58 protein-coding genes and 1 pseudogene (1 of these 59 only partly in view) are annotated in these 56,815 nt (G+C 50.8%); 27 read left to right on the top strand and 32 right to left on the bottom strand.

From position 1 onward, the window contains the following. The 3 genes in view from FDW92_RS13250 to FDW92_RS13240 are tightly spaced (at most 15 nt apart) and all read right to left on the bottom strand, a layout consistent with a single transcriptional unit that may run on beyond the window. A protein-coding gene (locus FDW92_RS13250) for an ABC transporter substrate-binding protein (RefSeq protein ID WP_042308390.1) crosses the window boundary here: on the bottom strand, positions 1-715 show its beginning. Its footprint begins 848 nt before the window's first position; only the first 715 of its 1,563 coding nucleotides appear in the window; it begins with the start codon at positions 713-715; the stop codon falls past the left edge of the window. A 15-nt stretch (positions 716-730) separates the two neighbouring features. Continuing rightward, positions 731-1,318 (bottom strand): D-alanyl-D-alanine dipeptidase, encoded by a 588-nt coding sequence (gene ddpX, locus FDW92_RS13245; protein WP_042308393.1) that lies wholly within the window; start codon positions 1,316-1,318, stop codon positions 731-733. A 14-nt stretch (positions 1,319-1,332) separates the two neighbouring features. Next, positions 1,333-2,199: a MurR/RpiR family transcriptional regulator gene (locus FDW92_RS13240; RefSeq protein WP_042308395.1), complete on the bottom strand. Its 867-nt coding sequence runs from the start codon at positions 2,197-2,199 to the stop codon at positions 1,333-1,335. Between the two features lie 399 nt (positions 2,200-2,598). Here FDW92_RS13240 and hdeB point away from each other — a divergent pair, with 399 nt between their 5' ends. Then, positions 2,599-2,928, top strand: a complete 330-nt coding sequence (gene hdeB, locus FDW92_RS13235) for an acid-activated periplasmic chaperone HdeB (protein WP_032939734.1) — start codon at positions 2,599-2,601, stop codon at positions 2,926-2,928. Between the two features lie 155 nt (positions 2,929-3,083). Beyond that, positions 3,084-5,027 (top strand): methyl-accepting chemotaxis protein, encoded by a 1,944-nt coding sequence (locus tag FDW92_RS13230; RefSeq protein WP_042308398.1) that lies wholly within the window; start codon positions 3,084-3,086, stop codon positions 5,025-5,027. A gap of 45 nt (positions 5,028-5,072) precedes the next feature. Here the strand turns inward: FDW92_RS13230 and FDW92_RS13225 are convergent, their stop codons facing one another. Both FDW92_RS13225 and FDW92_RS13220 read right to left on the bottom strand, forming a co-directional pair. Then, positions 5,073-6,212 (bottom strand): HlyD family secretion protein, encoded by a 1,140-nt coding sequence (locus tag FDW92_RS13225; protein ID WP_042308400.1) that lies wholly within the window; start codon positions 6,210-6,212, stop codon positions 5,073-5,075. A gap of 2 nt (positions 6,213-6,214) precedes the next feature. Further along, on the bottom strand, positions 6,215-6,556 hold the full coding sequence (locus FDW92_RS13220; protein ID WP_042308402.1) for a DUF3302 domain-containing protein: 342 nt from the start codon (positions 6,554-6,556) through the stop codon (positions 6,215-6,217). 211 nt (positions 6,557-6,767) lie between these two features. On the opposite strand from FDW92_RS13220, the gene FDW92_RS13215 reads away from it, so the two are divergent. The 3 genes from FDW92_RS13215 to FDW92_RS13205 all read left to right on the top strand — a co-directional run bounded on the left by FDW92_RS13215 (position 6,768) and on the right by FDW92_RS13205 (position 9,147). After that, entirely contained in the window at positions 6,768-7,406 is a 639-nt protein-coding gene (locus FDW92_RS13215) for a helix-turn-helix domain-containing protein (RefSeq protein WP_052511176.1), read from the top strand. Positions 7,407-7,568: 162 nt separating this feature from the next. Further along, positions 7,569-7,883: a helix-turn-helix transcriptional regulator gene (locus tag FDW92_RS13210; RefSeq protein ID WP_042308404.1), complete on the top strand. Its 315-nt coding sequence runs from the start codon at positions 7,569-7,571 to the stop codon at positions 7,881-7,883. Continuing rightward, on the top strand, positions 7,876-9,147 hold the full coding sequence (locus FDW92_RS13205; protein WP_042308405.1) for a type II toxin-antitoxin system HipA family toxin: 1,272 nt from the start codon (positions 7,876-7,878) through the stop codon (positions 9,145-9,147). The genes FDW92_RS13210 and FDW92_RS13205 overlap by 8 nt, the downstream gene beginning before the upstream one ends. A gap of 37 nt (positions 9,148-9,184) precedes the next feature. On the opposite strand, the gene FDW92_RS13200 is transcribed toward FDW92_RS13205, so the two are convergent. From FDW92_RS13200 to FDW92_RS13185, 4 genes and pseudogenes are all read right to left on the bottom strand, one after another. After that, a complete protein-coding gene (locus FDW92_RS13200; protein WP_042308408.1) occupies positions 9,185-10,552 on the bottom strand; it encodes a glycoside hydrolase family 10 protein in 1,368 nt (455 codons plus the stop codon). A gap of 12 nt (positions 10,553-10,564) precedes the next feature. Continuing rightward, on the bottom strand, positions 10,565-10,852 hold the full coding sequence (locus tag FDW92_RS13195; RefSeq protein ID WP_042308409.1) for a VF530 family protein: 288 nt from the start codon (positions 10,850-10,852) through the stop codon (positions 10,565-10,567). Between the two features lie 803 nt (positions 10,853-11,655). After that, a pseudogene (locus FDW92_RS13190) lies at positions 11,656-11,852 on the bottom strand (GrpB family protein); the annotation flags it as partial. A 30-nt stretch (positions 11,853-11,882) separates the two neighbouring features. Then, the gene (locus tag FDW92_RS13185) at positions 11,883-12,407 is read right to left on the bottom strand and encodes a GNAT family N-acetyltransferase (protein ID WP_042308411.1); all 525 of its coding nucleotides are present in this window, start codon (positions 12,405-12,407) and stop codon (positions 11,883-11,885) included. 109 nt (positions 12,408-12,516) lie between these two features. Here FDW92_RS13185 and tam point away from each other — a divergent pair, with 109 nt between their 5' ends. Then, positions 12,517-13,275, top strand: a complete 759-nt coding sequence (gene tam, locus FDW92_RS13180; RefSeq protein ID WP_042308412.1) for a trans-aconitate 2-methyltransferase — start codon at positions 12,517-12,519, stop codon at positions 13,273-13,275. A 130-nt stretch (positions 13,276-13,405) separates the two neighbouring features. After that, complete coding sequence (locus FDW92_RS13175) at positions 13,406-13,786, top strand: GFA family protein (protein WP_042308414.1); 381 nt, start codon at positions 13,406-13,408, stop codon at positions 13,784-13,786. Here the strand turns inward: FDW92_RS13175 and FDW92_RS13170 are convergent. From FDW92_RS13170 to sad, 6 genes are all read right to left on the bottom strand, one after another. Further along, positions 13,779-14,693 (bottom strand): bestrophin family protein, encoded by a 915-nt coding sequence (locus FDW92_RS13170; protein ID WP_042308416.1) that lies wholly within the window; start codon positions 14,691-14,693, stop codon positions 13,779-13,781. The two genes, FDW92_RS13175 and FDW92_RS13170, sit on opposite strands and share 8 nt — an antisense overlap. A gap of 210 nt (positions 14,694-14,903) precedes the next feature. Beyond that, a complete protein-coding gene (locus FDW92_RS13165) occupies positions 14,904-16,355 on the bottom strand; it encodes a tagaturonate reductase (protein ID WP_042308418.1) in 1,452 nt (483 codons plus the stop codon). A 106-nt stretch (positions 16,356-16,461) separates the two neighbouring features. Further along, on the bottom strand, positions 16,462-16,989 hold the full coding sequence (locus FDW92_RS13160; RefSeq protein ID WP_042308420.1) for a GNAT family N-acetyltransferase: 528 nt from the start codon (positions 16,987-16,989) through the stop codon (positions 16,462-16,464). Positions 16,990-17,069: 80 nt separating this feature from the next. Further along, positions 17,070-17,429 (bottom strand): DUF4186 domain-containing protein, encoded by a 360-nt coding sequence (locus tag FDW92_RS13155; RefSeq protein ID WP_038640562.1) that lies wholly within the window; start codon positions 17,427-17,429, stop codon positions 17,070-17,072. Next, positions 17,429-18,355 carry a glutaminase B gene (gene glsB, locus FDW92_RS13150; protein WP_042308422.1) on the bottom strand — a complete coding sequence of 309 codons (927 nt, stop codon included), beginning with the start codon at positions 18,353-18,355 and terminating at the stop codon, positions 17,429-17,431. The genes FDW92_RS13155 and glsB overlap by 1 nt, the downstream gene beginning before the upstream one ends. A 151-nt stretch (positions 18,356-18,506) precedes the next feature. Continuing rightward, positions 18,507-19,895, bottom strand: a complete 1,389-nt coding sequence (gene sad, locus FDW92_RS13145; RefSeq protein WP_042308424.1) for a succinate-semialdehyde dehydrogenase — start codon at positions 19,893-19,895, stop codon at positions 18,507-18,509. 103 nt (positions 19,896-19,998) lie between these two features. On the opposite strand from sad, the gene FDW92_RS13140 reads away from it, so the two are divergent. Continuing rightward, on the top strand, positions 19,999-20,874 hold the full coding sequence (locus FDW92_RS13140) for a LysR family transcriptional regulator (RefSeq protein WP_042308426.1): 876 nt from the start codon (positions 19,999-20,001) through the stop codon (positions 20,872-20,874). Here the strand turns inward: FDW92_RS13140 and FDW92_RS13135 are convergent. The 3 genes from FDW92_RS13135 to FDW92_RS13125 are packed head-to-tail and all read right to left on the bottom strand — an operon-like array spanning position 20,871 to position 23,857. After that, positions 20,871-21,632, bottom strand: coding sequence for a DeoR/GlpR family DNA-binding transcription regulator (locus FDW92_RS13135; RefSeq protein ID WP_042308428.1), 762 nt, complete (start codon positions 21,630-21,632; stop codon positions 20,871-20,873). The genes FDW92_RS13140 and FDW92_RS13135 overlap by 4 nt on opposite strands. A gap of 1 nt (position 21,633) precedes the next feature. After that, positions 21,634-22,620 (bottom strand): D-threonate 4-phosphate dehydrogenase, encoded by a 987-nt coding sequence (locus FDW92_RS13130; RefSeq protein ID WP_042308430.1) that lies wholly within the window; start codon positions 22,618-22,620, stop codon positions 21,634-21,636. Next, on the bottom strand, positions 22,613-23,857 hold the full coding sequence (locus FDW92_RS13125; protein ID WP_042308432.1) for a four-carbon acid sugar kinase family protein: 1,245 nt from the start codon (positions 23,855-23,857) through the stop codon (positions 22,613-22,615). Before FDW92_RS13125 ends, FDW92_RS13130 begins: the two co-directional genes overlap by 8 nt. Before the next feature lie 168 nt (positions 23,858-24,025). Between FDW92_RS13125 and FDW92_RS13120 the strand changes: the two genes are divergently transcribed. From FDW92_RS13120 to FDW92_RS13100, 5 genes are all read left to right on the top strand, one after another. Beyond that, positions 24,026-25,183 (top strand): iron-containing alcohol dehydrogenase, encoded by a 1,158-nt coding sequence (locus FDW92_RS13120; RefSeq protein ID WP_042308435.1) that lies wholly within the window; start codon positions 24,026-24,028, stop codon positions 25,181-25,183. 3 nt (positions 25,184-25,186) lie between these two features. Continuing rightward, positions 25,187-26,071: a dihydrodipicolinate synthase family protein gene (locus tag FDW92_RS13115; RefSeq protein WP_042308437.1), complete on the top strand. Its 885-nt coding sequence runs from the start codon at positions 25,187-25,189 to the stop codon at positions 26,069-26,071. Between the two features lie 47 nt (positions 26,072-26,118). Then, complete coding sequence (locus tag FDW92_RS13110) at positions 26,119-27,069, top strand: phosphoglycerate dehydrogenase (protein WP_042308438.1); 951 nt, start codon at positions 26,119-26,121, stop codon at positions 27,067-27,069. A gap of 65 nt (positions 27,070-27,134) precedes the next feature. Then, positions 27,135-28,454, top strand: coding sequence for an MFS transporter (locus FDW92_RS13105; protein WP_042308440.1), 1,320 nt, complete (start codon positions 27,135-27,137; stop codon positions 28,452-28,454). Between the two features lie 182 nt (positions 28,455-28,636). After that, positions 28,637-29,833 carry a sugar transporter gene (locus tag FDW92_RS13100; protein WP_042308442.1) on the top strand — a complete coding sequence of 399 codons (1,197 nt, stop codon included), beginning with the start codon at positions 28,637-28,639 and terminating at the stop codon, positions 29,831-29,833. Between the two features lie 39 nt (positions 29,834-29,872). Here FDW92_RS13100 and FDW92_RS13095 read toward each other — a convergent pair whose 3' ends face one another. Beyond that, positions 29,873-30,538, bottom strand: coding sequence for a MarC family NAAT transporter (locus FDW92_RS13095; RefSeq protein ID WP_042308444.1), 666 nt, complete (start codon positions 30,536-30,538; stop codon positions 29,873-29,875). Positions 30,539-30,795: 257 nt separating this feature from the next. Here FDW92_RS13095 and marR point away from each other — a divergent pair, with 257 nt between their 5' ends. From marR to marB, 3 genes are read left to right on the top strand one after another with little or no spacing between them, the layout of a single operon-like run. Continuing rightward, positions 30,796-31,230 carry a multiple antibiotic resistance transcriptional regulator MarR gene (gene marR / locus FDW92_RS13090; RefSeq protein ID WP_042308445.1) on the top strand — a complete coding sequence of 145 codons (435 nt, stop codon included), beginning with the start codon at positions 30,796-30,798 and terminating at the stop codon, positions 31,228-31,230. Positions 31,231-31,249: 19 nt separating this feature from the next. Then, positions 31,250-31,633, top strand: coding sequence for an MDR efflux pump AcrAB transcriptional activator MarA (gene marA, locus FDW92_RS13085; RefSeq protein ID WP_003032424.1), 384 nt, complete (start codon positions 31,250-31,252; stop codon positions 31,631-31,633). Positions 31,634-31,663: 30 nt separating this feature from the next. Continuing rightward, positions 31,664-31,882, top strand: coding sequence for a multiple antibiotic resistance protein MarB (marB, locus tag FDW92_RS13080; protein ID WP_042308447.1), 219 nt, complete (start codon positions 31,664-31,666; stop codon positions 31,880-31,882). 33 nt (positions 31,883-31,915) lie between these two features. Here marB and eamA read toward each other — a convergent pair whose 3' ends face one another. Next, positions 31,916-32,815: an O-acetylserine/cysteine exporter gene (eamA, locus tag FDW92_RS13075; RefSeq protein WP_042308449.1), complete on the bottom strand. Its 900-nt coding sequence runs from the start codon at positions 32,813-32,815 to the stop codon at positions 31,916-31,918. Between the two features lie 198 nt (positions 32,816-33,013). Between eamA and ydeE the strand changes: the two genes are divergently transcribed. Further along, positions 33,014-34,201, top strand: a complete 1,188-nt coding sequence (ydeE, locus tag FDW92_RS13070) for an efflux MFS transporter YdeE (RefSeq protein WP_042308451.1) — start codon at positions 33,014-33,016, stop codon at positions 34,199-34,201. A 40-nt stretch (positions 34,202-34,241) separates the two neighbouring features. Here ydeE and urtE read toward each other — a convergent pair whose 3' ends face one another. Genes urtE through urtA form a run of 5 tightly spaced genes read right to left on the bottom strand, consistent with a single transcriptional unit; the run spans position 34,242 to position 39,709 of the window. Then, positions 34,242-34,940, bottom strand: a complete 699-nt coding sequence (urtE, locus tag FDW92_RS13065) for an urea ABC transporter ATP-binding subunit UrtE (protein ID WP_042308454.1) — start codon at positions 34,938-34,940, stop codon at positions 34,242-34,244. A gap of 9 nt (positions 34,941-34,949) precedes the next feature. Further along, entirely contained in the window at positions 34,950-35,747 is a 798-nt protein-coding gene (gene urtD / locus FDW92_RS13060) for an urea ABC transporter ATP-binding protein UrtD (protein ID WP_137400635.1), read from the bottom strand. Beyond that, positions 35,747-36,820: an urea ABC transporter permease subunit UrtC gene (urtC, locus tag FDW92_RS13055; RefSeq protein ID WP_042308458.1), complete on the bottom strand. Its 1,074-nt coding sequence runs from the start codon at positions 36,818-36,820 to the stop codon at positions 35,747-35,749. The genes urtD and urtC overlap by 1 nt, the downstream gene beginning before the upstream one ends. Continuing rightward, complete coding sequence (gene urtB, locus FDW92_RS13050; protein ID WP_042308460.1) at positions 36,820-38,394, bottom strand: urea ABC transporter permease subunit UrtB; 1,575 nt, start codon at positions 38,392-38,394, stop codon at positions 36,820-36,822. Before urtB ends, urtC begins: the two co-directional genes overlap by 1 nt. A 43-nt stretch (positions 38,395-38,437) precedes the next feature. Next, positions 38,438-39,709, bottom strand: a complete 1,272-nt coding sequence (gene urtA, locus FDW92_RS13045) for an urea ABC transporter substrate-binding protein (protein ID WP_042308463.1) — start codon at positions 39,707-39,709, stop codon at positions 38,438-38,440. A gap of 487 nt (positions 39,710-40,196) precedes the next feature. On the opposite strand from urtA, the gene mgtS reads away from it, so the two are divergent. Continuing rightward, the gene (gene mgtS / locus FDW92_RS13040) at positions 40,197-40,292 is read left to right on the top strand and encodes a protein MgtS (RefSeq protein ID WP_003032406.1); all 96 of its coding nucleotides are present in this window, start codon (positions 40,197-40,199) and stop codon (positions 40,290-40,292) included. A 283-nt stretch (positions 40,293-40,575) separates the two neighbouring features. Here mgtS and FDW92_RS13030 read toward each other — a convergent pair whose 3' ends face one another. Then, the gene (locus tag FDW92_RS13030; protein ID WP_042308465.1) at positions 40,576-41,502 is read right to left on the bottom strand and encodes a diguanylate cyclase; all 927 of its coding nucleotides are present in this window, start codon (positions 41,500-41,502) and stop codon (positions 40,576-40,578) included. 165 nt (positions 41,503-41,667) lie between these two features. Next, complete coding sequence (gene dcp, locus FDW92_RS13025) at positions 41,668-43,713, bottom strand: peptidyl-dipeptidase Dcp (protein WP_137400634.1); 2,046 nt, start codon at positions 43,711-43,713, stop codon at positions 41,668-41,670. A 137-nt stretch (positions 43,714-43,850) separates the two neighbouring features. Between dcp and ydfG the strand changes: the two genes are divergently transcribed. The 3 genes from ydfG (at position 43,851) to ydfZ (ending at position 45,763) form a co-directional block, all read left to right on the top strand. Then, complete coding sequence (ydfG, locus tag FDW92_RS13020; protein ID WP_042308469.1) at positions 43,851-44,597, top strand: bifunctional NADP-dependent 3-hydroxy acid dehydrogenase/3-hydroxypropionate dehydrogenase YdfG; 747 nt, start codon at positions 43,851-43,853, stop codon at positions 44,595-44,597. Between the two features lie 86 nt (positions 44,598-44,683). Further along, positions 44,684-45,370, top strand: coding sequence for a GntR family transcriptional regulator (locus FDW92_RS13015; protein ID WP_042308471.1), 687 nt, complete (start codon positions 44,684-44,686; stop codon positions 45,368-45,370). A gap of 189 nt (positions 45,371-45,559) precedes the next feature. Beyond that, positions 45,560-45,763 carry a putative selenium delivery protein YdfZ gene (ydfZ, locus tag FDW92_RS13010; protein ID WP_042308473.1) on the top strand — a complete coding sequence of 68 codons (204 nt, stop codon included), beginning with the start codon at positions 45,560-45,562 and terminating at the stop codon, positions 45,761-45,763. Positions 45,764-45,838: 75 nt separating this feature from the next. Here the strand turns inward: ydfZ and FDW92_RS13005 are convergent, their stop codons facing one another. The 4 genes from FDW92_RS13005 to FDW92_RS12990 form a co-directional block, all read right to left on the bottom strand. Continuing rightward, positions 45,839-47,305, bottom strand: a complete 1,467-nt coding sequence (locus FDW92_RS13005) for a mannitol dehydrogenase family protein (RefSeq protein ID WP_042308476.1) — start codon at positions 47,303-47,305, stop codon at positions 45,839-45,841. Between the two features lie 161 nt (positions 47,306-47,466). Next, positions 47,467-48,801 carry an MFS transporter gene (locus FDW92_RS13000; protein WP_042308478.1) on the bottom strand — a complete coding sequence of 445 codons (1,335 nt, stop codon included), beginning with the start codon at positions 48,799-48,801 and terminating at the stop codon, positions 47,467-47,469. 60 nt (positions 48,802-48,861) lie between these two features. Further along, positions 48,862-50,076, bottom strand: coding sequence for a starvation-sensing protein RspA (rspA, locus tag FDW92_RS12995; protein WP_042308480.1), 1,215 nt, complete (start codon positions 50,074-50,076; stop codon positions 48,862-48,864). 107 nt (positions 50,077-50,183) lie between these two features. Beyond that, positions 50,184-50,510 (bottom strand): YnfA family protein, encoded by a 327-nt coding sequence (locus FDW92_RS12990; protein WP_038640517.1) that lies wholly within the window; start codon positions 50,508-50,510, stop codon positions 50,184-50,186. A gap of 152 nt (positions 50,511-50,662) precedes the next feature. Here FDW92_RS12990 and FDW92_RS12985 point away from each other — a divergent pair, with 152 nt between their 5' ends. Beyond that, positions 50,663-51,004: a DUF1283 family protein gene (locus FDW92_RS12985; RefSeq protein ID WP_042308482.1), complete on the top strand. Its 342-nt coding sequence runs from the start codon at positions 50,663-50,665 to the stop codon at positions 51,002-51,004. Between the two features lie 36 nt (positions 51,005-51,040). After that, positions 51,041-51,601 carry a spermidine N1-acetyltransferase gene (gene speG, locus FDW92_RS12980; RefSeq protein WP_038640513.1) on the top strand — a complete coding sequence of 187 codons (561 nt, stop codon included), beginning with the start codon at positions 51,041-51,043 and terminating at the stop codon, positions 51,599-51,601. 6 nt (positions 51,602-51,607) lie between these two features. Here the strand turns inward: speG and FDW92_RS12975 are convergent, their stop codons facing one another. Then, positions 51,608-52,318, bottom strand: a complete 711-nt coding sequence (locus FDW92_RS12975; RefSeq protein ID WP_038643159.1) for a YnfC family lipoprotein — start codon at positions 52,316-52,318, stop codon at positions 51,608-51,610. Between the two features lie 103 nt (positions 52,319-52,421). Here FDW92_RS12975 and FDW92_RS12970 point away from each other — a divergent pair, with 103 nt between their 5' ends. The 4 genes from FDW92_RS12970 (at position 52,422) to FDW92_RS12955 (ending at position 56,804) form a co-directional block, all read left to right on the top strand. Next, the gene (locus FDW92_RS12970; RefSeq protein ID WP_094301129.1) at positions 52,422-52,730 is read left to right on the top strand and encodes a DUF1161 domain-containing protein; all 309 of its coding nucleotides are present in this window, start codon (positions 52,422-52,424) and stop codon (positions 52,728-52,730) included. A 169-nt stretch (positions 52,731-52,899) separates the two neighbouring features. Further along, positions 52,900-55,320 (top strand): selenate/tellurate reductase subunit YnfF, encoded by a 2,421-nt coding sequence (gene ynfF / locus FDW92_RS12965; RefSeq protein ID WP_249357178.1) that lies wholly within the window; start codon positions 52,900-52,902, stop codon positions 55,318-55,320. Between the two features lie 10 nt (positions 55,321-55,330). Next, the gene (gene dmsB / locus FDW92_RS12960) at positions 55,331-55,948 is read left to right on the top strand and encodes a dimethylsulfoxide reductase iron-sulfur subunit DmsB (RefSeq protein WP_042308489.1); all 618 of its coding nucleotides are present in this window, start codon (positions 55,331-55,333) and stop codon (positions 55,946-55,948) included. Between the two features lies 1 nt (position 55,949). Beyond that, positions 55,950-56,804 carry a dimethyl sulfoxide reductase anchor subunit family protein gene (locus tag FDW92_RS12955; protein ID WP_042308491.1) on the top strand — a complete coding sequence of 285 codons (855 nt, stop codon included), beginning with the start codon at positions 55,950-55,952 and terminating at the stop codon, positions 56,802-56,804. Positions 56,805-56,815 lie beyond the last annotated feature (11 nt).

Raw genomic sequence — 56,815 nt, 5'->3', positions numbered from 1 at the left:
TTTCACCAATGATTTTTACCGAAACCCGCTTAAACGCTGGTTTGGGCCCGGAATAATGCGGGTTTGGCACCAGCACCAGTTGCTGTCCTTTTTGCCAGCTTTTCAGCATGAAGGGACCGGAGCCTGCCGTGTTCTGCGCCAGGAATCCGCGGGCATCATCTGCCGCGTGCTCTTTTAAGATAGCCGGGTTGATAATTGAAGCCCCGTCATTTGCCAGCGTATACAGGAATGGCGCGAACGGCTGGCTGAGAGTGAATTTCACCGTGTTGTTATCGATGGCTTCAACCTTCAGATCTTTCGGGAATGCTTCAGCAGGTCCCTGGCCAATTTTGAGCAGGCGCTCAAAAGATTGTTTCACCGCATCTGCCGTCACCGGCGTACCGTCGGCGAATTTGGCATCGTTTTTCAGGGTAAACGTCCACTCTTTCTGATCGTCAGAGGCTTTCCAGCCGCTGGCTAAATCACCTTCAACTTCCGTGGAGCCTTTACCGCCTTCGGTTTTGTACTGAACCAAACGTTGATAAGAGGGATAGGTGATCGTCCAGTCGTTGTTATCGATGGTCACGGCGGGGTCGAGCGTCTGCGGGTCGGCGGCTTTACCGATGACCAGCATATCTTTGGGTACGGCGGCCTGCGCGGCAGGCAGGGCAAATGCCAGCGCAACGGCGATCAGAGCGGGGCGAAAAAACGCATTTAACGCAGGTGTAGTCTTCATAACCAGGCTCCAGAATTAAAAGGGATGTTGTGTTGTTATGGGGGGAACAGGGAAACAGGCTATCTGGTCGTCAAGCAGCGGATAACACGCGGCATCAGGTAATTCAAAATGCCACCACTCGCTGTGAATGCCGACAAAACCGCCACCGAACATAATGGCGTTGAGTAACAACCGGTTACGATGCGCGGCCGGGGGAACAGAAGGGTGCCAGGCATGGGAACGGTCGTGCATTTCATCAAAACCCGCGCCCATATCGAGAACATTGCCACGCTCGTCCATCAGCGTAACGTCGATGGCCGTCCCGCGGCTGTGATTGGATCCAATCGCCACATCGACGACGTACTGGGGATCCGGGCACGCATTCCACAGCACCGCCTGCGCCTGCTGGGGGCGATACGCGTCATACACTACAAGCTTCAGGCCCGCCAGTTGCGCGATACTAATGCTTTTAGCCAGCGCGGTTACCGCCTCGCTGTGTAACAGGCAGCGCGCTTCCCGGTAGATAGGCGCGCCGGTAATGTTGTCGGCAGTGGCGTATTTGAGATCGATATACAGCGACGGGAATATCACCGACAGATCGACCAGTTCTGGGGTTTCTGACATAGCACATTTCCTGTTTATTGTTCGAATTGACCAAACTGTTGTTGTAACTGGCGATTGGTTTGCAGGCGTCCTGCGAGGGAATCACCAAGTTGCTCCACCACCGCAGAAAGTAATAAGTTGAACAGACAGCTCACGGGAGCCAGAGAATCCCAGAAATGTCCGGTGTCAGTTTTTACCTGGAGTAAATCAAGGGCATAATCTCTGGCCCACGGACACCACACATCGGTGATCAGCGCCAGTGGAATCTGGCGTTCTGTCGCGACGCGGCAATATTGTCGGGAGATGGCGGAGTAGGCGCGCATGTCGGTGATCACCACGTATGGCTGGTTAAATCCCGAATTCAACGACTCGACCCAACTGCCGGAAAGCCCTTCGGAGTAGCTGACTTTAGGCCGCAGGTATTCCAGGTGACTAAAAAAGGCGTTAGCAATCCCACGAGTAGACTGGATCCCGAGGATGTAAACCGCTTCCGCATGCGCCAGCTGCTGCGCAATGCGTAAAAATGTATCGCTTTGCGCGAGTTGATAGACGTGGGTAATGGCGTCGATTTCCAGTAACAGCGACTGCTGTGCGCGATCCGGCAGGCTTTGTTGCTGGTGCCAGGAATCCAGCCGCTCGTTCATTCCCCAGGGTTGATAGGGGACAACCGGCAGCTCACGCAGGCTGGCTTTTGCATCCTCCAGATTGCGAAAGCCCAGCTTACGCAGATAGCGTCCTACGGTAATGCCACTGGTTCCTGCCGCTTTAGCGATGCCATCCGCAGTTTCAAAAGGGATCTGTACACCATGGGCTAACAGCCACCCGGCTACGCGCTTTTCGCTCGGCGTAAGCTGGCTGAAGGTCTGTTCTATGCGGGTAAATAATTCAGGTTTCGCTGTCATTACCTTCTCGCTGTTAGTTGTCTGTCAGATTACGGCTCACTGTTAGTGAATTAACAATGCAGGACGCGTGCCAAGTCACAGACAGCGGCACGCAGGCTGTTTTTGTTAAAACACAAACCATATTCATTAACTAATGATCAACATTTGTGCAGCGTAGTTCAGTTTTGGTGCAGCGACAGAAGAGCGGGGTATGAATCTGCTGATTTCGTCGGAACGATCACATTGTCGGCAACATTTCCTCTCAAACATCAGAATCAGTAATGGGAAATATAACTTTCAGCCATATCAATAATGGCAATCTTTATTCTTATGACGGTAGGGGTATTATTTTTTGCGAACTACATTAACGGTTTGAAGCGCAAGTGTAGATATTATTTATATTATAAATGGAGTACTACAATGAATAAATTCTCCCTTTCTACAGCAGGTATTCTGGTCGCAGCGCTGTTAACCAGCGTTAGCGTCAATGCAGCCACTGATAGCGCGAAAACTGAAGTGACGCCGAAAGGCATGAGCTGCCAGGAGTTCATCGATCTGAACCCGCAGACCATGGCTCCGGTGGCTTTCTGGGTGCTTAATGAAGACGAAGATTTCAAAGGTGGTGATTACGTTGACTATAACGAAACCGTGACTACAGCTGTCCCTCTGACCGTTGAGCTTTGTAAAAAACATCCGCAGAGCGAATTAAGCAAAATAAAAGACGAAATCAAAAAAGAATTATCCAAATAAGATTAAACCGTTATTAAAACCCAGCCAAAGTGCTGGGTTTTGCTATTTGTGACGCTGTCACTTATTTATTTTGCAATACTTAAGGAAACTTTATAAAGATAAAAACGCCGGTGCCGATACTGGGTAAAAGTTAGCCTTTTGCAGAAGGAGTTTGTATGGCCTGGTATCCTACTCGTATTTCAACGCGTTTAACCATTGGCGGCATTCTGCTGCTTGCAGTCACTACACTTGTTATTGTTGCGATTATGCTCTGGCGAGGGCAGCCGCGCGTCGTTGAAATCAATACCGCCCTGATCGAAGAAACGGGGCAAGGTTTAACCCGTCAGTTAAGTACCGTGTTGTCGCGAATTGAAGGTGAGACCGTCGGTTTGTCGCGACTGGCCGAAGTGCTGCCCAACGATGAATCGCTGTACCAAAGCGTTGTTCCGCATTTGATTGGTGAAGATAAAGAGTCGATCATTACCGGCGGCGGCATCTGGCCAGAGCCAGACGCTTTCACCGCAGGCGTAGAAAAGCGCAGCTTTTTCTGGGCGCGTAACGCTGAAGGAAAGTTGATGTACTCCAACGACTATAACGTCGAAGGATCAAGCGGATACCACAATGAAAGCTGGTATCAGCATGCCAAAGGACATTCGCAAAACAGCTGCTTATGGTCTGATGTTTACCAGGATGCCAGTTCCGGGGTCAACATGGTAACCTGCAGCGTTCCTTACCAACTGGCCGGTAAGTTTGCCGGCGTCGCCACTACCGATATTCGTCTGGATAACGTTGCCACCTTTATGCAACAGCAGGGAAACAGCACCGGCGGTTACGCGTTCGTGGTGGATAAACAGGGACAACTTCTCTATTTCCCGCAGGCCGACCTGACAAAACACAAAACCATTAACGATCTGGCGCAAAGCGCGCAATGGCTTATCCCGGTGGAAAACGGTCTTAAATCTTTACGTCCGGCAGATGGTGTGAAAACGATTACGCTTGCCAACGACAATGTGTTGAATACGCCGACCCGGGTAATGCTATTCCCGATGGCGGATACCGGCTGGGTCGTGGGGCTGGTGACGCCTGAATCACGCATCGTCGGTCTCGCCAAAGTGATGATGCAGGACGTGCTGGAAGTGTTGATCCCAATTATGACGCTATTGCTGGTGGGATCCTGGCTGGTGGTTCGCCGACTGATTTCGCGTCTCGATGATACCCGCCAGGCGCTCGATGATATCGCGCAGGGCGAAGGCGATCTTACCCGTCGTCTGGATGTGCGCGGCAAAGATGAGATTTCGGCTATCGCCGAGGCGTTTAATCTGTTCGTCGATAAAATCTCAGCCATTCTGATCACCGTCAGAAACAGCAGCGTTGTAGTGGCGAATAACGCCGTCAGCCTGGCAGACAGCAATATGGAACTCTCATCTCGCGTCACGCAGCAGGCCGCTGCGCTGGAAGAGAGTTCGGCGGCGATGGAACAGTTAAATGCGACCGTTCACCAAAATGCCAGTAATACGCAACTGGCAGATGAGCTATCCGATAGCACCGCGCAAACGGCCAACCGCTGTGGTGATGTCATGCAGGGCGTGATCTCAACAATGGATAACGTCAGCGCGTCATCCGGGAGAATGGTAGAAATTGTCGCGGTGATTGACAGCATTGCGTTCCAGACCAATATTCTGGCCCTGAACGCCGCCGTTGAAGCCGCCAGAGCGGGCGATGCAGGTAGAGGGTTCGCGGTTGTCGCCTCTGAAGTACGTACGCTGGCCCAGCGTAGTGCCACCGCCGCGCAGGAAATTAAAGCATTGATTGATGAATCTGTATCTCATGTTGGTAGCGGAAGTCAGCAAATTCACAATGCAGGCGAACGGCTGGGAGAACTGGTCAATAACGTACGGCAGGTGCGTCAGTTGATGGGGGAAATACGCGTTGCAGGCGAAGAACAGCGTAAAGGCGTTTCCGAAGTCACGCTGGCCGTTACCGAAATGGACAGCACCGTTCAGCAGAATGCCTCGTTAATTGATGATGCCGCCGCACGTACACAGGCCCTGAAAGAGGAGGCGGAACAACTGGCGCTGCTGGTCTCGTCGTTTAGATTACCAGAACCCGCTACTGCCTGAGCGTCGAGTGAAGTCCGGGTGCAGCTATCGCACCCGGACAGTCGATTAATGATCAAGGTACAGGTAGTGCATCCAACTGGTCATGCGCAAGAGTATTTTCCGTAGCAATGATAATGCTTCAAAATGCTGAGCTGAATAGACGGCAACCTGAGCGGCAACACCGTCTGGGAGTTGCTGTTCAGCCTGATTATTATCAACTGCGATACTGACCAGCACTTTGTTACTGCCCGGTGTGACGTTTAAGGATTGCAATGTTCCCTGGGCATAATAAGCCCCGGTAGGGATCACGGGGGCAACACTGACCACTTTTCCCTGTACTACCTGTCCCGGCAAGCCATTGAAGACAATTTCAGCTTCATCACCCACATTAAGACGTAAGATCGAGTTTTGACGAAACGCCGCAACAATTTGGTTTTTGTGCGCAGGAATAAACACCATAACTGGCTTAAAAGGCAGTCTCGACGCATAGGTTCCCGGACGAACCAGTAATTGGCTGACATAACCGTCGCTGGGGGCGCGAACAATGGTTTGCTCATAATTAAATCGAGCCTCATCAATTTGAGCTTGCAGACTGGCGATCTGCGAGTTTTGTCCATGAATAGTGCTGTCGAGTTCTTTCTGGATACTGTTCAGTTCAGCATTGGCGGCGTTCATCGCCGCATCCTGAGCCAGATAATCCTGGCGCGCTGTATCAATATCATTGGCAGTAAATGGGTTCACTTTTGCCTGACTGCCTTTCTGGTAGCGCTGATAGTTTTTGTAATATTTATCACGTTCAGCCCTGGCCTGTTCTAGCTGCAGTCGCGCGCTATTGCGTTTCTCCTCAAGGGCCAGAACGTCATGTTTTGCCGTAACAATGTCCGCTTCAAGCTTTTCCAGTTTAGCTTTATAACGGGCAGGATCGATTTTAAACAGTACATCTCCTTTTTTTATTGGTGTGTTAATTTTATCCGTTACTTCTGAAACCACCCCGGTAACTTGCGGAACAACGGGAATGCCCACAACCAATTTTTGTGCATCTTCTGTATAGGGATGATTATAATTCATGGTAAGGATCAGTGCCCCAAGCATGACCACGCCCCCCAATACCGCTGAAGGTAATGTCCACTTATTCAACGGAACCTTAAATACTTTAAAAATGACGTAAACGATAGCGGCGTAGGTTAATGTTAATAATATTTCCACGATTAATTTACCTTTGGATCCTGCGGGCTGTATGCGCTATTAGTTTGTTCATGTGTTTTTTCCAGTATCGCAATCCGCGCGCTTAGCTCAGCGATATTATGTCCTGAGGTATTTCCATGCCAGCCATGCTTATCACTGTATAATGTTGCCCAAATCCAGAGAAATGGCCAAATCGCATGTAATGTAAATAAGCTGACCCAACCCGCGACATGTATGGCATCGAGGTGAGGGTGGTTGCGTTTCTTAGCGATCTCGTACGGGATGTCGTGCAAGATTAATACGCCATAAAAAATAATTAAGAACACCAGGATGAGTATTGCTAATGATAAATAATTGAGCAACATAGGAACTCCAATAAGAACCATTTTTATTGGCCGACATTATCGCTGCATTTTTATTAGCAAGTAGTTTTAATGTATTGCAAGTATAAAATCAGACTTTCTTGTAAGGCTAATGTTAATAATCAAATCCAAAAATGGACTTTTCAGGTTTGATTTTTTCTCTATTACCGATAATCATTAATAAGATTATTTAGTGAATTATACTGAGCCTTCTATGACCAGCAATACTGAACAAACCGGTAGCAGCGAAGAACTCCTTGCGACTAATATAACCAAACTTTTCAACGCATTACTGCCACTTTCTGAAGCCCAATCGCTATATCGTAGCGGTTCTTTTATTATGGATTCTCAGGGGGAGAACGGGATCTGGTTGTTGACCGAAGGTAGAATAGTCATTCGCCGACGCACTGATGGGCTAATCCTGGCCAGTCAGCAGGCACCGATGATGCTGGGAATGGCCGAGTTCTTTCTTCCTACAGGGCATAACTTTTATGATATTGAAGCGGTCAGCCCATGTACTACTCATGTAGTAAAGAAAACGGATTTCATGACTATCGTTAACCGTGATCGACTCTGGGAATCTGTGGCAATAGTTGAAGCCTATATTATTCAGGTAATGAGCCAGCGCGATCGCCTAATCACCAGTCGAACCGCAACTGATATGGTTTGGGGACATCTTGAACTTTTACAACAAGAGCCTGATGACATCAAAAAAAGAATCCCGGCGGTACAATATATCAGGGAGCGAACCGGACTTTCTCGCAGCACCATTATGGATACGCTTGCTCGGTTAAAACGACAGGGCGCGATCCAGCTGCACCGTGGTCATTTAGTCTGCATAGCGGCAGATTAATCACCGCACCCGACCATGATTTAAATACATTATAATGGGTTTTATCACGGACTTGTGGCGTTAAATCCATTAAAACATATGTTATCCGCTTTGTATTAATCTCGACTTAACTCTATAATATTGTGTGTAAACTGGCATATTATCCAAATAAGGGCCAATATTATGGATTTAACACTCAATACGGCTGCTGATATCGTCAAACTACTCTGTGACAGATTGCGTAAAGAACGACTCGCGCGGCAAATGACGCAGGCTGAGGTTGCCGCGCGTTCAGGTGTCGGTGTGAATACCGTTTCGAATCTGGAAACAGGTAAGAACGTAGGATTTGAGAATCTGGTCAAAGTCGCAATGGTGTTAGGTTATGGCGATGCGCTGGAGGGTTTATTCAAACCCAGGATTGACAGTCTGGATGATATTTTGCGTTACGAGAAGAGCGCGGTACGTCAGCGGGTGAAAAGGAAAAATTCTGATGCCTGAACAAGTTGATGTCTTTTATGAAGGTTGGGGTGAGAAATGGTTGTGGGGAAAACTGGTGTCTTCCACAGCCCTGACCGGACGCCCGTTGATCGCCTTTGAATACAGTGAAGACGCCATACGTAAAGGGTTGGAACTGTCCCGGCTGATGTTACCACTGAACGGCCCACGTTTACGCAGGGATTTCCCGGCTCATCAATTGGGATTACCTGGACCAGTCTATGATTCGCTACCTGATGGCTGGGGTATGCTGTTGATGGACCGATTATTTAAACGTCGCGGACTAAACGCAGCGCGCATAGGTCCTTTGGAGCGCTTAACCTGGGTCGGCAACAACGCGATGGGCGCCATGACTTTCCAGCCCGTTCAGTCAGATGTCGAGAAGATTTCAAAAGAGGATGTGCCTCTCGAACAACTGGCCGCTGAGGTGCAGGAAGTCCTGAGTGGAGACGGCGGGGAATTCTTGCAAAAATTGCTTCAGATGGGCGGTTCGCCACAAGGGGCAAGGCCAAAAGCGCTACTTTATCGTGACAGTGTCACGTCAAAATTTACCACTGCGCCGCTACCCGGGAGCGAAAGCTGGCTGATTAAATTTCCCGCCAGGCATGAGCATGCTGAAGTATGTGCCATCGAAGCGGTTTATGCTGAATGCTTGCGTCAATGTGGGATTACCACGCCCGATACGGCATATTTTGAGCTGCCCGGCGGGCAGGCGGCATTTGCCACCCGGCGTTTCGACCGTGACCAGTCGATACGTATTCCAATGCAGAGTCTGGCGGCACTTACTGGAGCAAATTACCAGTTACCCGGTGCTTTAGATTACCGGGATTTTCTGCGCGCCACGCAGATCTGTACCAATGATGTCAGAGAAAAGGCGAAAGCGTTCGAACGCGTGGTTTTCAACGTGGCATTCAACAATCGTGACGATCATCCGAAGAACTTTGCTTATTTAATGTCAGCCGATGGAAACTGGACTCTGGCTCCGGCTTACGACGTCACCTGGTGTGAAGGACCCGGCGGGTACCACCAAATGGACGTGCTGGGGGAAGCGCTGGATATCGAAAGAAAGCACCTTCAGTTGCTTGGCGTTCAGGAAGCTGAGCTCTCTGCTGACGAGGTGAACGCCATAATCGAAAAGGTCTGCCACTCTGCGTCAGTGCTGAGCGCTATCGCCAGTGACAAATACCCCGATCAGATAACGCAAACCACGCTGGATACGATCCAGAAACAAATTAATGATAATGTCCGCCGATTACTGTCCCGGTGATGCAGATACAGTCGCTACACTGGCCTAAAGATAACCATTAACGCCCCCAACGGCTGCGAATATAGGTTACGGCCTCCTGCGTTTGCGGCTGATTAAGATAATCTTCGCGAAACAGGATGGTGCCGTTGATGTGTGGTTCGGACTCGTTCAGATCGAGCTGCTTTTTCAGTTCTGGCACGCCGCCTTTAACTGTCCAGTCCGGCTCTTTTCGAGACGGTTCGCCGACCTTATACAGCGCCACACCAATATAGAGGCGGGTATTGGTTGATTTCACAACATCTGCCCACCATTTCGCCAGCACATCGTATCGTGCCGCATCACGGGCAAAAGGCCAGTACAACTGTGGGGCGATGTAGTCCAGCAAGCCTAATTGCACCCAGCGACGAGTATCGGCATAGGATTCATCATACGCTGCCGCGCCACGGGTGTCGGAACCCGCAGGATCGTGAGAGCGATTGCGCCACACCCCCGCGGGGCTGACGCCAAACTCCACCTCAGGCTTAAGTTTCTTGATGGTCCGCGAGACCTGGGCGATCAGTCGTTGCGTGTTATCGCGCCGCCAGTCAGCTTTGGAATCAAACCCCTGACCATATTTTCTGAAGGTCTGGCTGTCGTTAAGCGCTGAACCGGGAGACTCGGTATAGAAGTAGTCATCAAACTGCACGCCGTCGACCGGATAATGTTCCACCACTTCCGCCACGATGCTGGTGATCCAGTCGCGCACTTCGGGAATACCAGGATCTAACACGAAACGCTCGCCCGAGGTGCGAATCCAGTCCCGATGCAGGACATAAACACTGGAAGGCGTCTGCGACAGCGTGCTGTTTAATTCGGTGATCGTTGACGGTTTGATATTAACGGACACGCGGTAGGGGTTAAACCAGGCATGGACTTTCATGCCGCGTTTATGCGCTTCATCGAGCATAAACTGTAGCGGATCGTAACCCGGATCCTGACCAATCGTGCCGGTTAGCGTATCTGACCAAGGCAAGATTTTAGATTGCCACAATGCGGTACCATCGGGTTTGACCTGGAAAAAAACGGTGTTGATGCCAAGACGTTTCAGGTTATCCAGCTTATCCGTCAACGCTTTCTGCTGCAGGCTGATACGGATGGCAGGGGAACTGACATTCACTGATGAGATCGGCGGCCAGTCCAGACGGGAAACCGTCGCCAACCAGATTCCGCGCACCGGCTCCTTAATCTGTTGCGGTTTATTCACCGGAGGTAGTGGGGTGACTTTGGGAGCGGGCGGCTGTGAAGAGCAACTGCCCAGTAACAACATACTGCCCACAAGTACCGCGAACCATTTCAGGTTAGTTCGCGGTAATCTGGCATGGCAACGGACGAAGATATTCGCCAGTTTTTTCTGATATTTTCCTGAAAAGAAACCGGATGCTGGCATCAGACTTTGCTCTTATTTTTTCTTGTTGCGGCTGTTAGCCCAGGGATCAATAGCAGGTACGGTGTTGTTGAACGGGGTCACGTCATGCAGCGAATCAAGATAGAGCGCTTCAACTTCAGCACGCGCCCACGGCGTACGGCGCAAAAACTTTAAACTGGATTTAACGCTCGGTTCATTTTTAAAGCAGTTGATGTTAATGCGTTGAGCAAGCTCAGCCCAACCAAAACGATCAACCAGTGCATTGACCTGCATTTCTAGCGTTACGCCATGTAAAGGGTCTTTTGAAGTATGAGCATTCATATGAAGTCCAGTTCGGTATTTCCAGATTTTGTCAGTTATGCAACGAGACAGATTACAAGAAAGCGGAACGACCAGCAATGGCCCAAATCGGCACTGATCTTCCAAGGAACGTTCGCTGAAACTGTAAAAAGAAGAGGGCGGACAAACCTGACACTTCAGGCTAATCGCGATAGAAGAACTCTTCAGAAGCGATAAGTTAGTAGTGGTGTCAACCAATGTCCAAATGCCAGCAAACGAAAGACTAATGGGGACTTAATTCTATGTCTTTATGCGAATCACTTAATTTAACATAATATACATTATGCGCACTAACGTCAGGTAACGAGAATTGTAGCCGATTGGTGCAGTAGTTAGTTCGCATAACAGTTGGATTGTCTTGCGCCCTCTGGTTCAGATTGAGGAAGTCTCCAGCTAAGCTCTCACTGCGTTCGAGAGATTGTGCTCGTGGTGATTTCTTCATTCACCTGACCGACATCATCAAAATCTGTTTCGTCTTTTAGCTTGTCCAAGCCTCTGCATTAGCTGGATGTGATTCTGGTTACTGCAAACTGGAACACTTCTTCTTTGCTTCGGCTATGTGCCCACTTCGGCATTAGTTGATTTTGGATTCTTCTGATGCGTCAGTTGTGGTTTCATTATTTTGGGAAATGATGACCACGCAAAAACTGATATTCGGCTATGCCGATATGCGCAGAGATTCGTTGTACTGCCCAACGTTAAACTTCGTAGCACTGGTGAGATTCCAGTAAGCACGCCAATCTTGTTTACAATTTGAAGATTCTAGACACTGACAATTGTTATACAAAGTACCTACGATTTGAAATGCCATTTTCACCACGTACAGTATATCCGACACGCTCTATCGCCTGATTCAGGCTGTCCATTTCATCAAGATTAGTAACTTCGATTAATATATCGACACTGGTTTAGCTGATAATCCCGGCACCGAGGTGCTACCAATATGATGAATTTGGGATATTACTTTACCAAGAGTCATCTGAGACATCGCTTACTTTCCGAAAAACGGTAATCAAATTGCCACCCTCCGATACAGGATGTGTTGTGCTAACCGGTGATCAGAGGGCAACGCGGGATGCACGAACTCTTCAGTTTTATTCATGCCCAACCGTATCATCAGACGCTCTGACGGTTTATTCAGCACCGACGTAAATGAAACCACCTCACTTAACGCCAGCTCCTCGAAAGCATACGTCAGGCACGCCTCGGCGGCCTCCAATGCAAGCCCTTGATGCCAGTAGGATTTAGCAAGACGCCAGCCTATTTCGGTACAGGGTGAAAAGTGAAATTTATCAGTTTGTGGATGTAAACCTACACACCCCACAAACTGGTGTGTTTCTTTAAGTTCAACGGCCCAGAATCCCCAGCCGCGCTCTGTAATGCCTTCCTGGAATCTGGCAGCCAGGTTGTCGCTTTCCGTTCGTTGCAGCGGAGCCGGAAAAAAACGCATCACGTCCGGATCGGCATTTAACGCGGCAAACGGGGCTTTGTCTTTGGCTTCCCACGGGCGTAAAATCAGTCTTGATGTTTCCAGCATATTTCTGCCCTTCTCCTGTATTTTCATATAATCTTCTAAAAGAAATGGCTCATCGGCAAGGACTTATGTAACCCTTTCCGCCTTTTTCTCTCATACTGGAGATTCATTCATGGCCGACTGGAATCCTTCGCTTTATCTGCAATATGAAACTGAACGTTCAAGACCCGCTGCGGATTTACTCAGCAGAGTGGCGTTAGAGAATGTCCATTCAGTCGTCGATCTTGGCTGTGGTCCGGGAAACAGTACGGCATTACTGCATCAGCGCTGGCCCTCGGCTGTAATAACAGGGATTGATACCTCACCCGCCATGCTTAATGAGGCGCGCAAGGCATTACCAACATGCCGCTTTATTGAAGCGGATATCTGTAAATTCCAGACAGAGCAGCCTCTTGAACTGCTATATGCAAATGCATCGTTGCAGTGGGTTCCCGATCACTATGATTTGTTCCCGCATCTGGTATCGCTACTGACTCACAATGGCGTGCTGGCTGTACAAATGCCGGATAACTGGCTGGAGCCAACGCATGTTTTGATGCGTGAAGTGGCTTATGAACAAGGTTACCCTGACCGGGGCCGCTCGCCGCTTCCTGGCGTACACGCCTACTATGACATTTTGGCTGAAGCGGGCTGTGAGGTGGATATCTGGCGCACAACGTATTATCACGTTATGGATTCACATCAGTCGATTATCGACTGGGTAAGCTCAACGGGCCTGCGGCCTTGGTTACAGGATTTGAGCGAAAATGAGCAACATCTTTACCTGGCACGTTATCATGAACTGCTTCAGGAACAATATCCTCTGCAGGAAAACGGTAAAATTTTGCTGGCCTTTCCGCGGTTATTTATCGTAGCCAGACGCAATGATTAAGCGTTTATTATAAGTGCATCACAGGAGATAACTATCTGCCATGCGCGCCCTCGCCTTTTTATCATGAGGATCTAGTGGCAAAGCCCGTCATCTGCTAGTGTCTGGCAACGTGTTTCTGACGGGAGTTGTCATGTCTAAAGTCTACATTGGTGGCTGTCTGTGTGGTTCGATTCGTTTCGCAGCCAGCAGTCCAAATAATTCCCATACCTGCTCCTGCGATATATGTCGGAAACATACGGGTGCACCGACCGTCGTCTGGATTGAGTTTAATGCAGAAAATGTAACGTGGACGGGTCAAGGCGGAAAACCGACAACCTGGCGCTCTTCTGAGGCGTCAAGTCGGGCATTTTGTCCACAGTGCGGCAGTTCTGTAGGCGCCATTGATGACGCCCCGGTTATTGCACTGTTAGCTGGCGCTTTTGACGATCCTGACGATGAAGACCTGGCGCCGGAATTTCATTCTTTTTCAGATATGCAACCTACATGGTGGCAAAAGAATGTAACTAAGTGAGTTGGTAATGCTTATCTGGAATGTGTTTTGCTGGCACGTTTGTTTCATCGTTCATCTGCAGCAAGTCGATTTCAATCGCATTGCAAATCGCATCCAGCGGCAGGTCATTGTTTTCTGTGCCAAACGGGTCTTCCAGCTCTTCTGCCAGCGTATCGAGAGAAATAAAAGTATAGGAAATCAGCACTGAGATAAACGGCGTCATATAGTGCAGATCTACCACCAACGCGAAAGGTAACATAATACAAAACAGGTATACCGTTCGATGAAGTATCAGAGTGTAAGCAAATGGCACTGGGGTATTCGCGATCCGCTCGCACCCTGCAAGTACCGCCGACATATCATTTAACCTATTGTTTAAACTATGGAATAATATATCTGACAGTTGACCATTGCGCCGACGTACAGCCAACCATTCCCCCATCAGCAACAGAATGCGGTTTGCAGGCGACTGTGAGGCGAACACGGTCAGTAAATCTGCCTCACTCAGATATTTCGCTAACGGCTCAGCCTGGGGCTGGCGGCGTAACGTCATGCGTAAACAGTGGGCAAAGGCGATTTGCAGACGAACAAACTGACCCAGTTCGACGTCGTCCGGCAAGGTGGTTTTTACTTCACGTAGCAGCGATCGGGAAGCAATCATCAACTGCCCCCACAAGTGTCGAGCCTCAACATAACGTGAATAACAGGCGTTATTGCGAAAGCCTAAAAAGATTGCAATCGCCACGCCGAGAATGCTGAACGGCGCCAGGGTAAATTTGATGCCCAGCATCGTATACCACGGCAGCATGATAATAACGGCGATGGAGAGCAGGAAGTTCAGCAGCAGGCGTGAAAAAATTTTAGATAATACCGACCCATGCCAGACGAATATCAGGCGCAGCCAGTGTTGTTGGGGACGAACGATCATGGTTATCTTCGGAAAAATGTGAAACTCGTCACATTAAACGCGAACGTGATCAATGTTGCAAGCTCATCGTAACACTATTTAAACATCTTTCCCTCCTGCTGAACGGACGATGCGTTGAAGCGACAGACTGTCACTCTAAAAGTAGAAATCCATAGTATGTTGTAACTAAGCTATGCCTGTAAAAAACCCGGCCTGAGCCGGGTCAGCGTATTAGCACAGAGGTTTAACAGCTTCTCGCATGCCGTTTAGCAGAATGCTATCCAGATCGGCAGTCACCTGTTCCACCAATCCAGAAACTTCCGTCAGATCCTGTTCCCAGTGTTCTGTAACGGCCAGCACAGCTTTAACCAAATCTTCAGTGCTTATCTGACGGTCATGATGCTGGGACCAAAGCTGTTGAAAACGCGTCATCCAGTGCGCATCATCCTGAACCGGGTAAGACTCACCGTTACGCTCTCCACGGTAGAACGCAATCAACGCGGCAAGCGCAAATGTCAGACGCGCAGGCAGTTTACCGCTGGCCAGTTGCCCCGCCAGCAGTTGCGGCAAGATGCGAGTGCGGAATTTAGTCATGCCGTTCAGGGCAATCGACAACAGCTGATGTTTGATATACGGGTTGCAGAATCGACCTGTCACCGCGCTGGCAAAAGACGCCAGCTCATCGCGTGGTAAATCCAGCACTGGAATAATTTCTTCATAGATCGCTTTTTCCACGAAGGCGCGAATCTCCGCGTCATTCATGGCCTCCCCCACGGTATCCAACCCAGCCTGCCAGGCAACGGGAACCAATGCAGTATGTGCGCCGTTGAGAATCGCCACTTTCCGTTCTTTATACGGTTTGATGTCATCAACAATCAGAACATTCAGCGGATATTTATCCAGACGCAGCTCAGAGGCTAATGACTTCGGCCCCTGAATAACGAACAGATAGAAGTGTTCAGCCGTATCAAGGAATGCATCATGATAGCCAAGCTCAGCTTCAAGTTGCGCTACTTCGTCACGCGGATAACCGGTAACAATGCGGTCCACCAGCGTGGAACAAAATGCGTTGGCTTGATCCAGCCACTGAATAAATGCTTCCGGTAGCGCCCACTCCTGAGCGTAGCGCAGGACCAGTTCACGCAGCGCATCACCGTTATAATCAATCAGTTCGCAGGGAATGATTATCCAGCCTTTATCCGACGCACCATTAAAATGGCTGAACCGCTCGAACAGCAGTCGGGTCAGTTTAGCGGGATAACTCACCGCCGGTGCATCCTCAAACTTATCGCCCGCGTGGTAACTGATGCCGGCTTCGGTGGTATTGGAGAAAACAAAACGCATATCAGGGTTATGCGCCAGCTTCAGGAACTCATCGTACTCACTATAGACGCTGATCTCGCGATTAACCGAACGAATTAAACGGGCATCGCTCACGGCTTCGCCCTTCTCATTCAAACCACGAATGATGGTGGTATAAAGGCCGTCCTGTGTACTCAGTGATGGAGGAAAAGTACTTTCGATAGGCCGGACAATGACCACACCAGAGTTAAGATCGGTATGCTCATTCAGCAGATCAACTTGCCAGTCAACGAAGGCGCGCAGGAAGTTTCCTTCACCAAACTGAATAATGCGTTCAGGATACTGAGCACCGGGGAAATCGCGACGATTTAAAGTTTGCACAATGGGTTCCCTTTTTGATTAGTCATACAACCTGATTGAATTGGTCCAATAGGTTAGCAAACTTTAATACATTGAAACCCTGTTTTGATCAATCCCCAGCGACAAATTAGAGAGTTTTATAAAAAAGTGTTGTCCCGGTCAGCGTCCCGTCAGGCATTTTGGCATAGTCAGGTATCACTCCTGCTTTTTGCCACCCGCACTTGTGGTAGAACAACTCTGCACCACTGCCCGTCGCCGTATCAAGTACCAGCAACGTTTTGCCCTTTTGACGCGCACAACTTTCCAGCTCGTTCATCAGTTCCCGGGCAATCCCGCTCCGCCGCGCTGAGGTATGAACCAGCAGTTTAGCGACATCGGCGCGATGAGGTTGGTTTTCAGGTTGATCGATAATGAGCTGGACGGTACCGACGAGCGTTCCTTGGGCATTCTGGGCGCCAAGAACAAGTCTTTCCCCACGGGCAACGCTTTGCGCGACGTTCATCCAGAAAGGCCGTGATTTCTCACGATCAAAAGGCAGCATAAAGCTGACGGAGGCGCCGTCATTGACGCACTGTTCAAGGACATCGCTGAGCTCGTCGATTCTCGACACAATCTGTGCTGCACTCAGCATGAAGCAGGGTTTGCAGGAAGCCATTTTTTCTCCTTAGATTGACTCCCTTAGCATGCTTTTAACAACTACATAACACAAGGGGTTATATCATAGGATAATGTTATCTATGGCTTATTCATTTGGATCACTAACCAGTGATATATAACCGTGACAACGTAACGTTGCTGTTGTTCGTTAAGCGCCACACCCTGAGGAATGTCATGCCATTTTGCCAGACACCCCCGACAACAGGTCGCCGTCGCGTGTTGTGCGATGAATACCGGGTGACCACGCATTGGCGTCTGCTTCCCATCATTAGCGGGAAAAGCGGGAGCCAGTCGTTTGGCAATAAAATCGGCTGCATGTTGTTCAATAACCGGCGCCCCTTTATCCAGACAATACTGCCTTTCTTTCTGGCCGAGGCGAAACCGCGAGCGAAACGTCGATTTCGCCAGCCGGGCAAAAAGAGGGTCGAGCGTATTCATCAGTAAACCGAGCGCCCCATTTGTTGCGTTAGTTGCTCCAGCGCGGCGATACCCGCCAGCGAATTTCCCGCTGGATCCAGTTCCGGGCTCCAGACAGCAATCGCCATCTCGTGTGGAACGATGGCCACGATACCGCCACCCACCCCAGATTTTGCCGGCAGGCCAACCCGCCAGGCAAATTCACCCGCGTTCTGATACATACCGCTGGTCGCCATCAGCGCGTTGATTTGTCGGGCCTGCATCGGCGTAACCACGGGCTCCTCAAGATGGAAGGCATGGCCCTGATTCGCCAGAAATACGAAGGTTCGCGCCAGTTCCACACAGCTCATTTTCAATGCGCAGTAGTGAAAATAGTTTTGCAAAACAGTGGTCACGTCATGGTTAAAATTGCCGAACGATTTCATCAACCAGGCGATAGCGGCGTTACGTGCGGAATGTTCAAACTCAGATCGCGCCACCCTCGCATCGTAGGCGATATCCGGGACGCCGCTTAATGCCCGGACCACTTCCAGCATCCGTTGACGTGGGGCGCTCAGACGCCCTTGCAGCATGTCGCAAACCACCAGTGCCCCGGCGTTAATAAAGGGATTACGCGGGATACCCTGCTCCATTTCCAACTGCACCAGGGAATTAAAAGGATGACCGGATGGATCTTTGCCGACGCGTTGCCAAATCTCCTCTTCCTGATAGTGACGCATCGCCACGACCAGGCTTAAAACCTTCGAAATCGACTGAATAGAAAAGCGTTCTTGCGCATCCCCCGCCTGATAGTGCTGTCCATCGACGGTACAGATGGCGATACCCAGTTTGGAACCGTCGACAGAGGCTAATGCAGGTATATAGTCAGCGACTTTACCCTGACCGATCAGCGGACGAACCTGCTGCACAATGGTCTCTAAAATTGAATTGTCCATGGCCCTGGCCACAACATGCTCCTTGCTCGCAGGTATGAAAGGCCTGCGAGTATAACAGAGCTGAATACGCTGCGTCAGACCATTAGGTATCAGTGTACGAAGAGTCAATGACAGAAAATTTGCAGAAATAAGGCAGGTGCCCCCGACGGAGGCACCCTCACCTTCAGAGGCGGTTTTTCCAGACGGTCTGCACATTACAAAACTCATGCAGGCCAAAATGCGAAAGCTCGCGACCAAAGCCACTTTTCTTCACGCCGCCAAACGCTACACGGGCGTCGCTGGCGCTGTAGCCATTGATGAAGACGCCTCCACACTCCAGACGAGAGGCCATCTTCTGGGCCAGCGCGTCATCCGCAGTGAACACCGTGGCGGATAAACCAAAATCACTGTCATTCGCCAGTGCCAGGGCATGTTCCGCATTCCTGGCAACGGTGATCGCCGCAACCGGACCAAACAGCTCCTGACGGAAAGCCGTCATTTCTGGCGTTACGCCGCCCAGTACCGTCACGGCATAGTAATTGCCCTGACCTGCTATTTTTTCGCCCCCAAGGAGTAACTTCGCCCCTTCGGCCAGGGATGCTTCAACCTGCTGATGCAGTTCATCACGCAGATCAAATCGCGCCATCGGTCCGAGATCGTTTTCTTCGTTTAACGGATTGCCCATTTTGAGCGCGCTCGCGGCCGCCACAAACCGCGCAGTAAATTCTTCTGCAATTCCTTCTTCGATAATAAAGCGCTTCGCTGCCGCACAAACCTGCCCGGTATTCTGATAACGTCCGGTGACTGCCGCTTTAACTGCCAGATCGAGATCGGCATCATTGAGGACAATAAACGGATCGGAACCACCCAGTTCAAGTACGCATTTTTTCAGCGCCGCACCCGCCTGTGCACCAATCGCCGCACCGGCACGTACGCTACCCGTTACCGTTACCGCTGCGATACGCGGGTCGTTGATCATCTGACTGACTCCGGCGTTATCGGCATTTACCCAACCATAAACACCGGCAGGAACGCCTGCATCAGCAAAAACCTGCGCGATAATCGCAGCACAGCCGGTTACGTTAGGCGCATGCTTTAACAAATAGACATTTCCGGCCAGCAAAATCGGAATAGCACCACGCAGTACCTGCCACAACGGAAAATTCCACGGCATGATCGCCAGAATAGTTCCAACCGGGCGATACTCAATCACCGCCTGGTTATTTTCTACCAGCGTCGGTTCCGGGTTAAGCATCGCAGGTCCATGTTCGGCGTACCAGTCACACAACGCGGCTGACTTGGCGACTTCACCCCGAGCCTGTTTGATAGGTTTGCCCATTTCACGTGAAATACACTGCGCCATCTCTTCCGCGCGATTACGCAGGGCCAGGCCGATTTGACGCAGCGTATGCGCACGGTGCGCGACGGTAGTCTGTTTCCATTCACTGTAGGCACTTGCGGCAAGACTCAGTGCCTGCGCAATCTCTTCGGTGCTGGCCCACGGCATCGCCGTCAGTCTTTCACCGCAGGTAGGATCAACCGAAATAGCATGTGTTGCTGCTGTGATAGTCATGGGTGCCTCTCTTTTATCGCAGGGTATGGTCATATCATGAGCATATTTACTCTTCCTGAAAAATGAATAATATTAACCACACCATTCACGATTAGAGAATATTATGGATCTTACGCAACTGGAAATGTTCAATGCCGTCGCGGAGACCGGCAGCATTACACAGGCCGCAGCGAAGGTGCATCGCGTGCCGTCCAATCTCACTACCCGTATTCGCCAACTTGAGGCCGATCTTGGCGTCGATCTGTTTATTCGTGAAAACCAGCGTCTGCGGCTTTCGCCCTCCGGGCACAACTTTTTGCGCTACAGTCAACGGATCCTGGCGCTGGTAGAGGAAGCGAGAATGGTGGTCGCCGGAGATGAACCACAGGGCTTGTTTTCGCTCGGATCGCTGGAAAGCACCGCCGCGGTACGGATCCCTGCTACGTTGGCTGAATATAACCAACGTTATCCAAAAATTCAGTTTGCCCTGGCGACCGGTCCCTCAGGCACCATGCTGGACGGCGTGCTGGACGGCACGTTGAACGCCGCTTTTGTCGATGGTCCCGTTGCCCACCCCGGACTTGAGGGTATTCCGGTCTATCGTGAAGAGATGATGATTGTCACCCCGCACGGTCACCCTCCCATCCAGCGGGCCAGCGACGTCAACGGCTGCAGTATTTACGCGTTTCGCGCCAACTGTTCCTACCGCCGACATTTTGAAAGCTGGTTTCATGCCGATCGCGCCATGCCGGGTACCATTCATGAAATGGAGTCATACCATGGGATGCTGGCCTGCGTTATTGCCGGTGCGGGTATCGCGCTAATTCCACGTTCGATGCTGGAAAGTATGCCCGGACACCATCAGGTCAACGCCTGGCCGTTGAGCGAAAACTGGCGCTGGCTGAATACGTGGCTGGTCTGGCGAAGAGGTGCGATGACAAGGCAGCTGGAAGCCTTTATCGAAGTGCTGGATCCTCAGTTGTCGCAGGATACGGATTAACTGGCAATAGTCAGTTGGCAGGGTAACTGTTCCAGTTGTACACGCACGTCCTCATTGAGCCGGGCATCGGTCACAATATCCGTCAGCGCATTCAGATGGGTAACGTTAAACAAAGACCACGCGCCATATTTTGAGCTGTCTGCCAGCAGTACCCGACGACTGGCGTTGGCAATCAGGTCACGTTTTACTCCGGCCTTTTCTTCCGTCGGCGCGGTGATGCCGCGCGCCAGATCCCAGCCGTTACAGCTCAAAAACGCGATATCCGGCCAGACGTTTTGCAACAGTTTACGCCCGTGCTCACCGATACAGGACTGGCTGGAGTCATCAATTCGCCCTCCAATGATCGTCACTTCAATTTGTTTAAATTCGGAGAAAAAAAGCGCGATGTGCAGATCGCTGGTGATGACCCGCAGCGGCAGATGAGTGAGCTGACGAGCCAGTTCAATCATTGTCGTCCCCGCATCCAGAACAATCGCATCTCCGGCCTTCACCAGGCCTGCCGCCGCGCTGGCGATCGCTTGTTTCTCTTGCAGGTTGCGCTGCATTTTCTCATGCGTGGTAGGCTGCGATGGGATAAACCGGTTAAGCGTCACCCCGCCATGGGTACGGCTGATCACGCCTTCCTGATCGAGCTTAATCAGGTCGCGACGGATGGTCGCCGGCGAGGCGTCCGTCACGGCAACAAGCTGTTCTACCGTCGCCAGATTATGCCCTTTCAGATAATCCATAATCTGTTCTAACCGATTATATCCCTTCATTTTAATCCCGCGTGATTTGCATAGCCAACTGGATGGATACCGCCATGCTCTCAGACTTGGCTTTACCTGTCCAGGCAATATCAAACGCCGTGCCGTGGTCCGCAGAGGTGCGAATAAACGGTAACCCGGCGGTGATATTCACCCCATCATAGAATCCAAGCAATTTTAGCGGAATATGGCCCTGGTCGTGATACATCGCCACCACCATGTCGTACATCCCCTCATGGCACTGCATAAATACCGTATCCGGTGGGCACGGCCCTGTGACATTCAGCCCCTGTGCCTGCATGGCCTGGATCGCAGGTCCAACTATTTTGATTTCTTCATCGCCAAACAGGCCGTGTTCTCCGGCATGTGGATTCACCCCTGCCACCGCAATGCGCGGGCTTTCATACCCGACACGGCGCAGAAAATCATGTGCTACCTGAATAACGGTTTTCACCCGCGCCTCGCTGAGCGTATCGAGAAATTTCCGTAGCGCAATATGGGTAGTGACATGAATGACTTTGAGCTGATCGGTATACAGCACCATCGCGTAATCTTTACTGTTAGTCAGTTGCGCCAGCAGTTCGGTATGGCCAGGATAAGGGTGACCCGCCAGATGCAACGCTTCTTTATTTAGCGGCGCGGTGGCTATCGCTTTCACTTCGCCATTCAGCGCCAGCGCGGTGGCACGCTTAATACAGCGATAGGCCAGATCGCCTGCCTGTGCCTGCACCACGCCGGGTTCAAGGGCGCCCGGGTCGGCAAGGGGTTCATCGATCACATTGATAATCCCCGCCGAAAATTGCGCCTGCGCCACATGATCAATGACCCGCAGTTCCGCTGCTGGCGTAATGTTTAATGCCTGAATCCGCCGCAAGGTCTGCGCGCAGCCGACCACCACAACCGGTGCGCCTGAGAGCGGATCCTCTGTCAGTGATTTGATAATAATCTCCGGTCCGATACCTGCCGGGTCGCCCATGGTTACCGCAATAACGTTATTCACTCATTTTCTCCTCAATAGCATGCAAAACCTGACGCAGGGTCGTCTCGTCACCAAAACCACCTGCTTTTGTCATAACCGGGCGTTGCCAGCGGCCGCCGGCAAAATGACCGTACGGTACGCACTGAGCCACACGGTCGGTAATACGAAATCCCGTTGCCTCCAGCGCTTCAGCAACCGCCATAGCAACATCGCCGCCGGAGAGATACAGCGCGGCGGGTGAAACATCATCTAAAACCTGTCGGGTAAGTTGCCCAAGGAATTGGCAGATTTTTTCGCCCAACTGAGCGCGACTCACCTGCCAGCACGCGCACAGATGTGGAATATGGTGCCGCGCTTCTTTATCAGGACAGGTGTGAACAATGCAGTGTTTACCGGATGCCAGAACGCCAATAATGCGGGCGACGTGCGCGTCCATAGTCCCCTTGAACATATCCTCGATGTCGATGAATACCGTCTCCACCTGCTGATCCCGGCTCACGGCCGCAATCTGACGTTGAGCAATTTCACTCATTGAGCCCACAATCGCCAGTAAACGCTGGGCAGAGACCGTCTGGACTCGGCGAGCCAGTGCGTCACAAATTCCGGCCGAGCCCACCAACAGCGGCGAATCATTTCGCTTCATCACTTCACCGACAATGGCATCAAGATCCGCATTACTCTGCGCATCAACCACCCAAATCTGCGACATATCAACACTTGGTTCTTGCAGGCGTTGTAAACCGTCACTCAATGACATCGTCCGACATTTGATGGAGGTTTGTGCCTGAAGTACCGCACAGATATCAGCGCTGGCGACCGGCGTTTTCGGGTCGCTGGCAAATTCGGTTTCAGTGACCGGAACGCCGTGGACGAGACAGAGCCCCTGTTCAGTCGTCCGGCCAGCCTGGGGATACGCTGGCGCAACAATGGCCAGATTTTTACCCGTCACCTGCATGAGCGCATCCACTTCGGCCCCAGGATTACCGCGTAAAGTGGAATCCATTTTCTTTAGCCACAGTGCCCGCGAATCGGCATGACAGGCGAGCGCTAAAGCATTCACGCGGGCCGCTGCCTGCGGCGCATCCAGCGCACGGCTATCACTATTCACGATCAGTACGTCGGTCTCTTCGGCACAGGGCAACGTAAAGGCGACATTGACCGTCATTCCCGTCAGCGCCAGGCTGACCCCCGCATCGTTTCCGCCGGTAAAGTCGTCGGCGATAACCAGGATTTGCGGGTTTGCTACATGTTTACTCATCCATGCTCCGGGTCGGTGTGTGTTGCTTATGATTATATTCAATCACATTTGATTAAATGTGAGCAAGCTCAAGTTATTCGGTTCCGCGATAAATTATAAATTTAGCCCATGATGAAATCGTTCCTGAATCACAGTGAGCGAATTCAATCACTCAAACAGGAGAATGTTGTGGCAACAATTAATAGCACCGTAATCAGCGGCTCACATGCCATCCCCGCGCTGGAGCCATTACTGAGTGGGAAACGCCAGCTGCTACTGGTGACTGATGGCAATATTGTCCGACTGGATGCGGTGGCGCAGATCCGCACCCTGCTGGCTAATGATGGCCGCCAGGTGACGCTGATTGACAACGTACCGGCCGAACCGGGACATCATGACGTCAGCGCACTCATCAAACGGGTCGCTGACCTCAATGTGGAGATGGTGATCGGTATTGGGGGCGGTAGCGTACTGGACGTGGCCAAGCTGCTCTCTGTCCTGTGTCATCCAGACTCTCCCTCGCTGGAGGCCATGCTGGCTGGCGAGAAACCGCAACAACGTGTGGCCTGCGTACTTATCCCTGCCACCGCCGGGACAGGTTCAGAAGCCACCCCAAACGCAATACTGGCAATCCCGGAACAAAACACCAAGACAGGCATCATCTCCCCGGTGCTGTTGCCGGATTATGTCGCCCTGCTACCGGAACTCACTACCAGTATGCCTGCGCACATTGCCTCATCAACCGGCATTGACGCGCTATGCCATCTGATTGAGTGCTTTACAGCGACTATTGCCAATCCGGTCAGTGACAACGCTGCGCTCATCGGTTTACAGAAATTACTGAAGAATATCGAAACGTCGGTCAATGAACCGAACAATTTGCTGGCGAAACTGGAAATGCTATGGGCGTCGTATTATGGCGGCGTGGCGATTAATCATGCCGGGACTCACCTGGTCCACGCACTCTCATACCCGCTGGGGGGGCGGTATCATCTACCTCACGGCGTTGCCAATGCGATTTTGTTGGCGCCCTGCATGCGGGTGGTTCGCCCTTATGCCGTCGACAAGTTCGCCCAGGTCTGGGATCTGGTACCGGATGCCGATCTTACCCTGAATGCTGAAGAAAAATCACATGCGCTGGTGGCCTGGTTTTCTGCCCTCGTGAAACGTCTCAACCTTCCCGATAACCTGGCAACGCTCGGCGTCCCGTACGCAGACATTCCCGCGCTGGCCGATGCCGCGCTAAACGTGAAACGCCTGATGAATAACGCTCCCTGCCAGGTGAGCCATGATGATGTTCAGGCCATTTACCAAACTCTGTTTCCCGATCTGATCACAAAGGAGTGAACAATGAGCAGCAAAATTCGTGGCGTACTGACCGCCATAGTGACCCCATTTGACCACGAAGGCGGTCTGAATCTCAGTGAGCTTAAAAACCAGGTCAACCGCCAGCTTCGTGCCGGAAACGGTATTTTCTGCGGCGGCACCAACGGCGAGTTTTTTGTGCTTAACGAGGAGGAAAAAATCGCCGTTACCCGGACCTGCGTGGAAGAAGTTGCCGGTCACGCGCATGTTGTGGCGCATATTGGCGAAATATCAACCCGCGATACTATCCGTCTGGGTAAGCAGGTAGAAAAACTGGGTGTCGATGCCGTATCGGTCATTACTCCGTATTTTGTCCCGCTGAAACAACATGAGTTGATTGCCCACTATACAGCGATCGCCGACGCGTTAACAGTTCCCGTTTTTCTTTACAACATTCCGGCGCGTACGGGCAATACCATTGAGCCCGCAACGGCAAGAACGCTCGCGGCGCACCCCAACATCATTGGAATCAAAGACAGCGCGGGCAGCTATGAGAGCCTGAGCGGATTCCTGGATGCCGTCAAAGATATCGACGGATTCGATGTACTGAATGGCCCCGACTCGCTGATTCACCAGGGTTTTGTCGACGGCTGTTCCGCTTGTATCTCCGGGCTGGCAAACGTCGCGCCTGATGAAATCAACGCTATCTGGTCACGGTTTAACGCGGGCGATGTCGCCGGATCGCACCAGGCTCAGGAGAGCGTTACGGGTCTGCGCACCGATCTTTACAAGGTGGCCTTCTCGCCTGCCGCAGTTAAAAAAGCATTACAAATCATGGGACATGATGTCGGCGCCAGCCGTTACGCTGTCACGTTTGATGAGCAGCAGGAAATCCAGATCCAGCAAATTATCAATAACTATCTGCGATAAACCCTTATACGGCGGCGGTAACGCCGCTTAACCAACAGGATTGTGTTATGAACGTCATCTGTACATCACCTTCATTTGCCAAATACGATCAACAACCGATCGCGCAGCTAAAAGAAGTCGGCCTGGAATTAATAATGTTGCCAGCGGATGCAGGGTTGGAAGCGCTTGAACCCCATCTCAAAGAAACGGTGGCGATGATTGTCGCCTTTACCGATGTCAATGCGAAATTGCTGGCTGCGGCCCCAAATCTGAAGATCGTCTGCAAACACGGCGTAGGCGTTGATAATATCGATCTCAATGCGACGCGCGAAAAAGGCATTTATGTCACCAATGTGCCTGATGCCAATAAACATGCCGTTGCCGATTTTGCCTTTTCCTTGATCCTCAACTGCGCGCGCCAGCTCCCACAGGCTATTGAACAAACCCGGGCCGGTCACTGGCCACGCATCTTCGCCTCCGATGTGTATGGCAAAACCATAGGTATTATTGGATTAGGTAACATAGGTAAACAGGTTGCGCTACGCGCCCGGGGATTCAATATGCGCGTATTGGCGTATGACGCCTGGCAGGACGCGCAGTTTGCCAAAGAGAATCGGGTTGAGTACGTCTCGCTCGACGAATTAACGGAACAAAGCGATTTCATAACCCTGCATACGCCTCTTACCCCTGAAACCAAAGATCTCTTTGATTTCGCGCGTATTAATAAAATGAAGCCCAGCAGTTATCTCATCAACGTGTCGCGGGGCGGCGTAGTGAATGAGGAGGATCTGCTGCAGGCGTTGACCGAAGGGGTGATTAAAGGAGCTGCCGCCGATGTCTTTTTACATGAGCCATGCGATTCGCATCCCTTGTTTTCCCTCGATAACTTCATTCCCACCGCACACATTGCAGGATACACCGAGGGCGCCATCAGCAATATTGGCGAGCAATGTGTTCATAATATTATTGAGTCTGTCATACATCAGCATAAACCGAAAAATATCATGAATGAATTATAACATTGTGGAGAATACTGTAGCCTTCCCACAATAATAAAAATGAACATCTACCATGGGCCTGATATATGAATAATTTTGCAGAGAAATCCCGAATCCGCTGGTGGATTGCGGGATTAATGTGGCTTGCTATTGCAATTAATTATATTGACCGAACGGTATTATCTGCGGCTGCCCCGCATCTCATCGACGAACTAAAACTCGACCCTGAAATGATGGGTTTTATAATGGCAGCTTTCTTCTGGTCATACTCGCTCTTACAAATACCCGCAGGCTGGTTTGCCGACCGCTTCGGGCAGAAAAAAGGATTGGGTTTTGCCGTTGCATGGTGGTCAATCGCCACGTCTATGATGGGATTAGCCACCGGATTTAAATCACTCCTCGCCTTGCGGCTTGCCCTCGGTGTCGGTGAAGCCGCGGCATACCCAAGCAACGCAGGCATCGCGGCTCGCTGGTTCCCTGACAGTGAGAGAGCGACCGTTTCCGGACTCTTTGACAGCGCCTCTAAATTCGGCGGCGCGGTGGCAATGCCGCTGATCGTCTGGATGATTTACCAGTTTGACTGGCGAATGACGTTTCTCATCATTGGTAGCGTCGGGATTATCTGGGTTATTGCCTGGTATTTTATTTATACGGAAAATCCAGAAGACCACAAAAAAATCAGCACCAGCGAAGTTAAGCATATTCGTGAAGGTCAAAAACAAAAGCACGGTGATAAATCTGTGCTGCCTATGCGCTGGTATAAATTGCTGCGTTATCGCAATATCTGGGCGATGTGTATTGGTTTCTTTACCATCAACTATACTTCCTATTTCTTTATTACCTGGTTGCCTACTTATCTGGTAAAAGACAAAGGTATGGATTTCATTAAAATGGGAATGGTTGCCGCATTGCCGTTACTCTGCGGAATGGTGATCGAGGTCATCGCCGGCTGGGCATCTGACCGTATGGTGCATAAGCGAATTTTGTCACTGACGGCTACGCGTAAACTCTTTCTGACCATTGGTTTGTTGATGGCGTTATGCATTGGTTTTGCCCCCTTTACCGACTCGGTGTATATGACCGTCTTTTTACTGTGCGTCGCAAAATCTGGTACCACGGTCGCCGCATCACAGGTATGGGCGCTCCCAGGAGACGTTGCGCCTAAAAACAGCGTCTCGATCGTGGCTGGATTGCAGAATACCGTTTCCAACATGGGCGGCGCTGTAGGGCCGATAATTACAGGGGCGATCGTTGCCGCCACGGGTTCATTTACCTGGGCGCTGGTTTTTTCAGCCGCATTAGTCGTGGTAGGGATTCTGAACTATCTGTTTTTGATGGGTAAAGTTGAACCAATTATCGACAGTGAACATGAAGCACTGTGTATGAAAGAAGCACAACAGCACTAATCCCGCGCGCTTGCGGTTTTCCCGGTCAGTCATCGTACTGGCCGGGGTTACGCACTCCTCTCATAGGCAACCGTCTTCCCCAGCCAAACAACGTGATCTCAATCACAAAATGATTGTATTTTCGCCAGAAAACGTTTTAAGATCGATGCCTCTCCTTTTCGCAGTTAACCCGATTTATCGATATGACAACAGACACTGTTTCCCGCAAGGTGGCGTGGCTACGTGTAGTTACGCTTGCCATTGCCGGTTTTATTTTCAATACCACAGAGTTTGTCCCTGTCGGTTTGCTGTCCGACATCGCGCAAAGTTTTAATATGCAGACCGCGCAGGTCGGGATCATGCTGACAATCTACGCCTGGGTTGTTGCCTTAATGTCGCTTCCCTTCATGCTGCTTACCAGCCAGATGGAACGACGCAAGCTCCTGATCTGTCTGTTTGTGGTGTTTATTGCCAGCCATGTGCTCTCTTTCCTGGCATGGAATTTCACCGTGCTGGTGATTAGCCGTATTGGTATCGCCTTTGCACACGCTATTTTCTGGTCCATTACCGCATCGCTGGCAATTCGCCTGGCCCCGGCAGGAAAACGTGCGCAGGCGCTTAGCCTGATTGCTACCGGCACCGCACTGGCAATGGTGCTGGGTCTGCCTATCGGGCGTATCGTCGGTCAGTATTTTGGCTGGCGCACCACATTCTTTGCTATCGGCATGGGGGCGTTAGTCACCCTGCTTTGCCTGATTAAGTTACTGCCTAAATTGCCCAGCGAACACTCCGGTTCACTTAAAAGTTTGCCGGTGTTATTCCACCGTCCGGCGTTGATGAGCCTGTATGTGCTGACGGTGATTGTGGTCACCGCCCACTACACGGCTTATAGCTACATTGAACCGTTTGTACAGACCGTCGCCGGACTGAGCGCCAACTTTGCTACCGTGCTGCTACTGATTCTGGGCGGCGCGGGTATTATTGGTAGTGTGATATTTGGCAAACTGGGTAATCTACATGCTTCCATACTCATCAGTAGCGCCATTGCCCTGCTGACGGTATGCCTGGTGCTCCTATTGCCAGCCGCTGACAGCGAAATGCACCTCGCTATCCTCAGTATTTTCTGGGGCATTGCTATTATGTTGATCGGTCTTGGCATGCAGGTAAAAGTGCTGGCGCTGGCCCCGGATGCCACCGATGTCGCAATGGCACTGTTCTCCGGTATCTTTAATATCGGCATTGGCGCTGGCGCGCTGGTGGGTAATCAGGTGAGTTTACACTGGTCGATGTCAACGATTGGTTATACAGGCGCAGTACCTGCCGTTGTTGCGTTGGTATGGTCGGTGATAATCTTTCGCAAATGGCCGATATCGCTCGAAGAGCAGCCACAGCATTCATAAAAAACGGGCCTGGTATAAGACAATACCGGGCCCGTTTTTTTAAGCGTAACTTTTAATAATTTCCAGCACACCGTTAATAATAAACTGCACGCCCATACACACCAGCAGGAAGCCCATCAGGCGCGAAATAGCTTCTATACCGCCTTTGCCTACCAAACGCATAATCCCACCGGAACTGCGTAAACAACCCCACAGGATAACGCCGACAACCGCAAAAATTATCGGCGGCGCAACCATAATTACCCAATCAGGAAATTCGGAACCATGACGTACGGTTGATGCCGAGCTGATAATCATGGCTATCGTACCCGGACCGGCGGTGCTTGGCATTGCCAGCGGTACAAATGCAATATTGGCAGTCGGTTCGTCTTCCAGCTCCTCTGATTTGCTTTTCGCCTCTGGAGACTCATGCGCCTTCTGCTGTGGAAACAACATCCGAAAACCGATAAACGCAACGATTAACCCACCTGCAATACGTAATCCGGGGATCGAAATCCCGAAGGTATTCATCACCAGCTGCCCGGCATAGTACGCCACCATCATGATGGCAAACACATACACAGACGCCATCAGGGACTGACGGTTACGCTCTGCGCTGTTCATATTACCGGCAAGGCCAAGAAACAACGCCACGGTGGTTAACGGGTTTGCCAACGGTAACAGGACTACCAGCCCCAGCCCTATTGCTTTAAACAAGTCCATCATAATGTCATCTTTCCTGTGCGTTAATCGTCAACGGCAAGTATAAGGTGAAAGCCGAGTGATAAGCCATTTTCACGGTGTAAGGATTCATTTTTCGCCCGCGCCTATAACCCATAATTATCAGACCGTTAAAATTATATACGTCAGTTGATGAGCCTGCTGATTTAGCAAAACGTGGCATTTGCCGACCCATTCATTTGACTTATATTTGCCTAAGCAATAATATCAGCCGTGACTAACTACTTGCCAGGGCAACCATTGTGAAAAGCACCAGTGATCTGTTTAACGAAATCATCCCACTGGGTCGTTTGATCTATATGGTTAATCAGAAAAAAGATCGTTTGCTAAACGACTATCTGTCACCGCTGGATATCACAGCATCACAGTTCAAAGTGCTCTGCTCCATCCGTTGTGCGGTGTGTATTACCCCTGTCGAATTGAAAAAAGTGCTGTCTGTCGATCTTGGCGCCCTGACGCGGATGCTGGACAGGCTGGCCTGTAAAGGCTGGATAGAAAGGCTTCCGAATCCACATGATAAGCGTGGCGTGCTGGTGAAACTCACCGAGCATGGCGCAGCAATTTGCGAGCAGTGTCACCAATTAGTCGGGCAAGACCTGCACCAGGAACTAACAAAAAACTTAACGGCGGATGAAGTAGCCACGCTTGAGCATTTGCTTAAGAGAATCCTGCCGTAAACAGAAAAGAGGTATGACGATGTCCAGACGCAATACTGACACAATCACTATTCATAGCATTTTGGACTGGATCGAAAATAACCTTGAATCACCGCTCTCGCTGGAAAAAGTGTCTGAGCGTTCAGGTTACTCCAAATGGCACCTGCAACGGATGTTTAAAAAAGAAACCGGTCATTCACTGGGTCAATACATCCGCAGCCGTAAAATGACTGAAATAGCGCAAAAATTAAAAGAAAGTAACGAGCCGATTCTATATCTGGCGGAGCGTTACGGCTTTGAATCTCAGCAAACGCTGACCAGAACGTTCAAAAACTATTTTGATGTTCCGCCGCATAAATACCGTATGACCAATATGCACGGCGAATCACGCTATTTGCTTCCGCTCAATCAGTGTAATTGCTAATCGCCAGTTAACGACGTAACCGAGGAAATGATGAAAATTCTGTCTTATGCGATGCTGGCCCTGCTGTTGGTTGTTTCGGGCCAGAGCATGGCGGAACAGACTGCGCAACCCGCCACCCAGAACAGTCGTGACGCAATGATTATGCCCCCTGCGCACGATCAGTCCCCGTTCGATTTTAATCATATGGGTGCCGGCAGCGATAAGTCCGACGAATTGGGGGTGCCTTATTACAATACGCGCAACCTGTAATTCGTTTTTGCCCCGCCACCGCGGGGCTTTTTATTACCCTCTCACCTGCGCTATCTTGCGCAAACGAAAGCCAAACACATTAATATACAGCCCAGCCATAATCAGCAGCGCACCCAGCAGTTGCAAACCCGTCAGCGTTTCATCCAGCAACACAGCTGCACTTGCCAGACCGACAACGGGCACTAACAGCGACAGCGGCGCTACCCGCCAGGTTTCATAACGCCCAAGTAATGAACCCCAGATTCCGTAACCCACAATGGTCGCCACAAACGCCAGATAAACCAGTGACAAAATGGTGATCATATCTATCGCCACCAGGCTCTGCACAATTTGTGTCGGACCATCTAGCAGTGCGGATGCCAAAAAGAACGGGATAATGGGAATTAAAGCGCTCCACACGACCAGGGACATCACAGCCGGACGCGACGTGTGCTGCATTATTTTTTTGTTAAAGATATTGCCGCAGGCCCAGCTTAGCGCCGCCGCCAGCGTCAGCATAAAACCGAGCATGCCGACATGCTGCCCGTTCAGACTAGCTTCAATCAATACCAGTACGCCAAAGACGGCCAGCGCAATCCCTACCAGCTGTTTCCCCTGCAAACGCTCGCCAAAAGCGAATGCCCCCAGAATGATGGTGAAAAACGCCTGAGCTTGTAATACCAGCGAAGCTAACCCGGCAGGCATACCGAATTTGATGGCGCTAAAGAGAAACGCGAACTGCCCAAAACTGATGGTCAGGCCATAACCGAGTAACAGCGAAAGCGGGATTTTCGGGCGGGCAATAAAGAATATCGCCGGAAATGCCACCAGTAAAAATCGCAATCCTGCCAGCATCAATGGCGGCATATTGTGCAGGCCAACTTTAATGACGACAAAGTTCAGGCCCCAAACGACAACGACCAGCAACGCTAACAACCCGTCTTTACGTGACATACCACCGCCCTTGCAAATATTAAATTTTTGTAAACAAGTTAAGGTAACGGAAATCATTGTACCGGAACAGATCATTAATTCAGGTAGGCTATTGAGGGCATTTTCCGACAACTTATTGAGTGTACATCACACTTTTACCATGCTATTTGTTTCTGATATCTAAAAAAAACATAACAACATGCATTGTCGGGCAGGAAAATGAATATCTCTCTGAGACGGTCCACTCTCGCGTTACTTGCATCATCCTTGTTATTAACCATTGGGCGCGGCGCTACGCTGCCATTCATGACGATTTACCTCAGTCGGCAGTATAACCTGAGCGTCGATCTGATCGGTTATGCGATGACGGTCGCCCTGACTATTGGCGTCGTTTTCAGCCTCGGCTTTGGTATTCTGGCCGACAAGTTCGATAAAAAACGCTACATGCTGCTGGCTATCTGCGGCTTTGCCTCTGGTTTTATTGCGATCCCACTGGTGCATAACGTCGTGGTGGTGGTGCTGCTCTTCGCCCTGATCAACTGCGCCTACTCCGTCTTCGCAACGGTGCTGAAGGCCTGGTTTGCCGATAATCTCTCTGCCACCAACAAAACGAAAATTTTCTCGCTTAACTATACCGTGCTGAACATCGGCTGGACCGTTGGCCCCCCGCTGGGCACCCTGCTGGTGATGCAAAGTATTAACTTACCGTTCTGGCTGGCGGCCGCCTGCTCGGCTTTACCACTGGTGTTTATCCAGACGTGGGTAAAACGTTCAACGGTAGTATCAGAAGGTTCAAACGCCGCGGTTTGGTCACCCTCGGTGCTCCTGCGCGACAGAGCACTATGTTGGTTTACGTTGTCGGCATTTCTGGCGTCATTTGTTGGAGGCGCATTTGCCTCCTGTATTTCACAATACGTGATGGTGGTGGCCAACGGTGATTTTGCCGAAAAAGTGGTAGCGGTCGTTCTGCCCGTCAATGCCGCAATTGTGGTATCGCTGCAATATGCCCTTGGACGCAGGATCACTGCCGCTAACATTCGACCGCTGATGACAGTAGGCACAATCTTCTTTGTGCTCGGTCTGGTTGGCTTCATGTTTTCCGGCAATAGCTTATGGTTCTGGGGTATTTCTGCGGCCCTTTTCACGATCGGCGAAGTTATTTACGCCCCGGGTGAATACATGCTGATCGATAACATCGCCCCGGCCGGCATGAAAGCCAGCTATTTTTCCGCCCAGTCGCTGGGCTGGCTTGGCGCCGCGGTAAACCCATTGGTCAGCGGCGTCATTTTGACCACATTACCGCCATGGTCGCTGTTTGTGGCGTTGATAGTGGCGATTGTCCTTGCCTGGGCGTTAATGATAAAGGGTATGCGCGCCAAACCCTGGGATCAGACGGCGGTCTGCTGATTGTTATCGCGACAGATCCATAGTGGTTCTGTCGCGTATCTCAAATGGCCACCAGCCCTCGTACTCCCTCGGATTCCATATTCTCGCCGGAACCGCTTTGAATAATACTTCCGCGCGACATAAGCAGATATTTGTCAGCCAGCTGCTGCGCAAAATCATAGAACTGTTCCACCAGCAAAATGGCCATATCACCCCGATGCGCCAGGTGAGAAATAACCTGACCAATCTCTTTAATTACTGACGGCTGGATCCCCTCGGTCGGCTCATCAAGGATCAACAACTGCGGGCGACTGGCCAGCGCCCGTCCAATAGCCAGTTGCTGCTGCTGTCCACCGGACAAATCTCCGCCCCGTCGATACTTCATCTCCTGTAGCACTGGAAATAGCGCGTAAATATCATCCGGCACGCGCCGGGCGTCCTGTGCTGAAAAGCGGGAAAGGCCCAGCAGCAAGTTCTCTTCCACTGTCAGACGCGGAAAAATATCGCGTCCCTGCGGCACGTACGCTACACCGGCTCTGACCCGTTGATGTGGTTTCCAGTACGTGACATTTTTCTCCTGCCAGAGCACGCTTCCACTGCGGGCAGGAATAAGTCCCATCAGGCATTTTAAGAGCGTTGTTTTTCCCACGCCGTTACGCCCCAGCAAACACGTCACCTCGCCGATACGCGCCTCAAAGCTCACGCCGCGCAGAATATGGCTGCCGCCATAGTATTGATTCAGTTCATTTACCTGCAGCATCAGCCCTCCTTACCGTCCAAGATAAACTTCAATAACCTGCTCATTGGCCTGCACATCGCGCAGGCTGCCTTCAGCCAGCACTCGCCCTTGATGCAATACCGTAACGTGGTCAGCAATTGTCTCGACAAACCCCATATCATGCTCAACCACCATCAGCGAGTGCTTCCCGGCAAGCTGGCGAAACAGTTCCGCGGTGTATTCCGTCTCCGCATCCGTCATCCCCGCTGCCGGCTCATCCAGCAGCAGCAAATGCGGCTCCTGGACCAGCAACATGCCGATCTCAAGAAACTGCTTTTGCCCGTGCGAAAGCAGCCCGGCACGGCGTTCTCGATCGTTTCCCAAGCGCAACAACACCAGCATTTCATCGATGCGGTCCCGCTGTTCACCCGAAAGGCGCGCCCGTAAAGACCCCCAAACGGATTTATCGTTTTTCAGTGCCAGCTCCAGATTCTCCACCACTGTTAATGCTTCAAATACCGTGGGCTTCTGAAATTTTCGTCCAATCCCCTGACGCGCAATGGCGATAGAATCAAACTCCATTAAATCAATCGACTGATCGTAAATCGCGCGGCCGCTTTGCGGTCTGGTTTTGCCGGTAATGACATCCATCAACGTCGTTTTTCCGGCACCATTAGGACCAATAATGCAGCGCAGTTCCCCTACGCCAATATCAAGTGTGAGATCCGTTAGCGCCTGAAACCCATCGAAGTTCACGTTGATTTTTTCCAGCTGCAATACCGGGTCGGTTTGATTGCGAAATCTGTCCCCTGGCAACTGGCGGGTAAAAAGACCTTCATCTGGCTGCATTATTTGTCTCCTTTGCGAAACAGACCAATCACGCCACGGGGTAAAAACAGCGTAACGCCAATAAAAATCAGGCCAAGAAACAGTTGCCAGTATTCAGGCATGATTACCGTAAACAGACTTTTAGCGCCGTTCACCAACACAGCGCCAAAAACCGGGCCAATCAGGGTTCCGCGACCACCGAGGGCGACCCAAATCGCCGCTTCAATCGAGTTGGTCGGCGACATTTCACTGGGGTTAATAATGCCCACCTGCGGAACATACAGCGCACCTGCCAGCCCGCACAGCACAGCGGAAAGCGTCCATACCAGCAACTTGAAGCCTTTCGGATCATAGCCACAGAACATCAGCCGATTTTCGGCATCGCGCACGGCGGTCAGGATACGACCAAACTTACTGCGCGCCAGCGCCAGTCCCAGCCATAACGCCAGCACTAAAAGCATCACCGTCGCCAGAAATAGCGCGATACGGGTTGAGGTCGCGGTCACGGGGAATCCCAGAATAGTGGTAAATCCGGTGAAACCGTTATTTCCACCAAACCCGGTTTCGTTACGGAAAAACAGCAACATGCCAGCGAAAGTCAGGGCCTGAGTCATGATGGAGAAATAGACGCCCTTGATTTTTGAGCGAAAGGCAAACCAGCCAAACACCAGCGCCAGCAGGCCGGGCACCAGCACAACCAGCAGCATGGCCCAGATAAAATGTTGCGTTCCCCACCAGAACCAGGGCAGTTCGGTCCACGACAGAAACGACATAAAAGCCGGTAGTCCTTCGCCGGAGGCCTGACGCATCAGGTACATCCCCATCGCATATCCCCCCAGCGCAAAGAAAATGCCATGACCCAGTGAGAGCATTCCGGCATAGCCCCACACCAGATCCAGTGCGACCGCCACAATGGCATAGCACAGGATTTTCCCAGCCAGCGTTAGTGTCCAGACGGAGATTGCCAGCGGATGATCTACCGGGAGCAGCGCCAGAAATGGCAGAATAATGAGCACCAGCAGCAAAAACAGCCCCAGGATGCGCGTCACGCGCGGCGCTTTTCGTGCCAGCGTTAATGTCATTGGCATAGTCATTAGTCAATAACCCTCCCTTTCAATGCGAAAAGTCCCTGAGGTCGTTTCTGGATAAACAGAATGATCAGCACCAGGATCATAATTTTGCCGAGCACAGCCCCCACCTGAGGCTCAAGAATTTTATTGAAGATCCCGAGACCAAACGCCGCCACCACACTCCCGGCGAGTTGTCCAACGCCGCCAAGCACCACCACCAGAAACGAATCAATAATGTAACTTTGCCCCAGTTCTGGCCCCACGTTACCCAACTGCGACAGCGCCACGCCACCCAGCCCGGCAATCCCTGAACCCAGCCCAAAGGCCAGCATATCGACTCGCCCGGTGGGCACGCCGCAGCAGGCCGCCATATTGCGGTTTTGCGTCACCGCGCGCACGCGCAGCCCAAGACGGGTCTTATTCAGCAATAACCAGGTGAAGAACAGCACCAGCATGGCAAAGCCAAGCACCACAATTCGGTTCCACGGCAAAATCAGATTGGCATAGACCTGAATCCCCCCGGAAAGCCATGTCGGATTGGCGACCTCGAGATTTTGTGCACCAAAGGTCATTCGCACCAACTGGATCAGCATCAGGCTGATCCCCCATGTAGCCAGTAGTGTTTCAAGCGGACGGCCATATAAATGGCGGATCACACCGCGCTCCAGCAGCATTCCTACTGCCGCGGTAAGTAAAAAGGCGACCGGAAGCGCAATGACCGGGTACCAGGCTAACCATTGCGGAAGAAACTGCCCCATCAGCTGTTGCACCATCCAGGTACAGTAAGCGCCGAGCATCAACATCTCGCCATGCGCCATATTGATGACACCCAGCAGCCCGTAAGTAATCGCCAGCCCTAACGCCGCCAACAGCAAAATAGAGCCCAGAGACAACCCCATAAAGGCTTGACCAAGAAGATCGCCAATCTTCATGCGATGCGCGATAGAATTTAGACTTTCGTTGGCGGCAGCGCGAACGCGGGCATCAGGCTCATGTTCTGCACGGGTGAAGGGTTGTAATTTCGCCTGGGTTTCAGGGTCATTTGACGCCCCCAACTGTTCAATTGCCTGCCGCCTGACCTCGGGCGAGGTACTGGTCAGTCGCAGGTTAGCCAGAGCAATAACCAGGGCGGATTTCACATTAGCATCCGGTTCCTGCGCCAGTCGTTGCTGCAAAAATGACAGCATGCCAGGCTGAGCCTCACGCTGTAATATCCTGGCTGCGGCGCTCCTTTCAGTGACACTGTCACTTAAAAGTTGATGAACGGCCAACGTTCCGGCAACCAGATTGCGCAGCCGGTTAGTCAGCCGGACTTTTTTTAGCTCACCGTCAGGACCTGTTGCCCTCCCCAACGGTTGTGCTTGCGCCCCATCCATGACAAACGCATTTTTCGCGCTATCGGTCAGCAGATTTTCATCTCGCAGCGCCTTAAGCACGGGTAAACGCTTAAGGTCAGGATTTGTCGCCCACTGTTCAAGTAAGACAGCCTGCTGCGTCCGGTTGGCAGCGGTAAAAGTATCGGCATCTGATGCCTGCGCTATCCACGGCAAAAACCACGTCAGCAACATCACACCACGAATAAAGCGCATGGCTTTCATGAGCATTCTCCCAAGCGTTGCCCTCCCGCAGGAGGGCATAAGATCAGTTGCTGGCGGTTTTCACGGGTTGTTCAGATTTTTTATCATTGCCGGCGATATACGGGCTCCACGGCTGGGCACGGACCGGCTCATCGGTTTGCCACACCACGTTAAACTGACCGTTGCCTTCAATCTCGCCAATCATGACGGGTTTATGCAGGTGATGGTTGGTGGCATCCATCGTGAGGGTAAAGCCAGATGGCGCGGCGAATGATTGCCCTGCCATTGCAGCACGGACTTTATCCACATCGGTAGTTCCGGCTTTTTCTACTGCCTGTGCCCACATATGTAGACCAACCCAGGTGGCTTCCATTGGGTCGTTTGTCACAACCGAATCCGCATTCGGTAATTTGTGCGCTTTGGCATACGCCCGGTAATCCGCGACAAACTTCTTGTTAGCCGCATTATCGACAGACTCAAAGTAGTTCCAGGCGGCAAGGTTGCCTACCAACGGTTTCGTATCAATACCGCGTAATTCTTCCTCACCTACGGAGAAGGCCACTACCGGAACATCGGTGGCTTTCAGACCCTGGTTCGCTAACTCTTTATAGAATGGAACGTTAGAATCACCGTTGATGGTTGAGACCACCGCCGTTCTTCCCCCTGCGGCGAATTTTTTGATACTGGCGACAACGGTCTGATAATCACTGTGTCCGAACGGGGTGTACACCTCTTCGATGTCTTTATCGGCAACGCCTTTCGAATGCAAAAAGGCACGGAGAATTTTGTTAGTCGTGCGCGGATAAACATAATCAGTCCCCAGCAGGAAGAAGCGTTTCGCACCACCGCCATCCTCACTCATCAGATACTCAACCGCCGGAATCGCCTGCTGATTAGGCGCCGCGCCGGTATAGAAGACGTTAGGCGACATTTCCTCGCCTTCATACTGCACCGGATAAAACAGCAAACCATTTAACTCCTCGAATACCGGTAACACCGATTTACGCGAAACCGATGTCCAGCACCCGAACACCGCCGCCACTTTGTCCTGACTCAGCAACTGTCGGGCTTTTTCAGCAAATAAGGGCCAGTTCGAGGCCGGATCAACCACAACCGGCTCCAGCTTTTTGCCCAACACGCCGCCCTGCGCATTGATTTCGTCAATAGTCATCAACGCCACATCTTTCAACGGCGTTTCGGAAATCGCCATCGTTCCGGATAACGAATGCATGATGCCCACTTTAATAGTGTCAGCCGCCTGGACGCTAAAACTCATGCCCATTGCCATAACGGAGGCCGATAACGCAAAAGCTTTTAAAAATGTACGACGCTGCATAGTTTCACTCCTGAAATTAGATTCGCTGAATGCTCCGGTGCAGCCGGGCAGACAAAACAGTGCAAATTAAGGGGATTCAGAAGTGATAAGGCAAAAACGATGCCAGATATTAAAACATCATATAGAATCAAGGCATTAGAATCGTATAACTCAGTAACTGGATGAAAACATTTCATCAAGAAGGGGGATCGCCAGGAAAATTGAACCACCATGAGACAGCGTTGCATTATAAACGTGCAACAATTTGCGTCGGGTTCGCATAGCAATGACTGTGGAACTCAGCATAAAATCGTGGTTAATTTGCGCAAGGATAAGCGCGCCTTGTCACTATTATTTATTTCCCCCGACGAAATCGCGTCAATTTTTTACATTTCAGACGAAATAATCACACAGTTCAGCCTTTGTTTAAGTTGCAATTGCTACTATAGTCATAAGCGAGGTGAACTTAAGGTAAGAGAGGAAACTCACAGATAAAGGAGCATTTACTATGCTGGGTAATATGAATATTTTTATGGCTGTTCTGGGAATTATTTTATTTTCCGGTTTCCTGGCCGCGTATTTTAGCCACAGATGGGATGATTGATGAACGGCGATAGTCCTGAACCGAACCGGCCCCTTGTCGCGTCACTGCACAAGGGGCCATTTTTTTACCTGCATCGCCTTTCCGGCACCTTTTCCCTGGCCACAGATAAAAAAAACCGCCGGATAAACCAGCGGTAAATGCTTGCATGGATAGATTTGTGTTTTGCTTTATACGCTATCTGGCAATTCCCTGCGAAGATAACGGATAGTCTGCTAACCTAGCATCGGCAACCCCAATGAAAGCTAAACGAAACGCAACTAACACAAAACGGCTTAGGTAAATCTCACGCGCTAAGGTGGAACGAAGGCCCATCACTGGCGTTAACCAGCGTGATCTGCTCGCGTTCATCCATAAACATACAGCGATTCCTGCCGCTCTGTTTTCCCTGGTACATCGCTCTGTCTGCCCGTCCAAGAGCGGTATCTAATTTTTCATCCCGCTGAGCTCTGGTGATACCGGCCGTTACGGTGATGGCGATCTCTCCATCTGCGTAGGGGATTTTTTGCTGGCCTACAAGCTGACACAATCGCAACCCTGCCTGGCGGGCCTGCTCGTCAGTTTTGGTTCGGATGATGATAATAAATTCTTCGCCACCGTAGCGGTACGCAACTTCATCATATCGCGTCCATGCCAGAAAATTTGCAGCCAGAGCGCGTAATACCACGTCCCCCACAAGATGACCATACGTATCATTAACGTGTTTAAAACGGTCGATATCCAGTAGCAATATATAAAGATTAAGCGGCCCGGCATCGATTAACTGTTGGTCAAAAGACTCATCGAGCATTCTTCTGCCTGGTAAGCCTGTTAATATGTCGATATTACTGCGGATACTCAGCAAATATATTTTATAGTCCATCACAGCAGACGTAAATGCCAGTAACGCATCCTCAAATTTGGTGAAATGCCATGGATAACTACGTGTCTCCAGTATTGCCGATAGCAAATCCTTCCCTGATAAGTGCATTTTTTCGTGAACATTATTTATCTTATTCACATAGCTACAATCATCTTCATTGCGCAGCGATTGATTATTAAGCCACTGTCCAAATTGACAAACGAAATGCGCGTTGTCACCCATGATATCCGGTTGCGTAGCATTCGAGGTTACTGCGCAACGGAACATATTCACCAGCCATTTATAGTGGGCATCAATGGACTTGTTTAACTCGATCAAGATTGCATCTATTTCCGTAGTATTTCTCATCATCACGATCTTCCTCCCTGTTCGAACGTTTCTGATGCAATCATCTTAACGACAAAAAAGAAAACTTATGTAAATTTTTTATTTTGAGAATAAACCTTATCAGTTTCAGTAATGAACATAAGATAAGACCGGGCATCACGCCCGGCTCTGCGCAAGATCTAAAAATGCTTACGCGCTCAAACCACGATGTGCCAGCATCGGCTCCATGCGGGGATCGCGCCCGCTCCACTGGCGATAAAGCTCAGCTAAATCAGTACTGTTCCCGCGGGACAAAATCGCTTCGCGGAATTTCTGCCCGTTTTCGCGGGTTAATCCGCCCTGCTCTACAAACCACTGATAACCGTCATCGGCCAGCATTTGCGTCCATAAATAGGCGTAATAACCCGCGGCATAGCCACCGCCAAAAATATGGGCAAAATAACTGCTGCGATAACGAGGCGGCACGGCCTGAAGATCCAGATCTTCTGCCGCCAGCGCCTGCTGCTCGAATTGATCAACCGAATAAGATGACGCGCTCATTTCCAGACTGTGCCAACGCATGTCCAACAATGCGGCACTGAGCAGTTCGGTCATATCGTAGCCTTTATTGAACAGGCTGGCCCGCTGCATTTTATCCCGCAACGCCTGCGGCATTGGCTTTCCGGTTTCGACATGACGGGCAAATCGGGCAAAAACCTGCGGATGGCTCGCCCAGTGTTCGTTAATCTGCGAAGGAAACTCGACAAAATCACGCGGTGTGTTAGTCCCTGAAAGCGTGGCATAACGCTGAGTGGCAAACAGACCGTGTAACGTGTGGCCAAATTCATGGAACAACGTAATGACATCATCCCACAGCAGTAACGCGGGCTTGCCCGTTGCGGGTTTTTGATAATTACAGACGTTGTAAATAACCGGTCGGGTTTCGTTCAGCTCCGATTGCTCAACAAAATTGCCCATCCATGCCCCGCCGCTTTTTGATTCACGGGCGAAGAAATCACCGTAAAACAACGCCAGTCCTACGCCGTCGTGGTCGAAAATTTCCCATACCCGCACGTCTGGGTGATAAACCGGAATGTCGAATCGCTCAACGAATTTGATACCAAAGAGCTGATTGGCCGTCCAGAAAACGCCCTCGTTCAACACCGTATCCAGAGCAAAGTAAGGTCTAAGCTGTGCCTCATCAAGGGCGTATTTCTCACGGCGGACCTGCTCAGCATAAAATGCCCAGTCCCAGGCCCTGACACTAAACCCTCCCTGCTCTTGATCGATGACTTTCTGGATTTCTGCCTGCTCATCCAACGCACGCTGGCGCGCGGCCGGAACGATCGCCCGCATAAACGAAAGTGCCGCTTCAGGCGTTTTAGCCATCTGGTCGGCGATTTTCCAGGCCGCATAATTGGCAAAACCAAGTAATTTCGCCTGTTGCATGCGGATGTCGACCAGACGCTGAATAATAGCCCGGGTATCGTTATCGTCATCATGTTCAGCCCGCGTCCACGCCTGGGTAAACAGTTCTTCACGGATCTGGCGATCGCGTAACACGGCAAGCGCCGGTTGTTGAGTGGTATTCAATAACGGAATAACCCAACGTGATTCGAGCCCCTTTTCTTTTGCAGCCTCAGCGGCAACGGCAAGTTCTTCTGCGCTAAGCCCGTCAAGCCGCCGGACATCATCCACCACCAAAGCACCGGACTTGTTCGCCGCCAGCAGACGCTGATTAAACTGACTGGTCAGCGTGGCTGACTCGGTATTGAGCGCTTTGAGGCGTGCTTTGTCGGCCTCATTCAGACGGGTGCCTGCCAGTACAAAACGCTGGTAAATGACCTCCACCAGGCGCAATGATTCGCTATCCAAACCTAATGTATGACGTCGTTGCCAGACAGCCTCGACGCGGGCGAAAAGCGCACCATCAAGGTAGATATCATTGGCAAGCCCCGCCAGTTCTGCTGAGAACGCTTCGTCAAGGCGCTGTAGTTCATCGTTGGTGTGCGCCGACGTCATCGCGAAGAAAACGCTGGTTACGCGCGTGAGCAATGCGCCACTTTGTTCAAGCGCCTGGAGAGTATTGGCGAAATCAGGATCCTGAGGATTGTGTACAATCGCCTCGATCTCTGCGCGTTTTTGCCGCACGCCCTCATCAAACGCCGGACGATAATGCTGCACGTCAATCTGATCAAACTGCGGCGCCTGATACGGCAATGTGCTGTGGTGTAAAAAAGGATTCGTTAACGACATCTTTCACTCCTGAAAACGATTTGTTTACCAGAGTAGACTTCCCGGGAATCGACCGCAATCCTGTTAACCAGGAATAGCTCTGAACAGAAATGACGTGCTATGGTAGTACTACATAAAAAGCGTTGAGGAACAGTGAGATGATCGTTTTAGTAACCGGAGCAACCGCAGGTTTTGGTGAGTGCATTACGCGTCGTTTTATTGAGAATGGACATAAAGTTATTGCCACCGGACGCCGCCAGGAGCGCCTGCAGGAACTCAAAGATGAGCTGGGTGACCGACTCTATATCGCGCAACTGGACGTACGTAATCGCGCATCGATTGAAGAGATGCTGGCGTCCTTACCTGCTGAATGGCGCGATATTGATGTTCTGGTCAACAACGCGGGTCTGGCGCTGGGCCTCGAGCCTGCCCACAAGGCCAGCATTGAAGACTGGGAAAACATGATCGATACCAACAACAAAGGCCTGGTTTATATGACCCGTGCCGTGCTGCCTGGTATGGTTGAGCGCAATCGTGGACATATTATCAATATCGGCTCTACCGCCGGTAGCTGGCCATACGCCGGCGGTAACGTTTATGGCGCGACCAAAGCGTTTGTCCGTCAGTTTAGTCTCAACTTGCGTACTGACTTACACGGGACAGCGATTCGTGTTACCGACATTGAACCAGGTCTGGTTGGCGGTACGGAATTCTCTAACGTGCGTTTCAAAGGCGATGATGCCAAGGCTGAAAAAGCTTACGAAAATACCACTGCGTTGACCCCGCAAGATGTTACAGAAGCGGTATGGTGGGTGGCTTCGTTACCTGCTCATGTCAACATTAACACCCTTGAAATGATGCCGGTCACGCAGTCTTTTGCCGGGCTGAGTGTCCATCGGAGCTAATTTCCCTGCCCGGCCTTGCGCCGGGTATAGATAGCCTGAAATAAGTGATAAAATATCCGGGTTAACTCTCTAAAAAGTAAGAATGAATGACCGTAGAAACGCAGCTCAACCCTACACAGCCTGTAAATCAGCAGATTTACCGTATTCTTCGTCGCGATATCGTGCATTGTCTGATTGCGCCTGGTACGCCGCTGTCGGAGAAAGAGGTTTCCGTACGCTTCAATGTTTCACGCCAGCCGGTACGAGAGGCATTCATCAAACTGGCAGAGAATGGTCTGATTCAGATCCGTCCGCAGCGTGGCAGCTACGTGAACAAAATTTCGTTATCGCAGGTGCAAAACGGTTGTTTTGTTCGCCAGGCAATTGAATGTGCCGTGGTCCGCCGCGCCGCCGCCCTGATCACCGATAAACAGTGCTATCAGCTCGAACAGAATCTGCATCAGCAGCGCATCGCGATTGACCGAAAACAAATTGATGATTTCTTCCAGCTTGACGATGAGTTTCATCAGAAACTGGCTTTAATCGCCGAGTGCCAGCTCGCCTGGGACACCGTCGAGAATATTAAAGCCACCATTGACCGCGTTCGCTATATGAGCCTGGATCATATTTCCCCTCCTGAAATGCTGCTTCGCCAGCATCACGATATCTTTGCCGCACTTGAAAAACATGATGGTGACGGCGTCGAGCGCGCAATGATGCTGCACCTTCAGGAGATCGGTGAGTCTGTGCAGCTTATTCGCCAGGAAAATAGCGACTGGTTCAGCGAAGATTAATATTACGCTCACCTCTCTGCGGGGTGAGTTGTCCTGCGTTTACCCTCTCCTGCACATCTCTCTAAAAAAAGCTGTGATTTTGATCGAAAACAAAAAAAATCCTTAGCGAGAAGCGTATTTATATTGCGCCCGTTACGTGGGACCAGAGGCCCACGGGCTTTGACGGTGAGTTGGAAAGGAGAAAACACCATGAAAACATACGATCGTAACCGCAACGCAATCACCACTGGCAGCCGCGTCATGATTAGTGGCACCGGACTCACAGGCCGCATTACAGCGATAGACACCGATGGCCTGACCGCTGAGCAAATTCGCCGTGGCAAAACAGTGGCAATCGAAGGGTGTGAAGGTAAATATACCCCTATCGAGTTGATTCGTTTGGGCATGAACTAATTGGTGTGAATGCCAGAAAACTCTGCACCATCTGGCTCGCTGAAAGCCAGATGGTGTCATAAATGATGCCCTTCGTTACTTCAGTTTTGCTGCATACTTCGCAACCGTTGCCTTCGCCCCTTCAGCCAGTAAAGCAAGATAGGCTTCTGTGACCTGGTTTTTGAATAGTTCTACCTGCGGTAATTCGCGACCAAAAATGGCATCAATCGCCAGTAACGCCTGAACGCGTGCTTCCCCCTCGTGACTACTGCGAACCGCAGTCTGGATCACCGGCAACAGCGGATCGCTGATTTCAATCGCCTGACCGTGTTCATCCACACCGCCGACATAGCGCATCCAGGCGGCTACGCCCAGTGCCAGCAGCGCAAAATGGCTGCCATGCGCAATGTGCCAACGAATTGAATCGAGCATACGCTGCGGTAGTTTTTGGCTACCATCCATCGCAATCTGCCAGGTACGGTGACGCAGTGCCGGGTTGCTGTAGCGCTCAATGAGCAGATCGGCATAGTGCTGCAGATCCACACCTTTCACTTTCAGCGTCGGCGCCTGTTCCTGCAACATCAACGCTCGTGCGGCAAGACGATAATTTTCATCCTCCATGCAGTCGTTGATATGCTGATAACCCGCCAGATAACCAAGATAGGCAAGGAAAGAGTGACTGCCGTTGAGCATACGCAGTTTCATCTCTTCAAACGGAATCACATCCGATACCAGCTCCGCCCCGGCCTTTTCCCATGCCGGACGACCGGCGACAAAGTTATCTTCAATTACCCACTGACGGAACGGTTCACAGGCTACGCCTGCCGGGTCGCGTACCCCGGTGATGTGTTCAATTTTGTCCAGCGTCTCCGGGGTAACCGCAGGAACAATGCGGTCAACCATTGTAGACGGGAACGTCACATGCTGTTCGATCCACGTGGCCAGTTCAGCATCTACCGCCCGGGCATACGCAGTGACGACATTGCGCATCACGTGGCCGTTTTCAGGCATGTTGTCGCAGGACATCACGGTAAATGCGGCTAACCCCGCAGCTTTGCGGCGCGCCAGAGCTTCAACTACCACGCCTGGCGCAGTTTTTGGTTGTTTTGGATTTTGCAAATCGGCGGCAATCATGGGGTTGTCTAACATCAGTTGCCCCGTCGCCGGAGAGTGGCAATATCCTTTTTCGGTGATGGTGAGAGAAACGATCGCCACCTGCGGTTCGCACATCGCAGCCAGTACGCTTTCCAGGCCATCTACCTGCGCATGCAGCGCGTTTTTCACCACACCAACGACTCTGGCAGTCCACGCATCCGCAGACATTTCCGCAACGGTATACAGATAATCTTGCTGTTTCAGATCGGCAATCTGCTGCTCACCGCCAATCAGATTTACTTCGCAATAACCCCAGTCACTGCCGTGTTCTGCAGCCAGGATGTCAGCATAAACACCCTGATGTGCGCGATGAAACGCGCCAAATCCCAGATGAACAATACGTGGGACCAGTGTGGTACGATCGTAGTCAGGAAGCGCAGCCTTTGCCGCTAAGAGCTTGTTTTGCATGGTATTGCCTACTTATCTATGAAATCAGGACTGTCTCAGAGTAACGCCTGTAGGGTTATATGTTTTGATTTGCATTAAGCTTTTCATAATTGGTATGACATCATTTATTGAGTTATATACCAAGTGCGGTGAATGTGGCGGCATACTGCCGCCAAAAGATATTAATGTTTCTGCCACTGCTGGTATTCACGGTTAAGTCTTTGCGGAGCCGTTTCCGGCATCATCAACAAACCAATTATTGAGATAACTCCAAGTACAATCACATAAGTGGCAAGTCCATAGTAATGCCCACCTGTTACTTGCAGAATTTTTACTGCTACTAAACCAAGAATCCCACTACCTATTAGCGACCCAAGTTGCCAAATTAATGCTATCCCGCTACAGCGAATATGAGTTGGGAAAAGCTCCGGGAAATAAGAAGCCTGAGGTGCATAACACATACTATGCCCAATACTCAGCACCAGGATCATTACTATTTGTGTAAGCCAAAAACTATCCTGATTAATCGCAAGGAAGAAAGGAATAATCATAACGACCTGCAGCAATGCGCCGATAATATAGACTGGTTTACGTCCAATCTTATCGCATAGCGATCCCATCAATGGTATTGCAATGATTTCTATTATCACCGCAACGATCATTGTCTCCATCAAAATATTTGCATCAAGATTGTTCGCCTTACCGTAAGCCAAAACAATCACAGTGAACATTGCAAATGTGCAAGCTTCAATCAGTTTTGCACACACCCCCTTGACAACAATACCAGGAAAATCACGGATAACTTCAACTAATGGACGTGATTCTTCTGCTTTTGTCTCCCTTATCTGAGCAAAGACCGGTGACTCATCAATTTTTAAGCGGATAAACAGCCCAACAATAACCAGTAACAGACTCAATAGGAATGGAATACGCCACCCATAATCCATCATGGCCTCTGGAGAAAGTGTGGCATTTAACAATGCAAACAGTGCTAACGGCAGAAGGAAACCAACCGGGGCACCGATTTGAACCCAACTGGAAAAAAATCCACGATGTTTGGGTTCAGAATATTCAGCAGTCATCAGTACTGCACCGGCTTGTTCTCCTCCAACTCCAAAGCCCTGCAACACACGAATAAAAATAAGTAAAGCTGGAGCCCATACCCCTATTTTTTCATATGTAGGTAATAACCCGATACAGAAAGTCCCTAAACCAACGATTAATATGGTAATAACCAGTGCTTTTTTACGTCCCACCTTATCACCAATATGACCAAATACAATTCCTCCTAATGGTCTTGCCAGGAAACCAACAGCATAGGTTGCAAAAGCAGCGAGAGTACTTATTAACGGATCATCACTAGGGAAAAATAGATGACCAAAAAAGAGTACAGCTGCTGTCCCGTATGCAAAAAAATCATAATACTCAGCAGCAGTACCAATTGCGGATGCTGAAGCCACTCGGCGAATAATGGGCTTATTATCTACGTTGTTTTTAATATCGACTGAACTAACCATAAGTTTAACCTTCTGTAGGGTATTGGGTTAATCAACATCTTTCGTACGTAAAATTTATATTTACCAGTTCCACAGCGTGCCATCTTCCAGGCGAGCGACAGGCAGATATGCCGGGTCATACGGATATTTCGCAGCCAGTTTTTCATCAAACTCAATACCAAGGCCTGGCTTATCGCCCGGGTGCATGTAGCCGTTATCAAAAGTCCAGTTATGCGGGAACACTTCCAGCATTTGCTCGGAATACCCCATATATTCCTGAACGCCGAAGTTCGGCACCCACAGATCAAAATGCAGTGCTGCGGCCATGCATACGGGTGACAGATCGGAAGGTCCATGCGACCCCGTGCGTACCTGATACAGCGAGGCGAAATCGGCAATACGGCGCATACCGGTAATGCCGCCCGCATGGGTAATGGTGGTGCGGATATAGTCGATCAGCTGTTCTTCGATCAGCTGTTTGCAATCCCAGATGCTATTGAAGACTTCCCCTACGGCAATCGGCGTGACCGTATGCTGGCGGATCAGGCGGAAACACTCCTGGTTTTCGGCTGGGGTTGGGTCTTCCATCCAGAACAGACGATATTGCTCAATGCTTTTGCCAAACCGGGCAGCTTCAATCGGCGTCAGGCGATGGTGCATGTCATGTAGCAGATGTTCGTTAAAACCAAATTTATCGCGAACAGCGGCAAACAGTTTTGGCGTGAAATCGAGGTATTTCTCTGTAGACCACAACTGCTCTTCCGGCCACTGCCCTTTGGTCGCGGGTTCGTAGGCCAAACCTTTGCCTTTTGACATACCGTAAGTGGTTTTCATGCCCGGTACGCCGCACTGTACGCGAATCGCTTTAAAGCCCATCTCTTTATGTCGCGCGTAATCTTCCAGCACATCATCTACGGTATGGCCTGTGGTGTGGCAGTAAACCATGACGCCTTCGCGAGACGCGCCGCCGAGCAACTGATACAACGGCATGTTCGCCGCTTTCGCTTTGATGTCCCACAATGCCATATCTACTGCGGAAATCGCCGACATGGTGACCGGACCGCGACGCCAGTACGCGCCTTTGTAGAAAAACTGCCAGATGTCTTCGATTCGATGCGCGTCGCGACCAATAAGTTGCGGACAGACATGATCTTTCAGATAGGACGCCACGGATAACTCGCGGCCATTTAAGGTGGCATCGCCCAGCCCGGTGATCCCGTCATCTGTCGTTATTTTTAACGTTACAAAATTACGCCCCGGGCAGGTGACAAAAACTTCAGCCCCGACAATCTTCATTTTTTCTTCCTTACATCTGTTCTTGAGATGCAGGAAATTTACTCAACTGAGCTACTACCATACAAGTATAAAGATCGAAAAAGCGCTCGTTGATCACAAAAAAGGCGCTATGCGCGCCCCCATCCAGCCACGATAATCAGCATCCCGCACAAGGCCACCAGTGCACCAGACCAGTCATACAGGCTGAGTTTTACGCCATCGACAAAGCGCAGCCATAGCAGCGCAGTGACAACATAAACGCCGCCATAGGCCGCGTAAACTCGCCCACTCGCGGCCGGATGCAGCGTCAGCAGCCAGACGAATAAGGCCAACGATACACCGGCGGGTACCAACAGCCACGCCGTAGCGCCTCGTTTAAGCCAGAGCCAGGGTAAAAAGCAGCCGATGATTTCGCATAAGGCGGTGACGAAAAAAAGAAAGGTGGTCTTAAGCATTGACGTTATTCAGTTACCTTCGGTTTAACCATGATACGACAGAATATCGCCAACGTATCCATATCCGCTCAGTGGGTATGCCCTGCAGCAGGAATAGTGTAGAATTTAGCCCTGTTTTATCGTTTTTCCCTTTCTCATAAAAGGAATTCGCCATGAATATTACACTGACCAAACGTCTGTGTCTGACGGCTATGCTGACGCTTGCGGCGGCTGTGTACACCTCTTCAGCATTTGCTGAAACCAGTAAACTGGTCATTGAATCCGGGGACAGTGCGCAAAGCCGTCAACAGGCCGCCATGGAAAAGGAACAATGGAACGATACCCGCCAGTTACGTCAGAAAGTGAACAAGCGTACTGAGAAAGAGTGGGACAAAGCCGACGCGGCCTTTGATAGCCGTGATAAGTGCGAACAGAGCGCCAATATTAACGCCTACTGGGAACCTAACACCCTGCGCTGCCTCGACCGTCGTACTGGCCGTACCGTTACACCATAATGACTGTGCCCCTAAAGGATATTGCAAGGATACAATATGACTAGCGCCCTCAGTGTTAAGCTGCGCCCGCTGGAGCGTGAAGATTTACGTTTTGTCCACCAGCTTGATAACAACGCCAGCGTTATGCGTTACTGGTTCGAAGAACCTTACGAAGCGTTTGTTGAGCTGTCAGATCTGTACGATAAGCATATTCACGACCAAAGCGAACGTCGCTTTGTGGTGGAATGCGAAGGTGAAAAAGCCGGGCTGGTGGAGCTGGTAGAGATTAACCACGTCCACCGCCGGGCTGAATTCCAGATTATTATTTCGCCCGAATATCAGGGTAAAGGTCTGGCTTCGCGGGCGGCAAAGCTGGCGATGGATTATGGCTTTACCGTTCTCAACTTATATAAGCTGTATCTAATCGTTGATAAAGAGAACGAAAAAGCCATCCACATCTACCGTAAACTCGGCTTTATGGTGGAAGGTGAACTGATTCATGAATTCTTTATCAACGGTCAGTACCGCAACACCATCCGTATGTGTATTTTCCAGCAGCAGTATCTGGCAGAACACAAAACGTCTGGTCCTAACCTGCTACAACCTACCGCTCAGTAAAGGCGATTAGTAGTAATCGATGGTATTTTCAATCGAGTAATGATGTTCAACTGCTGGCTTCACGCTTTCGTCGACGATAACCAGCTGGCAGTTGACCGGGTTGGCGTAGTTATCGTACTTACAGGTTTGCCTGACATTACCTAATGGATGATTGTTCAGCATACTCACCGCCGTGTAATCCAGCTTCTTCAGCGGATCAACCGACGGTTTGGCATCAACCTGTAAGGTATTGTCTTTACTGACGGTAGTTTTACCCAGCGGGTAGCCTTCCGCGTCATAGCGGTACTGGACTTTCATCTCTTTTCCCGTGGCAGAAACGACAAAGCCGTTATCGTCGGTATCCCACACCACACCGGCAGCAGGCAGTTCCGCTAGCTGGCATTTACCTTGTAAGCGGATCTTTTTTTCCAGCGTTTCGGCATCGCGATAATAGTTGGCATCCAGAACCAGCGCCATTCCGGTATTATTTTCGATATCGTGCAGTTCAAGCGTATCGAAACACCCTTCCTGCGAGAGCGTACCGACAACGCGCTTGGAAACTTCACCTTTATCATTAAGAAGCGTCTGACTGAAATCTTTCACTGGCCCACGCAGCGGATCGAAATCAAATTCATTGGAAAAACTGGCCATTTCCGGCGTAAAAGAAACCAGCCCTTTGGCGTTATCACACCCGACCAGTACGGCGCACAGGAAAACTAACAGGGTCTGTTTCTTCACATTTTTCACCCGGATAAGAAGATAATTCTCAATCATATTAGCAAATACAATTATTTACACCAGAAATGCTACTCTTAGTTCATGTCGTTCACAAAAGGAGCTGATGATGAAATATATAACAGGAATTGCCGCAATCTTACTGGTAGCTGCCTCCCCACAAGTTCTGGCGGTGCCAGCGTCCTGCGAACGCGTTAAGAGCGATATCGAACAGCGCATCATAAATAATGGCGTAGCGGAATCCAGCTTTACGCTGAATATCGTCCCCAACGATCAGGCCGATCAACCTGATTCCCTGGTAGTGGGACATTGTGCAAACGATACGCATAAAATTCTCTATACCCGGACCAACAGTGGCAACGCCCCCGCCAATAGCACGCCAGCTCAGGACGGCCATGCTGCCGAACCGCAATAACATGCTGCCGAACCGCAATAAGTAGTGCCCTCCGCTCGCGGAGGGTCGCTTCCCTTTGACATGCATTAATAAGATTTACCTACAAATAGGTAGACTCACTTCATGGTTAGCAAGCTATTGATTTCGTTGTAAAACAAAATACATAGCGATAATGACAATGGAGTGGGTTATGTCTGGAGTTAAACAAGATGGGGGTATTAGTCGCAGGACGTTAGTCAAATCCTCGGCTATCGGTTCGCTGGCGCTTGCCGCAGGCGGGCTATCGTTACCTTTTGGCATACGAGCAGCAGCGGTACAGGACTCAATACAATCAGTTGAAGATAAGGCGGTGTGGAGTTCTTGTACCGTAAACTGTGGCAGCCGCTGTCTTTTGCGTTTGCACGTAAAAGATGATGCCGTCTACTGGGTCGAGTCTGATACGACGGGTGATGATACCTATGGTAACCACCAGGTCCGCGCCTGCTTGCGCGGTCGTTCGATTCGTCGCCGCATGAACCATCCTGACCGCCTTAAATATCCTATGAAACGCGTTGGCAAACGCGGCGAAGGGAAATTTGAGCGGATCAGTTGGGATGAGGCACTGGATACGATTAGCGGTAATTTAAAACGAATCCTGCATGATTACGGTAACGAAGCGGTTCATGTGCTGTACGGTACAGGCGTTGATGGTGGGAATATCACTAACTCAAACGTCCCCTACCGTTTGATGAACTCCTGCGGCGGCTATCTGAGCCGTTACGGTAGTTACAGTACCGCGCAAATCAGCGCCGCGATGGGCTACATGTTTGGGGCTAACGATGGCAACAGCCCGGACGACATCGCTAATACAAAACTGGTCGTCATGTTTGGCAATAACCCTGCCGAAACCCGCATGAGCGGTGGCGGCGTAACATGGTATGTTGATCAAGCCCGTGAACGTTCTAACGCTCGGATGATCGTTATCGATCCGCGCTATAACGATACTGCCGCTGGCCGTGAAGATGAATGGCTTCCTATCCGCCCGGGTACTGACGCCGCATTAGCGGCGGCAATTGCCTGGGTGTTGATCACAGAAGATTTGATTGATAAACCGTTTCTGGATAAATACTGCGTCGGCTATGACGAAACCACCCTTCCCGCCAGCGCCCCACGGAATGCGCACTATAAGGCCTATATTTTAGGCGAAGGCCCGGACCGTATTGCCAAAACGCCTGAATGGGCCTCACACATTACCAGCATTCCAGCTGAAAAGATTATCCAGTTGGCACGTGAGATTGGATCGGCGAAACCCGCGTATATCTGCCAGGGTTGGGGGCCGCAACGTCACTCTAACGGTGAACAAACCGCCCGCGCGATTACCATGCTCTCAGTTTTAACAGGCAACGTGGGGATTAACGGCGGTAACTCAGGCATGCGCGAGGGAACCTGGGATCTGGGCGTGGAATGGTTCTCCATGTTAGAGAATCCGGTTAAGACGCAGATCTCTGTCTTTACCTGGACAGATGCTATCGACCATGGCGCGGAAATGACGGCGACCAAAGACGGCGTTCGCGGTAAAGATAAGCTGGATGTGCCGATCAAGTTTATCTGGTGTTATGCCAGTAATACTCTTATCAACCAGCATGGCAATATCGCGCATACCCACGAAGTCTTACAGGATGACAGCAAGTGCGAGATGATCGTCGGTATTGAACACTTTATGACAGCCTCCGCAAAATACTGCGACATCCTACTGCCTGATCTGATGCCTACCGAGCAGGAAGATCTCATCTCGCATGAGTCCGCCGGGAATATGGGTTATGTCATCCTTGGGCAGCCTGCTACTTCGCCGAAATTTGAACGTAAACCCATTTACTGGACGCTAAGCGAAGTTGCCAAACGTCTTGGCCCCGATGTGTATCAAACGTTCACCGAAGGTCGTACACAGCATGAATGGGTGAAATACCTACATGCGAAAACCAAAGAGCGTAACCCGGAAATGCCGGATTACGATGAGATGAAAACGACAGGTATTTTCAAGAAAAAATGCCCTGAAGAACACTATGTCGCTTTCCGTTCTTTCCGCGAAGATCCCGTCGCAAACCCTTTGAAAACACCATCAGGTAAAATTGAGATTTACTCCGAACGCCTGGCCACCATCGCGGAAACCTGGGACCTTAAAGACGACGAAATTGTTCATCCGCTTCCTGCTTATGCGCCTGGCTTTGACGGTTGGGACGATCCTAAACGCAAAACGTATCCACTGCAGCTCACCGGATTCCACTATAAAGCGAGAACCCACTCCAGCTACGGAAATATTGACGTATTACAACAGGCATGCCCGCAGGAAATCTGGATAAACCCCATCGATGCAAATACTCGCGGCATCCGTAATGGCGACACGGTTAGGGTGTTTAACAATAATGGTCAGATGCTGATCGCGGCGAAAGTGACACCACGCATTTTGCCAGGCGTCACAGCCATCGGACAAGGGGCATGGCTCAATGCCGATATGTTCGGCGATCAGATCGATCGCGGCGGTTCAATTAACATTCTCACGTCGCATCGACCATCTCCGCTCGCGAAGGGGAACCCGTCCCACAGTAATCTCGTTCAGGTTGAAAAGGCTTAAGGTGTAACCCATGACAACTCAGTATGGATTTTTTATTGATTCCAGTCGTTGCACCGGCTGCAAAACCTGCGAACTGGCCTGCAAAGACTACAAAGATCTCACTCCCGACGTGAGCTTTCGACGGATATATGAATACGCTGGCGGTGACTGGCAGGAGGATAACGGCGTCTGGCATCAGAACGTTTTTGCCTACTATCTCTCCATCTCCTGTAACCACTGCGAGGATCCAGCCTGCACCAAGGTTTGTCCTAGTGGGGCTATGCATAAGCGCGAAGATGGTTTTGTCGTGGTGGATGAAGACGTATGCATCGGCTGTCGCTACTGCCACATGGCCTGCCCATACGGTGCGCCGCAATACAATGCCGCCAAAGGTCATATGACCAAGTGTGATGGCTGTCATGATCGCGTCGCCGACGGCAAAAAGCCTATCTGCGTTGAGTCATGTCCGCTACGCGCGCTGGACTTTGGTCCGATTGATGAGTTGCGCAAAAAACATGGTGAGCTGGCGGCGGTTGCCCCGTTACCGGGCGCACACTTCACCAAACCGAGTATTGTGATCAAACCCAATGCCAATTGCCGCCCGACCGGGGATACCACGGGTTTTCTGGCTAATCCGAAGGAGGTGTAAAATGGGAAATGGATGGCATGAATGGCCGCTGGTCCTGTTTACGGTGCTGGGCCAATGTGTGGCCGGGGCGCTGATCGTGAGTGGGTATGGCTGGTTAACCACCAAAGACGATGTGGCAAAACGACGTATCGTGTGCACTATGTTTTTCCTGTGGCTGGTGATGGGCATCGCCTTTCTCGCCTCAGTAATGCATTTAGGTTCACCGCTACGCGCGTTTAATTCTCTGAACAGAATCGGCGCATCGGCGCTCAGTAACGAAATCGCCAGCGGTTCGCTGTTTTTCGCGGTTGGTGGTCTGTGGTGGCTGGTGGCGTTTCTCGGTAAAATGCCGGCTACGTTAGGTAAAATCTGGTTGCTGCTCAGTATGTTGCTTGGTCTGGTTTTTGTTCTGGCGATGACTAACGTCTATCAGATAGACACCGTTCCGACCTGGTATAATGGCTATACTACGCTGGCGTTTTTCATGACGATGTTGCTGAGTGGCCCGATGTTTGCCGCCCTGCTGCTACGCGCTGCGAGCGTGTCGTTTAACGCCGCCAGATTCGCTGGAATCAGCATACTTGCCCTGCTGGTGACCGTGGCCGTTATCGTTTTGCAGGGCGTATCGCTCAGCGAAATTCACAGTTCGGTACAACACGCCAACGCTCTGGTTCCCGACTACGCAAGCTTACAGGTCTGGCGCATCGTGATGCTGGCTGCGGGGCTGGGTTGCTGGATATGCCCGCTAATTCGTCGCAAAGAACCGGCTGTCGGCGGATTGGCGCTGGGTTTAATTTTCGTGCTTGCCGGTGAAGTTATTGGCCGCGGTTTGTTTTATGGCTTACATATGACAGTCGGAATGGCTGTTGCAGGTTAACACTCGGGTGC

It is taken from the genome of Citrobacter sp. wls706 (genome assembly GCF_005281305.1).
In the GTDB taxonomy this organism is placed as follows: domain Bacteria; phylum Pseudomonadota; class Gammaproteobacteria; order Enterobacterales; family Enterobacteriaceae; genus Citrobacter; species Citrobacter werkmanii.
This window is presented reverse-complemented; position numbering and strand designations above follow the sequence as displayed.

What these genes read in the sequence shown, in the direction of transcription:
- ddpX (WP_042308393.1), bottom strand. Translation starts at nt 1,318, where the DNA reads ATGTCAGAAACCCCAGAACTGGTCGATCTGTCGGTGATATTCCCGTCG.
- FDW92_RS13240 (WP_042308395.1), bottom strand. Translation starts at nt 2,199, where the DNA reads ATGACAGCGAAACCTGAATTATTTACCCGCATAGAACAGACCTTCAGC.
- hdeB (WP_032939734.1), top strand. Translation starts at nt 2,599, where the DNA reads ATGAATAAATTCTCCCTTTCTACAGCAGGTATTCTGGTCGCAGCGCTG.
- FDW92_RS13230 (WP_042308398.1), top strand. Translation starts at nt 3,084, where the DNA reads ATGGCCTGGTATCCTACTCGTATTTCAACGCGTTTAACCATTGGCGGC.
- FDW92_RS13220 (WP_042308402.1), bottom strand. Translation starts at nt 6,556, where the DNA reads ATGTTGCTCAATTATTTATCATTAGCAATACTCATCCTGGTGTTCTTA.
- FDW92_RS13215 (WP_052511176.1), top strand. Translation starts at nt 6,768, where the DNA reads ATGACCAGCAATACTGAACAAACCGGTAGCAGCGAAGAACTCCTTGCG.
- FDW92_RS13210 (WP_042308404.1), top strand. Translation starts at nt 7,569, where the DNA reads ATGGATTTAACACTCAATACGGCTGCTGATATCGTCAAACTACTCTGT.
- FDW92_RS13205 (WP_042308405.1), top strand. Translation starts at nt 7,876, where the DNA reads ATGCCTGAACAAGTTGATGTCTTTTATGAAGGTTGGGGTGAGAAATGG.
- FDW92_RS13200 (WP_042308408.1), bottom strand. Translation starts at nt 10,552, where the DNA reads ATGCCAGCATCCGGTTTCTTTTCAGGAAAATATCAGAAAAAACTGGCG.
- FDW92_RS13195 (WP_042308409.1), bottom strand. Translation starts at nt 10,852, where the DNA reads ATGAATGCTCATACTTCAAAAGACCCTTTACATGGCGTAACGCTAGAA.
- FDW92_RS13185 (WP_042308411.1), bottom strand. Translation starts at nt 12,407, where the DNA reads ATGCTGGAAACATCAAGACTGATTTTACGCCCGTGGGAAGCCAAAGAC.
- tam (WP_042308412.1), top strand. Translation starts at nt 12,517, where the DNA reads ATGGCCGACTGGAATCCTTCGCTTTATCTGCAATATGAAACTGAACGT.
- FDW92_RS13175 (WP_042308414.1), top strand. Translation starts at nt 13,406, where the DNA reads ATGTCTAAAGTCTACATTGGTGGCTGTCTGTGTGGTTCGATTCGTTTC.
- FDW92_RS13170 (WP_042308416.1), bottom strand. Translation starts at nt 14,693, where the DNA reads ATGATCGTTCGTCCCCAACAACACTGGCTGCGCCTGATATTCGTCTGG.
- FDW92_RS13160 (WP_042308420.1), bottom strand. Translation starts at nt 16,989, where the DNA reads ATGGCTTCCTGCAAACCCTGCTTCATGCTGAGTGCAGCACAGATTGTG.
- FDW92_RS13155 (WP_038640562.1), bottom strand. Translation starts at nt 17,429, where the DNA reads ATGAATACGCTCGACCCTCTTTTTGCCCGGCTGGCGAAATCGACGTTT.
- sad (WP_042308424.1), bottom strand. Translation starts at nt 19,895, where the DNA reads ATGACTATCACAGCAGCAACACATGCTATTTCGGTTGATCCTACCTGC.
- FDW92_RS13140 (WP_042308426.1), top strand. Translation starts at nt 19,999, where the DNA reads ATGGATCTTACGCAACTGGAAATGTTCAATGCCGTCGCGGAGACCGGC.
- FDW92_RS13135 (WP_042308428.1), bottom strand. Translation starts at nt 21,632, where the DNA reads ATGAAGGGATATAATCGGTTAGAACAGATTATGGATTATCTGAAAGGG.
- FDW92_RS13125 (WP_042308432.1), bottom strand. Translation starts at nt 23,857, where the DNA reads ATGAGTAAACATGTAGCAAACCCGCAAATCCTGGTTATCGCCGACGAC.
- FDW92_RS13115 (WP_042308437.1), top strand. Translation starts at nt 25,187, where the DNA reads ATGAGCAGCAAAATTCGTGGCGTACTGACCGCCATAGTGACCCCATTT.
- FDW92_RS13110 (WP_042308438.1), top strand. Translation starts at nt 26,119, where the DNA reads ATGAACGTCATCTGTACATCACCTTCATTTGCCAAATACGATCAACAA.
- FDW92_RS13105 (WP_042308440.1), top strand. Translation starts at nt 27,135, where the DNA reads ATGAATAATTTTGCAGAGAAATCCCGAATCCGCTGGTGGATTGCGGGA.
- FDW92_RS13100 (WP_042308442.1), top strand. Translation starts at nt 28,637, where the DNA reads ATGACAACAGACACTGTTTCCCGCAAGGTGGCGTGGCTACGTGTAGTT.
- FDW92_RS13095 (WP_042308444.1), bottom strand. Translation starts at nt 30,538, where the DNA reads ATGATGGACTTGTTTAAAGCAATAGGGCTGGGGCTGGTAGTCCTGTTA.
- marA (WP_003032424.1), top strand. Translation starts at nt 31,250, where the DNA reads ATGTCCAGACGCAATACTGACACAATCACTATTCATAGCATTTTGGAC.
- marB (WP_042308447.1), top strand. Translation starts at nt 31,664, where the DNA reads ATGAAAATTCTGTCTTATGCGATGCTGGCCCTGCTGTTGGTTGTTTCG.
- eamA (WP_042308449.1), bottom strand. Translation starts at nt 32,815, where the DNA reads ATGTCACGTAAAGACGGGTTGTTAGCGTTGCTGGTCGTTGTCGTTTGG.
- ydeE (WP_042308451.1), top strand. Translation starts at nt 33,014, where the DNA reads ATGAATATCTCTCTGAGACGGTCCACTCTCGCGTTACTTGCATCATCC.
- urtE (WP_042308454.1), bottom strand. Translation starts at nt 34,940, where the DNA reads ATGCTGCAGGTAAATGAACTGAATCAATACTATGGCGGCAGCCATATT.
- urtD (WP_137400635.1), bottom strand. Translation starts at nt 35,747, where the DNA reads ATGCAGCCAGATGAAGGTCTTTTTACCCGCCAGTTGCCAGGGGACAGA.
- urtC (WP_042308458.1), bottom strand. Translation starts at nt 36,820, where the DNA reads ATGACTATGCCAATGACATTAACGCTGGCACGAAAAGCGCCGCGCGTG.
- urtB (WP_042308460.1), bottom strand. Translation starts at nt 38,394, where the DNA reads ATGAAAGCCATGCGCTTTATTCGTGGTGTGATGTTGCTGACGTGGTTT.
- urtA (WP_042308463.1), bottom strand. Translation starts at nt 39,709, where the DNA reads ATGCAGCGTCGTACATTTTTAAAAGCTTTTGCGTTATCGGCCTCCGTT.
- mgtS (WP_003032406.1), top strand. Translation starts at nt 40,197, where the DNA reads ATGCTGGGTAATATGAATATTTTTATGGCTGTTCTGGGAATTATTTTA.
- FDW92_RS13030 (WP_042308465.1), bottom strand. Translation starts at nt 41,502, where the DNA reads ATGATGAGAAATACTACGGAAATAGATGCAATCTTGATCGAGTTAAAC.
- dcp (WP_137400634.1), bottom strand. Translation starts at nt 43,713, where the DNA reads ATGTCGTTAACGAATCCTTTTTTACACCACAGCACATTGCCGTATCAG.
- ydfG (WP_042308469.1), top strand. Translation starts at nt 43,851, where the DNA reads ATGATCGTTTTAGTAACCGGAGCAACCGCAGGTTTTGGTGAGTGCATT.
- FDW92_RS13015 (WP_042308471.1), top strand. Translation starts at nt 44,684, where the DNA reads ATGACCGTAGAAACGCAGCTCAACCCTACACAGCCTGTAAATCAGCAG.
- ydfZ (WP_042308473.1), top strand. Translation starts at nt 45,560, where the DNA reads ATGAAAACATACGATCGTAACCGCAACGCAATCACCACTGGCAGCCGC.
- FDW92_RS13005 (WP_042308476.1), bottom strand. Translation starts at nt 47,305, where the DNA reads ATGCAAAACAAGCTCTTAGCGGCAAAGGCTGCGCTTCCTGACTACGAT.
- FDW92_RS13000 (WP_042308478.1), bottom strand. Translation starts at nt 48,801, where the DNA reads ATGGTTAGTTCAGTCGATATTAAAAACAACGTAGATAATAAGCCCATT.
- rspA (WP_042308480.1), bottom strand. Translation starts at nt 50,076, where the DNA reads ATGAAGATTGTCGGGGCTGAAGTTTTTGTCACCTGCCCGGGGCGTAAT.
- FDW92_RS12990 (WP_038640517.1), bottom strand. Translation starts at nt 50,510, where the DNA reads ATGCTTAAGACCACCTTTCTTTTTTTCGTCACCGCCTTATGCGAAATC.
- FDW92_RS12985 (WP_042308482.1), top strand. Translation starts at nt 50,663, where the DNA reads ATGAATATTACACTGACCAAACGTCTGTGTCTGACGGCTATGCTGACG.
- speG (WP_038640513.1), top strand. Translation starts at nt 51,041, where the DNA reads ATGACTAGCGCCCTCAGTGTTAAGCTGCGCCCGCTGGAGCGTGAAGAT.
- FDW92_RS12970 (WP_094301129.1), top strand. Translation starts at nt 52,422, where the DNA reads ATGATGAAATATATAACAGGAATTGCCGCAATCTTACTGGTAGCTGCC.
- ynfF (WP_249357178.1), top strand. Translation starts at nt 52,900, where the DNA reads ATGTCTGGAGTTAAACAAGATGGGGGTATTAGTCGCAGGACGTTAGTC.
- dmsB (WP_042308489.1), top strand. Translation starts at nt 55,331, where the DNA reads ATGACAACTCAGTATGGATTTTTTATTGATTCCAGTCGTTGCACCGGC.
- FDW92_RS12955 (WP_042308491.1), top strand. Translation starts at nt 55,950, where the DNA reads ATGGGAAATGGATGGCATGAATGGCCGCTGGTCCTGTTTACGGTGCTG.